We start from the raw sequence: 52415 nt of genomic DNA, 5'->3' as shown, positions 1-52415 counted from the left end.
GGTCGGCATGGGCGCGAATGGGCACCAGCCGGGGGATGGTGCCGTGCAGGGCCGTGCGGCCAAGGGCTACGGCGGCCTGAGGGGCTGCCCCGTTTGGCGCCGCACTCCAGCTCCGGCGTGCAACTCCCATCATTCCGGCTGCCAGAGAAGCCGCAAACAGGTCTCTACGTTTCAAGCTGTATGGTCCTGATGTGTGTTTCATCACGCGCGGTCCTGTCTGTCTGGGCGGCGGAGTAATACATACACGTGTCTATGAGCACGATCGGGGCAAGCAAAAGCCGACAACAAATAAGGGGAAGAGCAGCTCTTCCCCTCAGGTAATACATTGGAGGATCAGGCTTTTAGTTTTTATAGTCTGGCTGCTCCCGGTCGAGTTTGCGGCGCAGGGCTTTCCAGATCATCTGCCCCTGATCGGGGTCTGTTACAAACTGATTTTTTGTACGCAGGAGTTTTTCTTCCGAGGGAACATGTAATGGCACCCCGGTGGCCTGGGCCGCAATCTGGATTTTGCAGGCCTGCTCCATGTAATATATGCGGTAAAAAGCCTGTGCTACGGTGCTGCCAACTGTCAGCAAGCCATGGTTTTGCAAAATAATGGCGTTGTGGTTGCCAAGATCACGCACAAGACGTTCACGTTCACTCAGGTTGTCATCCGCTGCAATCCCTTCATAGGCATGGAAGGCCACAGCACCATAAAATTCGATATTGATCTGGTTCAGGGGGAGAATACCCTTGTCCTGTGCCGCAACCACCATGCCGGGCACAGTGTGGGTGTGGATGACACAGGCGGCATCCGGCCTGTTGGCGTGGATGGCGGAGTGAATAACAAAGCCGGCCGGGTTAATGGCCCAGCTTGTTTCTTGCTGCGGAATACCGTCAGCATCTACAATAACCAGAGAACTTGCCGTGATTTCTTCAAACAGAAGGCCGTAGGGGTTTACCAGATAGCGGTGTCCACCACCGGGTAACCGCAGGGACAGATGGGTGTACACCATATCGGTCATCCCAAAATGGGCAATAAGCCGGTACGCTGCGGCAAGGTCTTCGCGCAGTTCCTGTTCGGTCTGTTGAGTGGTCATGGCTTTATGGTCCTTGGAGATAAAATAACTATTTCAGGCAGAGGTAACGCGCTTAAAATGGCCGAAGGTAGCCGTTTTGCGCGCACCTTGAGGGAGTTTGAGGTCGCCTTTTTCAACCTTGCGCACAAGGTACTGGTACGTTTGCAAGGCTTGTGACCACATATGCTCCCCAATGGTAATGGTCTCGTATGATGCCTCATCACCTTTTGCAAAGGCGGGCAGGGGGCGGATCTGGGTATGGTAATCGCAGGCATAAAAAAGTGGGAAAGAGTAGCGTTCCTCCGCCACCTTGCGGACCCTGTGTGCCGTTGCCACAAATTCCCCTGCGGTCATGACTTCGAGCATATCGCCGATATTCACGACAAAAGCACCGGGGATCGGGGGGGCATCAATCCACTCCCCATGGCCGTTCATCACCTCTAGTCCCGGTTTGTCTGCCAGAAGGATTGTAAAGCACTCGTAATCGGTATGGGCGCCAATTCCGGGTGCATCCTGCACGTCGGCATCATACGGATAGTGAATCATGCGGAGTTTGGAGGGCGGGAAGTTGGCAACAGTATCAAAATACTTTTCGTCCAGCCCCAGAGCCAGTGCAAACCCACGAAAAAGGGTGCGTCCCAGATCGAACACTGCACGGTAATAGGCTTCCGCTTCAGCCCGAAAACCGGGAATATCCGGCCAGTTGTTTGGCCCCAGCAAAGGCGTGCCCGCTTGCACCAGAGGATGATTGGCTGGCACTTCGTAGCCGATATCAAAGGCTTCCTTATGGTCGGGGCGACCGGCGGAATATACTTCTTCCCCTTCAGGGACAAAGCCTTTGTGGGTGGCGGATGTGCCGATGTAATACTCCATTTTCCTGTCAAAAGGCTGGGCAAAAAAACCCCGCGCAGCCTTACGGACACCTTCGATCAGGTCCGCCCCGACCTGATGACCGGAAATATAAAGGAAGCCGACATTGCGTGCAGCCTCTCCCAGTTTTTCAGCAACAGCCTGACGCTGTACAATGTTGTCGCTGTACAGATCACTGATATCAATGACCGGAATGCGGGTGAAGGTGTCAGTGGTTTTGGAAACAGACATCAACCCAGTTCCTTATTTGCTGTCCGTGTTTGACAGCACATGTTGAAAGTGCTCGCGCTCGGTCTGGCCTGTCCAGATATTGAGCGACCATAGGTCGGCTACCGGCATGTTGGTAAATGGCAGGGTGTGCAGGTAACCATCTGGTCCACATTCAGGCGTCATGGTGGTGGTGGTGTATCCACGCGCATGCTGGCTTAACCAGATCTGCTGCCAGATGTTCTGGTGAAAGTGCAGTGCTGGTGCATATTCCGGTGCGCCGGGGTGAGGGGCCTGTGGCCCCTGATCATAACCAACGCGTGCCTGAATATGGTGCACACGCTCCACAAAAGTGGACAGGTCATCCGCCGGGTCATTCAGCAGGCGTTCACAGCAGACAACCCAGTGACTTATGTCGGCTGTAAACAGCACGTCTGGTAGCTGCGCAATAACGTCCAGTGTCACCCATGGTGTTGCCAGAATGCGGGAGCGATGTGTTTCAAAGCAGCAGAGCAGGCCGGCTGAATGGCAGATAGTCTGCGCCTGAGCCATAAACTCAACCTGCTGGCTGGCAGGCCAGCGATCATTTCCGCCAAGAATGGTGACAAACCGGGGCTCCATGAGTAGTGCCCGGTCTATCGCCTCCCGCAGGTCATTCAAGTGGTCCTGCACTGTGGCACTCTGGGCGGGAATAACGCCTCCGCCGGTCATGGCGATGGCGATATAGGGCGCTCCCGCGTCGTGTAAAATGGTGGCGCACGCGCGGGCCTGAGCCGTTGTGGATGGAATACGGGCTTCCAGCCCTTCAAAACCTGCCGCGCGGGCTTCCGCCAGTGGGTAATCCCACCGGCGGTTATCCCCCCATAAAGTCCGGAAAAGTTCAAGCTGCATTTACGCGCTCCTGATACAGGCCAGTCGTTCAGAAGTTGTAGTGCAAGTCACAACCAATCCAGCGGGGTGTCTGGATGTACTGTACGCGGTTGCCATCGTTCCCGGTAAAGGAATAGTTGCTACGGGCATTGTTCTGCAGGTTGTCTACATAAACTGCTGCATTCCACTTGCCGGTTTTGGGGCCGAATTCCATACGCAGGCCAAGGGAGCTGATTTTCCCGTTCTGTGCGTTGGGGTCACCCAGAGCGGCCCACATGTTATCCTTCCATGTAAAGCTGGCCTGCAAAGTGGTGCGGTAACGGCTGATGTCTATGCCGTAACGCGCCACAGCACTCCATGAGAAACGCGGAGAGAACGGGAGAGAAGAGTTCTTGGTAACAAGGGCGTTGCCCCCATCATCAAGCACGGTGCTTTTGGATTGCGCATCCAGATATGCAAAGGAGCCGTGCAGATCAAGATTGGGGATAACATCATGGAACGTGCCGGAAATTTCGCCCCCTCGTGTGCGTGCGCGCGGAATGGTGCCCAAAGTGAGTGAGTTCAGGCTGTTCACCGGGTCAAACACTTCAAAGAACAAAGTCTGCCGGTTATGGTATTCATAATCGAACAAAGAGCCTTCAAGCTGCACTTTATTATGGAGCAGGGAGGATTTAATGCCGATTTCGTAAGCGATCAGGTTTTCCGGTTTAACGTAGTCAAGCGCCTGAGGCAGCAGTACAGGAGCGACAAAGTAAGAACCTGCTTTGTAGCCATTGGAGATTGTACCGTAAGCATAGGTGTTTGGCACAATTTCGTAACGCAGCCCAACGCGCCCGGTAAAGCGATGGTAGCTATGGGTTGTGTTCAGGTAGCTAAGCTGGGAGCTGCTGGCAGACCCAATAGGGTAGCTTCTGGTGCCACCATTAAAGCCTCGCTCATCATAAGACAGACGACCACCGGCAAGGAAGTCGAGCTTTTTGGTAATATTGGTAACTGTATTGATATACAGCCCCGTGGAGACGTTCTGCTGGGAAAAATGATTTGTAAAGTTTGCATGCGGGTCTTTGGTAGCCCCACGATAGCTGGTGTATTCCCCATCAATCTTGTCGTAAGATTCGTAAACCCCTACGGTCAGATGAAAGATTTTTGCCAAGTTCATACGCAGGTGCATGTCATGAGACTGCGCAATGGCCGTGTCATTCCAGCGATAGTCAGCGACCTGCGTATCAACGCCGTCGTAGTTATCCAGATCGTTGCGACGGTAAAAATCGATCCCGGTCGTGGACGAAAAAGTACCAAAGTCAAATGCTTTGGTGTAATTGACGGACACGCCACCACCGTTTTCGTTCCGGTGCGGGGGCGAATTCCCCACGTTAACGGAGTTGGCGCTGGGATGAAGGCCCGCTCCCCCATCGCTGGGCTGTGAAATATCCTGCGGGGAGGTCGAGCGGCCTTTATCGCGTGTGTAGTGGATGTTAAGCAGCACGGAGGATGTATCATCCACCACAAATTTGGTCAGGTTGCGCAGTGCAAGCAGGTCCTGCGAGCCGTAGCGATCTCCGGTACTGATGTCTTTTTGCCAGCCATCGCCTTTGACATAGTTGAAGGCGAAGCGGTTGAAGATTTTATTTGTAATAGGTGTGTTAATGGCAAAGCGGCCATGGTTGGTATTGTAGCTGCTGTAACCCCACTCTGCATAACCCCCAAACTTATCGGAAGGCTTTACGGACTGGATATTGATGCTGCCACCCGTTGTGCTGCGTCCCATATCAAAGCCCTGTGGGCCTTTTTCTGTGGAGACACTCTCAATATCCAGCATTTGCCCGGTGTAGAAAACCGGGAAAGGAGCAAGCAACCCATCCAGATAAATGCCAATCCCCCCCATGTTGGTACCGACATAGTCATCCAGCCCGACGCCGCGGATTGAAAAAATGGGAGCTGAACCGGACACAGCATTGGAAGCGGTTACACCGGGGGTGAAGGAAGCAATATCCTTGGGGCTCTCCAGATGAAGAGCACGCAGTTCCTGCCCGCTGATGACGTTCACTGTGGCAGGCTGGGACAGGTAGCGGTGCGTGTGGGTCTGGCTGACCTCAACTTCTTCGGTGGCACCATTGCGTGGTGCGGTGTTTTTACGTCTGGAAGGGGCGGATGCATGCTTGCCGTTTGCGCTGACGTGGCTTTTTGCAACAGGCTGGCTACTGGCAACAGGTGTTGCAGCGGTTGCCAGTGTTGAGGTCGATGCCAGAAGCAGGCAGGGCAAAGCTGGCAGGCTTACATATCTTGGCACTGAAGCCAGAAGGCGGAAGGACCGACGTAAAAAATATGATTTCATGCCCGTTTTCCTGTTTCATTCCCGTTGGAACCGGCTCCTGGGGCGCAAAGATGACCGGTCTTTTCGTTTTCATTTCATAACGAAATATCCCTTACATTCGTTTGAAAATAATTAAATCATACTTTTGTTGATTGGCATGCGGGGGGCACAGACGTTCAATATCGGAGCATTTGGTTAAGAAAATTCTGGGCCCGGTCAGTTTGGGGGGTGGTGAAAAAAGTTTCAGGGGGGGTAATCTCAACTATTTTCCCCTGATCCATAAAAATAATACGGTCTGCAATACGGCGGCTAAAAGCCATTTCATGCGTTACGCAAACAGTTGTAATGCCCTGTTCTGCCAGTTCATCCATAATACTGACCACGCCAACAATAGCCTCTGGGTCCAGGGCTGCTGTAGGCTCGTCAAACAGCATGACCTGTGGCTGCATGCACAGCGCACGGGCTATGGCCACGCGTTGCTGTTGCCCGCCTGAAAGCTGAATAGGATATTTGTCTGCCTGGTCAGGAATACCCACCTGCTCCAGATAGCGGCGCGCAAGAGCCGTTGCTTCGGCCCGGCTCATATGCTTGACCCGCATGGGGGCAAGAATACAGTTTTCCAGCACACTTAGGTGCGGGAACAGGTTGTAGTTCTGAAAGACCATACCCACCATACAGCGGAGCTGGATAGGGTCGGTTTTCTCATTGATCAACTTGCCATTGATGTTCAACGTGCCAATGTCGTGTGGCTCAATACGGTTGAGGGTCCGGATCAGGGTTGATTTTCCTGACCCGGATGGCCCAAGCACCACAATTTTTTCACCACGACTGACATCAAAATCCACACGGTCGAGAGCGACGAACTCACCAAACAGTTTGCTCATACCCCGCACGGAAATCATGGGGAGGTCTGTTGCTTCATGCTGCATTGGAAACAACCTTTTTACGGTCAGACCAGGCAAAACGGCGTTCCACCCGTTTTTGCAGGAAAAGGAAGAAAAATACCATGACCAGATAATAAACCAGGGCCGCAGCATAATACTCAGTGAATGCAAAAGTGCGTGCAACCTGTATCTGTGTCACAGCCAGAAGTTCCTGGAGCGAGATAACAGACGCAAGGGAGGTAATTTTTAACAGATTGATAAATTCGTTAATGGTGGGGGGGAGAGCAATGCGGAAAGCCTGCGGGAAAATAACACGCCAGTAAATATCGCGCCTGCTCAACCCGAGCGCACTGGCGCCAAGCTCCTGACCTGGGTCCACAGCACTGAGTGCGGCGCGGTTGATTTCTACCTGATAGGCTGATTCATTCACGGACAATGCAAGAATGGTGGCCAAAAACGGCGTAAACCACTGCTCCCGGAAAATGGGGAAAAACTGCGGCACAGCGTTCCATATAAAAAGGAGCTGAAGCAGGGTTGGTGCCGCACGAAAAAGGGAGACATAGCCTTCCAGCGCAATTTTAAGCACAGATTTCTGCGGGCTGTTCAGTACAATGGCAATCGGCACCGAGATGGTGATGGCGATGATATGTGAAATCAGGGCCACGCTCAGTGTGATAAGCGCACCGTGCAGAAAAGCGGTGGAGGTAAGAGCGGAAAAAAAGGCATTCCAGTCAAACATGGAACTGGAAGTAGCGTTTGCCGCGCCATTTTTTGTGGACTGGTCTGTCACGGACCATTTGGAGCGCAGTGCTGGTAGCGTGCCATCCGTTTCCAACGCACTGATCGCGGACTGAAGCTGCGTCTGGTCCGCGGCATTTGGCCGCAGGTAGATGGCAAAATGGTGGTAATCAGGAATATCCGGGGTGATCAGGACATGAAGCTTGTCCCCCAGTTGGCGCATGCGAAAAAAGAGTTCTACGTCCTGACTGACAAAAGCAAACACACGGCCAATCAGGACCTGCTGCACCACCTGTTCTTCAGTCGGGTATTGCTGAATAATCATGGGCGGTTTGCCTGCCGCCACCAGAGTATCGTTAATAAGTCCCAGTCTGGTAATATAGCTGGTGCCGGATTCAACGGCGATACTTTTGCCCGCAAGCTCATCCATGCTGGTCAGGGAGGGGGTACCCTTACGGCCGACAACAACCAGTGCGGTATCCTGATAAGTGACCGCATCAAAGCTTTTTTCCCGCGCGGGTGTGCGGATAATACCACTCATGACCAACCCGCACCGCTGAGCGGAAAGGCTGGGAAACAGGCCGGTAAAGTCCATGGTAATAACGGACAGCCGCGCCCGCCAGCGGTTGGCCAGAGCTTGTGCTACGTCAATATCAAACCCTTCCGGGTGGCTGACATCTTGGCCTTTGACAAAGGTCATCGGGGGGAGTGTTGGGTTTGTACAAATGGTCAGCACGCCATTTTGCACAAACGAGGGAGCTTGTTCGGCCAGAGCCAGTCCGTGCAGCCCAGCAGTTGCTACGAGGATGCCAGCAAGGGCTGCAACAGAACGGAAACACCGCATGAGCGGTGAGAGGGAGAAAGAGCTGATCATCAATAGGAAGCTTCCAGAAGGGAACGGAACGTTTCGACCATCAGGCTGGTTTCGGGCGAGGTGCGTGTCAGTAGGTGACAGCAGGTAATCAGGCGCAGGTTATTGAACGCAATCCGGCGCAGCAGCCCTTGGGCCACAAGGGGCGCTGCAAAAACTTCGGGCAGAAACCCAATGTAACTGCCAGACAGAATAAGCAGCGCGCGGGCGTCCAGTTTGTCGGCTTTGGCGCGGTAGGTAAAATGGTGGCGTATGCTCTCCCACATATCGGATGTCGCGACTTCTCCAACACTCACCATGCTCTGGCTGGCCAGAACGTCCAGAGTGATGTCTTCTTCCGGCACATGGAAGAGGGGATGCCGCGCACCGCAGAAGAGATAGGAGGCTTCGGCCACAAGGGGGCGACAGCCCTGCGGCGCCCGCCCCTGTGCGTAAAGCGCAATACCCGCCGTAGCCTGACCATTCATCACAGCTACCTCCACCTCCTTGGTTGAGGCGGAATGCAGGTGCATGAACACGCCCGGATGGCTTTGCGTAAAGGTGTGAATGGCTTTGACCAACGCCGTTTCACCATGGGTTTGAATATTGTCGGGCACATACAGGGTAAATGTGCCGCTCAGCACGCCACTCGCCTGATTGATCTGCTGGCGGAAGTGTTCAAGATTGATAAAAAGCGAGCGGGTTGCTTCCAGCACCTCCCGCCCTTCATCAGTCAGGGCGAAGCCACTACGTCCGCGCAGGCAGAGCGTCAGGCCAAGGCGGGTTTCCAGTGCCGAGATATCGAGACTGATGGAGGATTTGCTTTTGCCCAGCGTAATTTCCGCAGCACTGAAGCCCCCCTGTTCGGCCACTGTATGAAAGACGCGGAGCAGCCGGAGGTCAATCTCTGAAACATGCCCCTGAAAACCACGTACTCTTTTTCTTGGGCGAGGTGTTTTATGGCTGCTTCCCGTCATGGTCTGAATGCTCCTGCAGAGTGGGGCGTCAAGGAGGGCGGGTTGCCCAACCTCCTGTTTTTACGGGCAAACCGTTATTGTTCTTTTATCAAAATAATTATGGCGTGGAAAATATATGATGTGAAGGGCGAACCGCTCGGCACATATAAACATGGCAGTGCATAAAAGGGGCAGAATGACGGTTTTCTGCGTTATTTTCCCATAATTGCGAAAAAACTAAAGTAAACTCATGTCTGTTCGTATTGGGGCCGTAATAAGCCTCGGATAGCTTGCAGGAGCAACTTAGATACCTTGAGGATTTTCAAGACATGGCAGCGAACAGATGGTTTATTGATAGTGAAACCGGTGTGCTGACAGATGTCCTTCTTTGCCCGCCAGATTATTACGAATGGATACCAAGCAATGACATCGCTATCCAGACAATGGCGCATGGTGGCAGCATAGACAGGACAACCCTGCACAGCCAGTTTGACGAACTGGTATCAACCTTGAAGGGGGCTGATGTTTCCTGCCATTTTCTTACGCCGCACAAGGATATGCCTTATGAGGTTTATACCCGTGACAGCTCACAGACAACGCCTTTTGGCACGGTTGTGACCAGCCTGTCGCGCGCGGAGCGGGTGGGGGAAGAAAAGGAAATCCGCACTTTTTACGCTCCGGATGAAATCTGGCGCACCTGCACCGCAGGGCGTATAGAAGGGGGGGATATTCATATTATCCGCCCCGGCCTGCTGGCTGTTGGGGTGAGCGGGGGACGCACGGATACAAAAGGCGCGGCCGAGTTTATCAGTTGGTTTGAAGAGGCCGGCTGGACCTGCCGGATGATCCATTTTCCTGAGCATTTTTTGCATCTGGATGTTATTTTTTGCATGGTGGCAGAAAATCTGGCCATTGCTGCGGTGGACGTGCTGGATGAGGCTGATCTGGAGTGGTTCCGGGAGCAGGGTATTCGCATTCTGCCCGTAACCTACCGCGAAGCCATGCGTGACATGGGCTGTAACGTGCTGGCGCTGGGGCGGGACCGTGTGGTCAGTCCGCGCCATTCCACACGGATTAACGCGATGCTACGGGCTGAAGGGCTCAATGTGCTTGACCCCGAGCTTAACCAGTTCTCCCGCGGTGGCGGTAGTATTCATTGCATGACCATGCCTCTGCGTCGTCAATCTTTGCAGACTGCGTAAGAGGGAACGTATAAGGAGCAAGGTGGATGCCAGCACGTATTGTTATCAGCGCGGACGGTAGAAAAGCGTTTGAAAGTTGGCGTCTGGCCTTTGCTTCAGTCGCTCCACAGCTCAGTGTATGCTCATGGTATGATCCGGCTTATACCGTCGGGGAGGATGATTATGCACTGGTCTGGAGCCCGCGACCAGACCACATGGAGCGCCTTGCACGCATGAAGGGCATTGTGTGCACGGGGGCTGGCGTGGACCACCTTCTGGCACATGCAGACTTCCCGCGCGCTGTACCGCTGGTACGGATGGGAGGAGAGCAGACAGCCCGCCTTATGGCGGATTATGTGCTGTGGGCGGTCATTAGTCTGTTGCGGGATGCGCGAACATGGGCACTGCAACAACAGCAGGGCCAATGGCGCAACAATGTGTGCAGTCGCACCTCCAATACAACCCGGGTAGGCATTATGGGGCTTGGGCATCTTGGAGCATATGTCGCTCAGGCTCTGGCCCATGTCGGGTTTTGCGTATCCGGCTGGAAAAGAACGCCCGCTGAGCTGGACGGCATAACGGTTTGGAGCGGCGTTGACGCACTGCCTGATTTTTTGGGTGAGTTGGACGTGCTGGTTAATCTGCTGCCAGCAACCCCCGCAACAGACGGGCTGATCAACCATGTTCTGTTCAGCCACCTGCCAAAAGGCGCTGGTTTTGTAAACGTCGGACGTGGACGCCACGTGGTGCAGAATGATCTGCTGAGTGCATTGGATGATGGTACATTATGTGGTGCGGTGCTGGATGTGGTGAGCCCTGAACCTCTGCCAGAAGACAGCGCACTATGGCACCACCCCAGGCTGACCATAACGCCGCATGTAGCCTCTGAAGCATCGCGTGAGGTACAGGCACGCTATGTGGCCGATGTCGTGGCCTGTCTGGTCCGGGGCGAAAAGCCTGCTTTGCTGTGTGATGTAACACGTGGCTACTGAAGATATAACAGTTCGAACAGGGAATGGACAGGATATGAGCCAGTACGCCAACCTGACAGTTAATGGACAGGACCTGTGGCAGGATCTTGTGACAACCGCAGCTTTTGGTGGCACAGAAAAAGGGGGTATCTGCCGCCTTGCCCTGACACATGAAGATCGGCAGGTCCGTGCCTGGTTTGAGCAGACATGCAAGGCATTGGGCTGCACAGTCACTTATGATTCCATGGGTAATCAGTTTGCCCGCCGCGCTGGCACGCGCAATGACCTCCCCCCCATTATGATGGGAAGCCACCTGGACACACAGGTAACTGGTGGCCGTTTTGATGGTATTTTGGGCGTTTTGGGTGGTATTGCTGTTCTTCGGGCGTTGCACGCAGCCGACATAAGCACGGATCATCCGCTTGAAGTCGTAAACTGGACAAACGAGGAAGGTGCTCGGTTTGCTCCACCCATGCTGGCGTCAGGTGTTTTTGGTGGCGCTTTTACGGAAGAGTTCGCCGGTAGCCGGGCCGATACGAACGGCGTAACCTTGCGGCATGAGCTTGAACAAGGTGGTTTTGTCGGTCAGGAGCAATGTGGCCAGCACCCGGCAAGTGCGTATTTTGAACTGCATATTGAGCAAGGCCCAGTGCTGGAAGCCGAAGAACGCACCATAGGCATTGTAACCGGTGTGCAGGGAATGCGCTGGTACGAGGTTATTGTGCGTGGGCGTTCAGCCCATGCGGGTACAACCCCCATGCCCATGCGCAAGGATGCATTGCTGGCTGCGGCCCGTATGATTGAACAGGTGAATGCCGTCGCACTTGCCCATGCGCCGGAAGGACTCAGCACAATTGGCATTATTACGGCCCTTCCAGCCAGTAGTAATGTTGTGCCAAGAGAAGTGCGTTTTACCGTGGACCTACGCAATCCGTCTGAATCGATTTTGCAGGTTATGGAAGAAGATTTTTTACAGCGTATGCAAAACTGTGCTGAAGCCAATGATGTACAGGTAGACATTGTACCAACATGGAATTCTCCCGCCGTACATTTTGATCCAAGATGTATCGATAGTGTTAAAACAAGTGCGGAAGATTTCGGTTATACCATGCGCGAGATTGTCTCTGGCGCCGGACATGACGCCGTGTATGTCTCCCGGGTAGTGCCAACCGCTATGATCTTTGTGCCATGTCTGCATGGCATTAGCCATAATGAGGCAGAAAGTGCGACGCCAGAAGATGTAACAGCAGGTAGCAATGTTCTTTTGCATGCAGTGCTAAAGGCCGATAAAATATTCTAGAACGCCCTTAAGCCAGAAATTACTGGCGTTCTCAGCAATGTTTTTCTAATGCCGAGCAATTGGTAAGCACCCAAAAAGGGGAGAATAGTCTCCCTTTTTGGGTGTGTTTTTTTTATTTAAGTAATGGGCCAATGCTCTCCATGGCTTTGCAGAAAACCTGCACATCATGAGCCGAACCAACAGTAATTCTGGAACATGTCGGCCATATAGCCCAACTGCGCCCAATAATAACATTGTTTTGCGCAAGCTTTGCAACAATTGGCTCTGGTGCCTTACGCCAGTCAGCCATAAGCATGTTGGCATCACTGGGAATGGTATTAACACCATAATGACTTAAACATGCCTGCATCACCTTGCGGTTCTGCTTTGTTTCAAAACGACGTTTTTCAATTTCTGCCCTGTCCTTCAAACTATCGGTGCCGATAGCAACTGCCGGAACGGACAGCATGGTTGTCTGGTAAATGCCATCATAACGCATCATTCTGTCATGCAGATTGGGGTGAGCAATACTGAACCCTAGACGAAGCCCCGCCATGGCAAATAATTTGGAAAATGTGCGCAAAACAATCAGATTGCGGCACGAACCAAGCAGAGAAACCGCAGACGGAGCATTGCTGAAATGTAAATACGCCTCATCCACCACCAGAACGGCATTGGGGGGTATATGGCGCGATAGCCAAGCAATATCTTCAAGCGGAGTAACTGTGCCGGTCGGATTGTTGGGACTACATATGTAATACATTCCCGCATGTGGGTTAGCCTTTAACATAGCCCTTACGTCTGCTTTATAACCATTATCCGGTCGCAACGGAACTTTGGTTAAGGGAATTTTCAGCCATTCCGCAACTCCCCAAACAGTTTCATAAGTGGGGTCGCAGGTCACGAGCCCCTGTGTTGGTGAGCAAAAAGAAATGACTGTTCTGCATAACGGGTCGCTGGAGCCGGGCCAGGGTGTTATCAATTCCGGTGCAATATGGTCATAGGCCGCCGCGGTTTCAACCAAAGTCTGGCGTTCCTGGCCAGTCAGGTAGCGGTTGCCGTTGAGCAATGCTTTTTGCCCTGCAGGCAGAGCGGAAGGGAAGGGACCAGTCCAAAACTCGTTACTGTTGAGTAAAATGGAACCCGGCGGGTAAGTGCCACCAACAGACAGGGTATCGGCCCGGCTTTTGTGCCATGGCAAGCCAGCCATAACGGTGCCGACACCCAGCATAAGAGAAATGCGACCGATCTGCCGACGGGAATAACCACGCTCGGTAAGCTCTTGCTGTGCCTGTGCGGGCAGGGGGGCAACCATGGCATATCTCCTTTTAAACATCGTTGCAGACAGGATGTTGCTATGACCAAGATAGAAGGATCACAAAGGAGGGTGGAATATGTGAAAGAGAAAGTTTACTTTTGTTATAGCATTGCGTGCGATGGATATTTTTGGGGCATATGAAAATATAAATATTCCAATATCGAAAATATTATAAAGAAATTTTTAAAGTGATGACATTTATTGGGGCGGCATAGTGAACAAACGAGGCTTTGGTTTTTGTGCCTTGACTGCGAGAGTGTCGAGTTCTGATAGAAAGCGGGACCGATCAGCTTTTCCAAACCCGCTGCCGCCGGGTGTCATCATGCCAGCAGAACGCAGGTCGGTCATCAGGTTTCGCATGGCCAGCGCCATGCCTATTGTGCTTTCGTCCAGCAACCTTCCTTTTGGTTCCAGAACATACGCTGCTTTTTCAACACAACGGGCCGCCAATGGAATATCTGAGGTAATGACAATGTCTCTTTCCAATGCGTGTTCCGCAATCCAGTCATCGGCAACATCTGGCCCATGTTCTACAACAATACGTTCAACAAGAGGGCTGTCGGGCACGGCAATCATGCGGTTGGAGACGACAAAAACCTTCAGTTTATAGCGTGCTGCAACACGGTATACTTCGTCTTTTACAGGGCAGGCGTCGGAATCGATAAATATACGGATCATATACCCAATCTGCCGCAGGCGCGTTTCTAGCGCAAACACGAAAAGACTTTAACATGGTTGGGAGCAAAGGCTTTTTGCGCTCCATGCCCCATGGGGGCCGCATCACAGCACTTTATGCGTTTGTGATTGTCATGCAGCCTTTCCCTATACCAACGAGGATGCAAAAAATATCGTTATTCATGCAAGCCTGGGGCTTCACGCCCTGTGCGGGCAACGTATTCTGTGTAGCCACCATCGTAGCGCAGGAGCCCTTGTGGAGTGAGTTCTAAAACACGGTTGGACAACGCTGCCAGAAAGTGCCGATCATGCGAGACAAACAGCATTGTGCCATCATAATCGGCTAGAGCCGCTATCAGCATCTCTTTTGTTGCAATGTCCAGATGGTTGGTAGGTTCATCCAGCACCAAAAAATTGGGCGGGTCAAAGAGCATCATCGCCATGACAAGTCGGGCTTTTTCCCCGCCAGACAGGACCCGGCAGCTTTTATCCACATCATCGCCTGAAAAACCAAACCCGCCGGCCAGTGTGCGCAATGCGCCTTGAGCAGCAAGGGGAAAAGTATCGCTCAATGTTTCAAAAACAGTGCGCTCTCCATCCAGCAGGTCCATGGCATGCTGGGCGAAGTACCCCATTTTAACGCTGCCACCCAGTGTTACAGTTCCGGCGTCGGGTTCTGTTGTGCCCGTAACCAGCTTGAGAAGGGTGGATTTGCCAGCCCCGTTCACCCCAAGCACGCAGCAGCGCTCCTGCCGCCGGATAAGCAGATCAAGGCCTTTATAAATAACGCGGCTCCCGTAGCTTTTGTCCACACCACGCAGATTAACCACGGAATCCCCCGACCGTGGTGCCTGCGGGAAGGTAAAGGACAGGGCCTGCCGGCGTTTGGGTGGTTCCACCCGGTCAATTTTATCCAGTTTTTTAACCCGGCTCTGCACTTGTGCAGCATGAGATGCACGCGCCTTGAAGCGTTCAATAAAAGCAACTTCCTTGGCAAGCATAGCCTGCTGCCGGTCAAACTGGGCTTGCTGGTGTTTTTCGTTCAGCGCCCGCTGCTGTTCATAAAACTCATAATCGCCCGAAAAACTGGTGAGGGTTCCGCCATCAATTTCAATCACTTTGTTGATGATACGGTTCATAAAAGCCCGGTCATGGGATGTCATGAGCAAGGCACCATCGTATCCGGCCAAAAACTGTTCAAGCCAAATCAGGCTTTCAAGGTCCAGATGGTTGCTTGGTTCGTCCAGCAGCATGACATCGGGCTTCATGAGCAGGATGCGTGCCAGTGCAACACGCATTTTCCAACCACCGGACAGGCGCCCCACATCCCCGTCCATCATTTCCTGACTAAAGCCCAGCCCGTGCAAAACCTCACGCGCGCGACCATCCAGCGCATAGCCCCCCAGTTCTTCAAAACGGGCCTGAATTTCACCAAACTGTTCCAGTATGGCGTCCAGTTCATCCATACGCTCGGGGTCGGCCATAGCGGCTTCAAGCCTGCTGAGTTCTGCCCCGACTTCCGCTACGGGGCCAGCGCCGTCCATGACTTCGGCCACGGCGCTACGCCCCGTCATTTCTCCCACATCCTGATTGAAAAAACCCACAGTTATGCCGCGGTCAGTCAGAACATGTCCTTCATCTGGTTCTTCCTGCTTTGTAATCAGGCGAAAAAGGGTGGTTTTGCCAGCGCCATTGGGGCCAACCAATCCAATTTTTTCCCCCTTCTGCAAGGCTGCTGATGCCTCGATAAAGATCACGCGGTGACCATTATATTTGCTGATATTATCAAGACGGATCATGGGACCTCGGAAAACGCAGGGAAGGGGATATGGGCGACAGACAGCCTTATCGCCTAACATCGCAGCTTCGTAAACCGCTGGTCGCATGATGGTCTGGGGGACACGTGTCAGCATTGCTGATAACGATGCCGGGCTGGGGAGATATGCCCCATACCCGGCGCCACCGTCTCAAACCCTGCTTTGAGCAGGGATGGGCTTTAAATAATGGAGGGGGTTCAGCCCGCAGTATGGTTGAGTGTGACCGTGGCTTCGCTGGTCAGTACCCGAAAAACAAAGCTCTCCTGCAAATACAGCTCAACAGTCTCGGCTGTATGGCCCAGATAACCGATTGAAAGGTCCTGACCAATATCAAGGGTAAAGTCTCCCCCGCGCATGGAGACGACAAATGCGCCTTCCAGAGCAGGTGCCCAGATAATTTTGCCGTCAATCATGCTCTCAATGTGCTTTTTGACGGGGTAGCCATCATCATCCCCACTGCTGACGGCCAGATGGGCCTGTGCACCCAGCACAACAGAATAAGGACCATTAACACCGGCAAGACGCAGGGTGTTCAGGGCTTCGGCAATGGCATGGGGGTAATCCTTCGCCATGGCCGGGAGTTTGAGATGGGGGTTGGAAGTGCCTTTCCGCATACCGCAGATACCTGCTGCCTCAAAGCCATTGAAAATGGCATGGTCCTCGGCAAAGGCAATTTTCTGGGCGGCGTCTTTGACTGTCTGCCAGTCTGAATCAAGTGCCCCGCGTTCCACCGCATCAATCTCATCACGCGAGAGCGTGAAGGGGACGCGCAGTTCGACCAGAGGCAGCACTTCACGCTGCGTTGCTAACACACCGTTATCCGGCGCATCGATTTTTTTGCCTCGTCCGGTACCAACACCGGCAAATGCCGTGCCCTTGGGTTCAGGGGTATCCACCACGCGACGGCCTGCAAGGTGGCGGCGGATGGTGCGACCTGCCTCTTCCTCAATCTGAGCCCACGCTTCGGCGGAAATGGGAGCGAGATGTTTGTGCAGATTGTTCATATCAGGCGTCCTTCTCTTTTAGTGATCCAATACCAAGGGAACCGTCTTGAGTGTTGCGGGCGGGCCGGGCCTGCTCTCCCGTAAGGGGGGCAGGCTGTGGCGCTACAATGACCATATCCGGTGCTGCGTCCAAAAACTCACTTGTCGGCGTAAAAAAGAGCGTTCCGGTCACTGCGGTGCTGACGTCAAGCAATCTGTCATAATTGCCCGGTGGCTTACCAATAAACATGTTCTGGAGCATCTGCTCCGTGCGGGCAGGGGAGCGGGCATAGCCAATAAAATATGTGCCGAACTCCCCCTTGCCCACGGTTCCAAAAGGCATGTTTTCACGCACGATCTGGAGCTGCTCGCCATTTTCTTCAATATTGGTGAGCACGTTATGGGCGTAGCTGGGTTTTTCTGCTTCTGGCAGTTCTATGTCCGAGACCTTTTTGCGGCCGATAATATGCTCCTGCACCTCTGTTGGAATGGCATCCCATTTTTTAAGGTCATGCAGGTATTTCTGGACGATCACATAACTCCCGCCTGCAAAGGCCGGGTCTTCATCCCCAACGATAGTTGCCTGCGTGGCAACTGCGCCAGAAGGGTTTTCCGTGCCATCGACAAAGCCAAGGAGGTCCCGGGCATCAAAATATTTGAACCCATGTACCTCATCCACCACGCTGGCTACCCCCTCCAGCCGGGCAACAAGCGCTGTTGCAAGCTCAAAGCAAAGGTCCATCTGGGTCGCGCGGATATGGAAAAGCAGATCACCAGCGGTAGATGGCGCATGGTGCACACCCGTAATCTCACGGAAAGGGTGCAACTCCTTGGGGCGCGGTGTGCCGAAAAGCTGGTCCCATGCCTGTGACCCAATGCCTGTGACGCAACTGAGTCGGCCATCTGGAATCCGAAAGCCAATGCCACGGACAAGGGAGGAGATATCCCCCAGCAGGTCCAGAACCTGAGGCGAGGCCGGGGTCTCGGTATTCAGGGTCAGAACAAGGAAAACTGCGGCCTGTGTCAATCTTGGATCAACAAGTTGGGGTGTGGACGACAAACTGAAGCTCCTGACAAAATCACACGTGACAGCAACAGGAACTAACATAGGCTTCTGCTCAAGCATGGCAAGGGCAGGGTGCATGTGGCGCGTGCGTACGTATCATGACCTGCTTGAAGGCTGCGCCCAGCCAAGACTCGTAATGCGGATCATTCTCAAAAAAATTTTCCTGAGTCGGGCTAGGCAAACCTTGAACTTTGGAGGACCGCCCCATGTGCGCACTGCATTTTGGACGTGCGCAGCACTATATATGGTGGTATGAATTTTAAATACACACAAAATGAACGATTTTCAGCGGCGGGCATACGGTATGCGCCAAAGGATGGAGCTAGAGCATGAACGGGCATTTTTCACTCACGGAGCCTCGTGCGACACAAGCCGTCCAGGCCCGTTTTCCGTTTGAAGGGGCCTATGGTGCACAATCAGGCATTGCCCGCCAGCTTGATCCGGGCATGGGGGAGGCAGTGGGGCGGCGCACCGTCTTCCGCCCATCGGACAACGAGGATTTTGGCGCAGTGGCCGACCGGGTTGCCCAAGGCAACACCGGGCTCCTGGCGGGAGTGGATAAGCGGGAGGTTATGCAGCTGCGTAACGCCATAGCCTCGGGAGCGCTGCTGACTTCTGGCCGCCACCTCCAGCATGGAGATTCAGAGCAGTCCACACGGAACATGGAAGTGTTCACCAACTGTGCGACTGCCATCTGCTCCTTTGCCAAGTTCTATTTGCTGCTAAACGGCTCGGGTGTTGGCAGGGCTTATGATGATGAGCTGTGCATTGTGGACTGGGCGCAGGCGCCGGAACTGCATTTTGTGCTGGATATGCAACACCCCGACTATCCACGTGACCGCGCAGCCCTGCTACGTTTTGGGCTGGAAATGCAGATACTACCGTGGGGGACAGTGCCAGATGCGTTCGACGCCGGGATGGAGGCACAGGTCACCCAGTTTCTGGAACAGTCCGTTCAGCCTGTGGTGCCGGACGTACCTAACAGGGTCGTGCATGTTATAGAAGATAGCCGGGAAGGCTGGGCCAAGGCGGTAGAGGTGATGGAAGCCATGGCATTCGCCCAAAATCGGGACTGCCATCTTGTGCTGGACTTTAGCCATATTCGCTGCGCGGGTAGCCCTATTGCTGGCATGCAGGGGCGACCGGCGGCAGGTCCGGTGTCTCTGCTGCGTGGGCTGCTGAATGTTTACCGCAATGTGATTGAGCCTGCACGCAAGAACGGCATGCCCCGTTGGGAGCAGGCACTGCGGGTAGATCACTATTTGTCTGTTGAGGTACAGGTGGGGGGTGCACGCCGTGCGGCGCGTATGGCCACCAAATCCTGGCGTGATGCAGATGTGCTGCATTTTATTCGTGCAAAGGAGGAAGGCGGGTTATGGACCGCCAACCACTCGGTCATGGTCGATCAGGAGTTCTGGGGGTATGTCAACGCCCCCATACCTGCCAACCCCTTGGCTGAGCATGCACGGGCTGTTTTTGCCGAAGCGACCCGCTGCGCCTGGATTAATGGTGAGCCGGGCTTCATTAACGGTGACAGGCTGGAAGACAGCCGTACAGGAAGTGCGCGGGACAAGCCGGTCTATACGGATGGTCGGGATTTTTGTTCCACACGCTACCATGCAACGCAGGCAGCAACCCTGCTTGCAAAGCTGGCGGAGTGTGCTGCACAGGCTCATTTTCCCGTCACCACTAACCCGTGTGGCGAAATTACGTTGCATGTTACGGGTGGGTACTGCGTGATAGGCGACTTTGCTCCCTTGCTGGCCTGCCCAATACCATTAGACGAGGTTACACCGGGGCGCCCTGCACCAGAGCTTGCAGAGCAATGGGATGCCCGTGTCCGGGATGCTGTGCGGTTGGGCGTTCGTTTTTTGCTGCGGGCAAACAGGATGGATGCGTTGTACGGGCAGGAAGTCGCCCGAACAAACCGCATCGGCATTGGCCCGACAGGGTTGCATGAATGGGCTTGGCTACGTTTTGGGCTGGACTTCCACGATATGCTGGATGAGGAGCGTGCAGCACCGTTCTGGCAGGCGGTGCGTGCGCTTTCCGCCATCGCCAAGGCAGAAGCCAATGCCTATGCGCAAGAAACAGGCACGGCCCGACCGGTAACGGTCACCACCGTTAAACCCGCAGGCACAACTTCCAAACTGTTTGGTCTGACAGAGGGTGCACATCTACCCGCCAGACGGCAGTATTTGCGCTGGGTGCAATTTAAAGGCGTCCGGCGCGCAGATGGAGTGTGGGAGCATGGGGCTGACCCGTTGCTCCACACTTATGAAAGCAAGGGATACCCGGTTCGCTCATTGCGCAGTTTTCCCGGTATGAGTGTTGTTGGTTTTCCCACGGTTCCGCTCATCCAGCGCCTTGGTATGGGGGAGCGTGTTCTCACTGCCCCGGAAGCAACCCCGGAAGAACAGTATCGCTGGCTTGGCCTGCTGGAAAAATACTGGATTGGTGCTGAGCAGGGGAATCAGGTTTCCTACACGCTCAAAATTTATACAGATCGGCATGATCTGGAGGGCTTTCGTGCCATGGTGGCGCAAAATCAGCCAAAAATACGGTGCTGTGCCGTGCTGCCAAGCCGTGCAGATTCTGATCTGGGATATGAATACTTACCGGAAGAAGAAGTCTCCCCCGGCAGGTTTGCCGCCATTACTGCCAAAATCAAGGATGACAATGTGCGCGAAGTTGTGGATTGGGCGCATCTGCAATGCGTAAGTGGTGCCTGCCCGTTATAGTGGCAGGCATCAAGCCACAACGCGTATATGCAGAGCGTACCGCTTTGGGGGCAGCATGCTCTGCATACGCAGTGTATCAGGCGGCCATCTGTGCGCGGCGAAAACGGATAATACTGCGTGACAGCTTGCCTGCGGCCCAATTAGGCATTTTGCGCCATGGGGTCACAACATCAGCATATTGGCCATCAACCGTGACTGTTCTGCGCTGTTCCGTGCCAACCCACTCCGGTGCCCACGCGGTCTGTACGGTGGTAATCCACTGATCTCCCTCCACGCGATAACGACCAATATAAGCGACCAGTGTTTTCATTAACTGGGCGCGATCGGTGTCTGTGGTTGCGGCAAGGCGGTTGCTCCCTTCAAGATTGAAAGCCACCCAACCATCGGGGGTAAAAACAACACGGCCACGCGGGGCAGGGCCCATGGCGTTAATAAAATTGCCGCTCTCTTTTTCTTCCACCTGATAGGAGACCAGTTCCCACGTGCCGATAAGGTTCTGTCTCAGAGCGTCTTCCTTTGTGCAGGGCAGCTCATTGTCATTATCCATAATCCGCTGGACGGTCGCTTGCATGGGCATAGTCTCATTCCGTTGCTAGTTCGTATCGTCTGTCGGAGTTTTGACAGATCCGCAAAGGAGGTTTTGCGCTTAATGTTGTTTGTTGAAACAAACATGCCTTCCATTTCACTTCTTCGGTAGTGACAATTAAGGAAAAATAATATTACGCTAGACGCAAAAATAAGCCTGCACCAAACGCTCAGGGAGAGCCGAGCCCATGCCCTATGATGAAACAGGGGATTTACGTTTTTTCATCAGTCTGGTGGACGCCGGTAGTCTTTCAGCCGGTGCGCGCAGTCTGGGTACATCGCCCGCAGCTGCGTCACGCCGTCTTGCCCGGTTGGAAACGCGGTTAGGGAGCACACTGGTCATCCGCAATACGCGGCATTTTGGACTGAGCGAGACAGGCAGACTCTATTACGAGCGCGCTTTGACCATTGTTGCCGATATTGACCAACTGGAGGAGGAGATATCTTCCAGCACCAATGCACCACGTGGCACATTGAGCATTGGTGCACCGGTAGAACTGGGCCGCAGGCAGATTGCCCCTTTTATTGAGGCATTCAGTGCCAGGCACCCCCGCCTGATGATCAATCTGGCTCTTGCGCCTGAAGGCAACTATGATTTTAACGATTATCTGGATGTGGTGCTCAGGCTTGGTCTGCCAGAAACACCGGGGGCTGTTGTAACCCGCCTTGCCTCCACAATGCGTGTCCTGTGTGCCTCTCCGGCTTATATCGCCCGCCGCTCCATGCCGACACATCCACGCGATATTCCAAAACATGATTGTTTGTGCCTGCGGAAAAACAAAACCATGGCGCTACTGAACAAGTGGGTTATTGGGAACGAGACAGAAACCGACGTGGTTATGGTGGAACCGCGCCTGTCCACAACCAATGCCGAAATTATTCATGACTGGGCGCTTTCGGGGCAGGGTATTGCCTACAAACTGCTGTGTGACGTTTATCAGGACCTTGAGGAAGGCAAGCTGGTGCGTATTCTGCCTGATTTGCAGGGCGAAAAAATTGATCTGTACGCCGTTCTACCAACACGGCAGCACACCCGTGCCAGTGTCAAAGCGTTTCTGAGCGATTTGCGCCCCTATATCCGAACAGCAGGTTTTTTGTAAACTCTCTTGCTAAGCAGCTTTGTTTCCCAAAACACGATGCGAAACACGAAAAAGAGTCTCCCGCAACCATCGGTGTACCGGGTCCGTATCGCGTCGGGGATGCCACGCCTGAAACGCATCTATGCTGGGTAGGGGGAGCGGGAACTGAAAAGTGGCCAACCCCAGCGCCTTGACCGATATATGGTCTATAACAATACCGGGTAGTGGCAGAATAAGGTCGGAATCCTTCAGGCTTTCCACCATGCAATGGTAATTGGGAACCACCATGGCTATGCGCCGGGCAAGGCCGTACTGCGCCCGTAGCACCCAGTCAATTGGCCCCTGCGCCCGCCCCCGGCGGGACACGCTGATGTAATCGTAAAGCACCATGCTCTGGGGTGTCACTGGCGTTGCCAGTATGGGGTGGTCCTTACGAACAACGCCCTGCATATGATCCCGAAAAAGGGTTTGCCGCCTGATTTCAGGCTTCATCACATCTGTTGCACCAATATACAGGTCAACACGTCCATGCCTTAGTGGGTCGGAGGCCGGGTCATCCACTTCTGGCGCCCAGATAACCTCACATCGTGGGCATTCTTTTTTAAGGGCCTGTAAAAGCGGCAGAGCAAGAGCTGCCACGACCAGATCATTTGCGCGGATGGTAAAAGTCGGGGCCATGTTGGCCAGATTGGCGAGCGCGCGTGTTTCTATCAGGCTATCAGCGTTACGGACGAGTTCCTGCACGCGGTCAAGAATACCCAAAGCAAAAACGGACGCACTCATCCGCCTGCCTGACTGCACCAGAATAGGGTCGGCAAAAGCCACGCGCAGCTTGGCCAGATGGCGGCTCATGGCTGGTTCACTCACCTTCAGCCGTCTTGCGGCGAGCGAGACACTCTCCTCCTCAATAAGAACCTGAAGGTAGCGCAGCAGATCTAGGTCGTAGCCTCTCATCCTTACAGAAATAGACTTTATCTGGCGCAGGCACCATCGTTTATCATTCCAGAAAGTGGAATCGTTGCTTACGGTTAATGAGGGTTGTCTCTCCATCCCGGATCGTCAACATGCCGGGCATGACAAATGCCGCTCCTGCACTGGCGGCGGGTGGGCCTGTTATTCATGCTTCACCGCCGCTGCCCTCTTATATTCCTCCGTTTGGTCTGCGCACGGTTGTTGGCTGCCTTGGCATGCTTTTGGCCGTGCATGTCGCTGGGTTTAACGAGCACGTAACGGAAATCGGTCTTTCCGACATCCGTGGCGCCATGCACATAGGGCATGATGAAGGCACGTGGGTCATTGCTATTTACGAAGCGTTCAATATTGCTGCCATGGCTTTTACGCCGTGGTTCTACATGACGTTCTCGATCTACCGTTTTTCCATTTTCATGACAGCAGTTCTGGCGCTGCTCTCCATTCCAGCACCCTTTATGCCTGATGTTGTTTCGTTGTGTATCTTACGGGCATTTCAGGGACTTGCCGGAGGGTGCCTGCCGCCGGTGCTCATGACCGTCATGCTCAAATACCTACCTCCACAGATCCGTGTGTTCGGTATTGGTGGTTATGCCATGAGTGCGACCTTTGGCCCCAATCTGGGCCTGCCGCTGGAGGCATTCTGGTTCGAGCATGTGGGCTGGCATTGGCTGTATTGGGAAATCATACCAACCGCGGCCCTTGCAATTGGCATGATGGCCTATGGCCTGCCCCGTGATCCCATGCATTTTGAGCGGTTTGAAAAATTCAACTGGCTGGGCATTCTTGTCGGCCTGCCCGCCATCTGCTCGCTTGTTATTGTGCTGTATCAGGGGGACCGGCTGGACTGGTTCCGGTCATCCATCATTACCAATCTGACGTTCTGGGGCACTGCCGCCTTTATTGTGTTTGTTATTAACGAGGCGTTCCATCCCAGCCCGTATTTTAGAATTCAGTACTGGCGTTCGCGCAACATTCAGGCGGCGCTGCTCTCTCTGGTCGGTATTCTGGCCATCTGCTCCATCATGGGGGAAATCCCAGCGACCTATCTGGAGGCCATACGTGGCTACAGACCTATACAGGCGGCCCCTGTATCGCTCGTCGTTGCCTTGCCGCAACTGCTTATGCTGCCCCTGATCGCGTGGATATGTAACAACCGCAAGGTAGACTGCCGCCTTGTGCTGGCAGGCGGCATGGTATGCCTTGCCGCATCCGCGTGGCTTGGCACATGGCTTACGGTCGACTGGGTCCGCGATAATTTTTACCTGCTTCAGATATTGCAGGTCTTTGGCCAGCCCATGACGGTTATTCCAACCCTCATGCTCGCAACCATGGCCATGGGCCCGGCCGATGGGCCCTTTATTTCTGGCATGGTCAACATGCTCAAGGGGCTGGCCAATGCTGTGGCATTTGCCCTGTTTTCCGCCGCCACCCGCAGGCGGGAGCAATACCACTCCACCATGCTGCTGGACCAGCATGGTACACATCAACTGGCGCTGGAGGGGATGGGCAACCCCATTACACAGCAGCTTGGCGGCACCTCCCCCGATGGTGCGCATGTCGCATGGAACGGGTTGCAGGTTTTTCATACCTTTGTGCATGAGCAATCGCTCGTTCTGGCGCTGACTGACATCTACTACGTGCTGATCTGGGTCTGCCTTGGCTATGCAGCCATGAATCTTGTGCTGCCACACCGTGTGTATCCGCCCCGCGCGCCGTCCCCCAACATTCCTGCCCGTTAACCCGGAACAACAAGACCATGATTTACAAAAAACCGCTGCTTTATGCTGGATGCGCTGCATGTGCGCTTGCCCTTGTCGCATGGGGCGGGGCGCGTCTGGTTAATGGAGATGGTGTTCACCAGTACACCAATGATGCTTATATCACGGCCGATTTTACTACCGTTGCTCCCAAGGTAGCTGGTCGCATAGACCGCGTGAGCGCACAGGATAATGAGCGCGTACATGCAGGTGAGGAACTGGCACATATCGAAGATGATGATTACAGGGCCGCTCTGGACGTTGCCAGAGGCAACATGCTGGCAGCTCAGGGAGATGTCGCCAACCTGAGTGCTGAACTCGCACGCCAGGATGCCCTTATTACGCAAGCCCGTGCGGCGGTAATGGCGGATCAGGCCGAATTGCTGTTCGCACGGCAGAATAGCACCCGTTACCGTAATCTCTCCTCTGGTGGTGCAGGCACCATTGAGCAGAAGCAGTCGTCCGAGGCGCATGAAAAAGAGGCGCAGGCCGCTATTGCCCGCGATCAGGCTGGCGTGGAGGCTGCCATCAGGCAGGTTGCGGTTATTCAGGCCCGGCTGGAGCGGGCGCGTGGAGCCTTGCTGCATGCACAGGGGGACGCCAGACAGGCAGAACTTAACCTTTCCTACTGCTCCATTCCAGCACCAGTAGATGGTGTTGTCGGAGAGCGCGGTGTGCGCGTTGGGGCATATGTTCACCCCGGCACGGGGATTCTGGCCGTCGTGCCCACACAGGCTGCCTACGTGCTGGCCAATTTTCAGGAAACACAACTCACTCATGTGCAGGCGGGCCAGCGTGCGACTGTATGGGTGGATACATTCCCCAACCATCCGCTTGCGGCACATGTGGACTCACTGGCTCCTGCTACAGGTGTCGCTTTTGCGCCCATTCAGCCCGACAACGCCACGGGCAATTTTACCAAAGTGGTGCAGCGTATTCCGGTCAAGCTGGTGTTTGATCCGGGCCAGCCCCTGGCTGGCAGGGTGAGGGTCGGCATGTCCGTGGAAGCAGAACTTGACACAGCCTCCCAACCGGAAGGAGCGCATGCTCATGATGCACGCTATCTCTGGCAGTAATGGAATGAGGCAGTTTTTCCTCGCAGGCCTTGGGTTGTCTGTTCTGGCTGGTTGCACTGTGGGGCCGGACTATCACCCGCCACAGGTCAAGGCTCCCGCGACATGGCGCGCCATTCAGCCGCCCGCCCAAAGCCGTGTTAGTACCGCCTCAACCGATCCTGCATGGTGGACCCTGTTCCATGATCCGCTCCTGACCCATCTGGAGCAGGAGGTTGCAGGGTCTAACCTGGACCTGCAAGCAGCAAGCCTGCGGTTGATGCAAAGCCGGGCTGAGCGACGCATTGCCAGTGCTGCGCAACTTCCACACATGGAGGCCAATGCGTCTTATGCGCGTGAGCGTGCAAGTAGCAACGGCATTCTGGGGCTCATGGGCAATATGGAGCAGGCTGGAGCGGGGCGTATTGCCAGCGGCACTCAGGGGTTCGGCCCGGCCGCACTACCCGGCAGTGTGGGGAACCCCTCCTTCAATCTGCCGCAGTATGGAATGAACGCCTCGTGGGAGGTGGACCTATGGGGCCATGTGCGTCGGCAGGTCGAGGCGGCAACAGCCGCCGTGCGTGCAACGGAAGACATGCAGCGTGACATTCTTGTCTCCCTCATGGCCGAAACGGCGCAGACCTATATAGACCTGCGCGCAACACAGGCGCAGATTGGCATACTGGACCACAACATAGCCATTGCCCGCCACAGTGTGCAGTTGACGGCAATGCGTCTGGAGCAGGGTGCGGCGACCCGTCTAGATGTTGCGGAAGCAACGGGGCAGTTACACCTGTTTGAATCCCGCTCCGCTCCCCTGCATGCACAGGCCACACATTTGCTGAACAGCCTGAGCTTTCTGGTCGCGCGGGCCCCCGGCGCTTTGGACGCGGAGTTGGGGCAACCGCAGGCTCTGCCACCCATACCTGCATTTGTACCTGTGGGCCTGCCATCAGACCTGGCGCAGCGGCGACCTGATATTCGTATGGCTGCAGATAGGCTACATGCCGCCACAGCCAGCATAGGTGTTGCTGTGGCTGACTTTTTCCCGCGTGTTACATTGTCTGGTAGTCTGGATGTACAGGCGCTGCAGTTCAGTGGTCTTGGGTCATGGGCATCCCGCCAGTATGGATTTGGCCCTACGGCAACCTTGCCCATTTTTGAAGGCGGCCGCCTGACAGGGCAGCTTCACCTACGCAAGGCCCAGCAACAGGAGGCATCTGTTCTATTCCAGCGCACGGTGCTCAAAGCCTGGCAGGAAATAGATGATGCAATGGCCGACTTTGCGGCTGCGCAAAATAGGCGAGATGCTCTGGCTCTGGCAGTGCAGGAGAACGAGACAGCTCTCACTGTCGCCAAAGCACAGTATGTGCAAGGCGCATCGGATTTTTTGAATGTGCTGACCGTGCAGAATGCCCTGCTTGCCTCGCAAAGCGCTTTGGTCGAGGCTACGGCCAATGTGGCTGGGTCCATTACGCACCTGTACCGCGCCATTGGTGGGGGGTGGGAAACGCTCTACCCTGAAGCCGAAGGAAAAAAGACGCATGCCTGAGAACACCCACACACTAAAAATCCGGCGGGCGGATAGTCTGGGGCACGCTCATTCGGATACATTGATACTGCGCTGCCATTTTGCCTTTGCAGATTATCAAGCCTCAGAATATGGCCACGAGGGGCGGCTGCGCGCGATCAATCTGGGCTCTCTCCCCCCCAATGGGTCTTATGCGCTGGGACCACAGGCCAATGTGGATATTGTCACATGGCTACAGGCAGGGAGCGTGCAGGTCGAAGCTGAAGGTTTTGCATCCGAGACCATACATGCAGGCGGCCTGCACCTGTTAAGTGCTGGGGCAGGGGTAAACGCTGCAATGTGGCAAGCCGGGCAGAGTGGTGCTTCCTTTATCCAGTTCTGGCTGCTGGCTGATACGGAAGGAGACAGCCCGAAGCAGGAAAGCCGTGAGGAGTTTCCACAATTAGAGGATGGTGGCTTCCGTATTATTGCCTCTGGCTTCCCCGAGGATGACCCTGAGACAATGGAGGTCATAGCAGATGGAGCCCCGGTTGCCTTGAGTGGTCGCAACCGCTTGTTACATGCACAAATTCCCAAAGGGCAGGGAGCGGCCTACCAGACAACGCAGGGGCGGGACCTACATATTCTGGTTGTATCGGGGGAGGTTACACTATCCGGCACGGTTCTGTCGTGCGGCGATGGCGCCATGCTTGAACACACCAGCAGTGTAGTGGTACTGGCCACACAGGCTTCTGTGGTTCTTCTGACAGACATTGCCTCGTAACATCGTGCGATCAGCCCGTGTAGAGCAACGGACTACTCAGCTTCGGTTCGCCTTTATAATCCAGATGCCGCGGCAATGCTCTGGCACTTCCTGAGAGCACGGTTTCTTCCAAATCAAGGTCTTGGGTTAACAGACGCTCGGTTTCGTCACTGACCAGTCCTTCATGCCGCATGCGGGTCAGGGCTTTACGCTCGGTTCGGAGCAGGTGGAGGCGCAGGGCCGCCTCAAACCGCCGTCTGGCCAGAGCCGTCTCTCTATGTGTCATATCATGCGTGCTGGATGTATCCTCATCCTGCCGTTTTTCGTCCTGCGTATCTTCTAGCAACCTGAGCCGGAAGCGATATTCCGCAATCAGGGCCGCAGTCACCTCCGCACGTTGCTGCGCTGCCGTTTCATCCAGTTGTTTTGTCACAAGGGCGGATTGGCGTTCCATTTCAGCAATGGCCTCAAGGGCCAGCAGGCGGCGTACCTCATCTGCTTCCCGGTTAACCGGGTCACCCCCATCATGGCGGAGCGAGCGGCTTAAAGCAGGCAAAAGCACGGCAGCCAGCAAAAGGGAGGTAATAATGACCCCCGCAGCAAATGTAACCAGCAGGTCCCTCATGGGGAATTCCGGCATACCGTCGTGCGCAATGGGGAGGGAGAGAATACCAGCAAGCGTTACGGCGCCCCGCACGCCGCCTATGGTCATGGCGGCTGTCTCCATAAACGGGACCGGGACAGACTTATGGCCACGGGCTTTTGCAATAAGTTCGCGGCCCCCACCAAGAAGAAATATCCATACCAGACGCAGCAGAAGCAACACGCCGGTAAGCAGCACAATAGTACTAACCAAGGACCATGTGCTGTCTCCCGCCTTGTTGGCCATGTAAATTCCCTGCTTGGCAATATCAGGCAGTTGTAAGCCCAGAAGCAGAAAAACCAGACCATTAAAAACAAAAGTAATCATTTCCCACACTGCACTGCCACGCAGGCGTGTAGCGGTTTGTGCTGCACCAAAGACGCGGCTCTGGTTCAGGCTCAACCCGGCACTGACCGCAGCGAGAATGCCCGACAGCTCCATGTGTTCTGCAAGCAGGTAGGCGGCAAACGGTAACAGAGTCATCAGAGTGATCTGTGTTGTCGGCTCATCAAAACCATGGCGGGAGAGAATGCGATTAACAAAATTAAAGCCAAAGGTGAGCACTATGCCCACAACAATGCCCCCCACAGAAACCAGCACAAACCCCAAAGACGCATTGAGAACAGAAAACGTACCAGTTACGGCAGCGGCAACTGCAAACTTAAAACAGACAAGCCCTGATGCATCATTCAGCAAGGCTTCACCGTGCAGGATATGCAAAAAACGTCGAGGGACATTGTCTGCGTCTATCATGCCCCCTACAGCCACCGGGTCGGTGGGGGAGAGAATGGCAGCCAGAGCAAATGCTGCGGCAAGAGGCACAACCGGCAAAAGCCAGTGAATAAAATAACCACCGACGAGCGTACTAAAAATGACCAGCCCCACCGCCAGCAAAAGAATGGGCCAGCGCAACTCCCCAAAATCGCGCAGGGGCATCAGGTAAGCATCTGAAAAAAGGAGCGGTGGAATAAACAGCAGAAGAAAAGTTTCAGGCTCGAATTCTATGTGCAGCCCAAGGAGTGAGGCCACAACCCCGCAGGTAATAAGCAGAAGCGGCAGGGGAACCCGCAGCAACCGTGCCACTGGCCCCGATACGGCAGTAACAAGTAGCAGCAGAAGAACGACTGAAGTTATATGCATTATTTGGCTCGGCCTGCTTGATCTTGTTTTGATTATGATCTTCTTTCCAAAAAATATGTTTGTCCATATAATTCGGCTCATCAAAACCAGTTTTAATGGGACAAGTATCAATTTTTTGTTGGTATTTTATGAACTGAAATAGTTTCAGCCCTGTCAGAAATTTGATTATTTATGTGACAATAGCTGTAAGCCAGAATACTGGTCGATAAAGACAACGGGAACTCATACGCAACACGCTGCGTTCGGCCCTTATCAGTCACAACAGGAAGATGTGCCTGAGTTGGTGTATGGTAGACAGGTGCGCTATGGTTTAGGGTCTTGGACTCATGCGCAATAAGAGCCTGCGGATCCATTTTTCCCATTCTTCCGTAGCGCATGAATGTTTATTTTATAAGGACATGCACAGTGGTTATAGCTCGTACCAAGCGTTTTGTTCTCCTCTCATGCGCAATGGCTCTGCTTCCGTCTCTGGCCCATGCGGCGGACACGGCTTCTGGCGCACTAGTTGGTGCAGATGGCGCGGCCCATGGCACTGTTACGATTACCGAAGCCCCCAAAGGGGTTGTCTTACGCGTGGAGGCAAAAGGGCTGACGCCGGGCTGGCATGGCATGCATTTCCACGAGAAAGCAGCATGTGATGCCCCCAAATTTACAAGTGCAGGGCCTCATGTCCATGCCAGCACACCAGTTGTGCATGGTCTGCTTAATGCAAATGCGAACGATGCAGGCGATTTGACCAATGTGTTCGTCGGGGCAGACGGCACCGCCACGGTCGAACTGTTCTCGCCCCTCGTCTCCCTCAAGGCAGGGAAAGGGAAGCCCGCATTGCTTGATGCAGATGGCTCCTCGCTGGTGATCCATGCCCACCCTGACGATTATCAGAGCCAGCCTATTGGTGGGGCAGGGGACCGGGTAGCCTGCGCGGTCATTAAATAATAACAGCACATACCTGCAAGCCTGAGTTCCAGTGCGTCCGGCCCCCTGATAAGGCTTAGGCCTGGCCCACTGGAACCAAGAAAAATCCACGCTCCCTTCATATATCCGAAGGAAGCCGGTTGTCTCATGTCAGGCTGTGCGGCATGAGAAGGCTTACAAACGCGTATCTTCAGTTTTGCAGGTAGTCATAATGTCAGAATACACTCCTATCGGCCTTGGTCATGAGGCCACAACCACAACGGCATTGACCCACTCGGGCAACTTCCATGTTGACGAAACACTGGGTTACGTTGTGCTGCATTATGCGCTTGCCCCAATGGGGGATCTGCGTGCGCGTATTCTGAACGGTACGTCCGATGACTGCCTGAAATTCTATCGCTCCCGCAACCCTGAGCAAATTCAGGCCGCAGATATCGTTTTTGACGTTGGTGGCATTTATGACCCCACCAAGGGGCGCTATGACCACCATATGAAAAACAAGCCCCTGCGCGAGGATGGCACACCATATAGTGCGGCAGGGCTGCTGTGGAAGGACTATGGCAAGGCCGCTGTGCGCAACCTCGTCAGAACACAGGTTGATGACGCTACGATTGCAGCAATCTGGCAGAGCATTGACAAATCACTGGTCGTGCCAATCGATCAGGACGACAACGGCGTTGCCAAAATGGGCAAGCTGTCTTTGGCCGATATTGTCTCCGCCTGTAGCCCGCCATGGGACACGGCCGAACTCCATGGGCCGGAAGAAGCCAAGCGGCGTGAAACATTGGGGTTTGCCAATGCGGCCACCGCAGTTGCATCCCATCTAGTCAACACCATTGACCGTGTCCGTGCCAGCTTAAAGGCTATGGATCGTGTTCTTTCTGCTTACGCTGCGGCGGAAGATAAGCGCATTCTGCTTATGGACACAGGCATGCCAACCGAAAAAGTTATTTTCGAGCATGACTTGCCTGTCATTTATGTCGTCTCTCCTACGGGGGGCGGGCAATGGAATGTTAAGGCGGTACCACCAGAGCGTGGGGCTTTTGGCCAACGCATTTCCTTGCCAGAAGCATGGGCTGGGCTGGATGGAGCAAATCTGGCCAAAGCGTGCGGTGTCAGCGACGCGGTCTTTGCTCATCCGGCGCGCTTTATTTGCGGCGCAGCAAGCCGGGAAGGCGCTTTGACCATGGCAAAACGTGCGCTGGAAATTGATGCAGCCTTAAAGCAGTAGGCCAGGCTCTTATAAATCTCTCTTGTCTTGGGCGTTAGATGCTGCGGAATGGAGTTCTCTCCCCCCAGCATTTAACGCCTGAGCGGTATCACGCTGACTATGTCCCGTAATCGCTACTATGCTGGGCCTGTTACCGACCATTTTAACGGGTCCCGGTTTTTTAACCCCGGCCAAGCGTCGACCGACCGCTCCTTGCGCGACATATGGCGGTGGAGGCGCTCCTCTCAGCCTGCGCAATGGCCCACGTCGGTTGCTACTCAACCCGTTATGCCGGAAAAAAACGTAGCTGGCCTGAGTATAACCATGGTTGGCCATGCAACAGTGCTCATTCAACTCGCCGGGGTGAATATTCTTACCGACCCCGTCTGGTCAGAGCGGGCCAGTCCCGTGGCATGGGCCGGACCAAAGCGGGTTACGGCTCCGGGCGTGGCTTTTGAGAATCTTCCTCCTATTGATGTGGTTCTTATCAGTCACAATCACTATGATCACCTTGACCAAGCCACACTCCAGCGTCTCCATGCGATCCATGATCCGCTCATGATTGTGCCGTTAGGGAATGATCGTATTATCAGGCGCTTTCTGCCTGACGCACGGATCATGGCAGGGGACTGGCACGACCAGATAGCGCTCAATGCGACATTCAACGTCACGTTGACACCGGCATATCATTGGTCTGCTAGGGGTGTTTTTGACAGGCGCATGGCGCTGTGGTCAGGGTTTTGGTTGGATACACCCGAACACAAACTCTGGTTTGCGGGAGATACAGCCTACGGAGATGGGGCGATCTTCCACAATCTCCATGCCCGATATGGCGCGCCCGACGTTGCCCTGATTCCCATAGGTGCCTACGAACCACGCTGGTTTATGTCCGGGCAGCACGTTAATCCACATGAAGCCGTGCGGATATATAAGGACATTCACGCAACACAAGCGCTGGGCATTCATTGGGGTACATTTCAACTGACAGATGAGGCCATTCAGGCCCCCAAAGACGCCCTTGTAGCTGCGCTCATGGCAGAAAAATGCGGTTTGGATCAGTTTCGGGCGGCTGAGCCCGGAGGTGTTTATCCATTTGCATGACAGGGGATACCGGAGCATAAATAAATAACAACAATTATAGTGGTATAAAAAAACAACGATTTCTAAAATTATATAATTGACTATCGTGGAAATATGGTGGATACAAAACCACGCGTTAACAGCGTGGCCCACAAGGAGCGTAACAAGATGACAAACCCGTTTGGTCGAATGTGTCGGCTTTGCCGATGTAGTGATGTTGAAAATACCAGCACCTGACCAGTGGGTTTAATAACCTTCTGGGTCAGATATTACCCGGAAGGATTAAAAAGATGTTTGAATCGCGTATTATTGAAATCAACGGCACATTTGTTGGTGCCATTATTCTTGAAGAAGACCGCCGGACCCGTCGTTTTTATGCAGCACATGAAAGCGTTCAAAGTCTGCATAACAAGCGCTACCCCAGTGGGCAGGACCTGCGGACTTCCGTTATCCGTAAATTCAAAACGACTTTTGAGCAATATAACCAGAACATAGCTTGAGTGGGTGGCGCGTTCTACACGTTGTGATCTGTAGAACGCCTGCGGTGCACACTTTGTTTTCCCATAACCATTTCATGTGCTTTTTAGGTAAAGCTGGGTAATGATGCGTCTTTCATGTTGTGAATGATACGATTCCAAAACAAGAAATTCTGTTTTGTTGAATTGAAATATGTCCAAGTAAAAATGTTTAAGTTTTGGGGGAACTTATGGCTGTGTCTGTTCGGGCGAGCATTCTGTTAACAACAACGGTTTCTAGCCTTTTTTTGCCTTCCGTCACTATGGCTGCATCATCAGATGCTGAAAATGCAGCCCTGAGGCGGGAAATTGCTGCAATGCATCGTGAGATGATGGGGGAAATCCATCGTCTGCAAGCACGTGTCGACAAATATGAGCATGCATCTGCACCGCAAAACCACAGGCTTGCCCGTAAACCACACACCCTCATAGCTGGCAATGAAGATGATGCTCAGCCGCGGTTCAGGGAAGACCCGGTGGTGCCTGTAAACAATGGGCCGCGTAGCCCTAATGAAAGCAGGATTGCTTTGCCGGAAAGCCCGGTCCAGTCATGGGGGGCATTTAAAGCCGCTTCTGCCAAGGATGAGAGTGTGGATGTGGGGGGAATCAAGATCGGCTTCCCCAAAGGCCGCCCGACGATTGCGTCTGATGATAAAGCCTATGCTTTTTCCATTGGCCTTCTGGCGCAGGAAGATTTTGGCGGCTTTATGGGCGTAGGTCAGCGCGGGCATGAATCTGCTGGGAATTTTAACAAATTCACAGAAAATGCCCGCCGGCTTCGCCTGTATCTATCCTGGCGTTATAAAGACTGGGTTGTTAACGTAACCCCCGATTTTGGTGCCAATAATAGTGATGGTAATGTAAGCCTGTTTGAGGCGAACCTGAATTACACGGGGCTGCATAACACAACCCTGACAGTCGGGTATTTTCAACCACGTATGGAAGAAGACAGCGCAGAGCGTTCTGGGGCATTTGAGTTTCTGGAACGCCCGACCATTGTTGATCTGGTGCGTAACATTGCCGGTGGCGTTGGCCGGTTTAGTGTTGGCGGCGAACATTACGAAAAACGCTGGCTGGTTGCGGGATATTTCACCGGACAGAAGTATGGTGACCGCACGAACACAACCACGATCACAGACAGCCAGACAGGTGGTGTATTCCGCGCCACAGGTCGGCCTTATGTCTCTAAAAACATTGATGTGCATGTTGGTGTGGGCGCAACAGCAGCCTTTAAGGTCAACCAGACTGGCAGTGGCAGAAACTATACAGCACTTAAAGATAACCCCGAGGTGCCGCTGGGTGAAACCCAGTTGCTGACCTCTGGTGCATTAACCAATATTTCCCAAGTCTGGGCGGCGGGGCCACAGTTTGGCTTCCGGTATAAAAAATTCCTGCTCAAAGGCGAATATTATCACATTGGTGTGCAGCATGATAACGTCGCAGGGAATGCAACCCTACCATCCCTCAATTTCGATGGCTGGTACGTTGCTGCCAACTATACACTACTCGGCCACGGGCGCGGATATAATGAAAAAATTGGTGCCTTTACGACCCCCGGCGTTGAATATGACTTTGACCCGGCAAAGGGACACTGGGGGGCTTTGGAAATCAGTGGGCGTTGGAGCGTAACTGACCTGCGCACATCTGGTACTACAATCAACAGCGCAGGAACCCTTGTGGCTGCTGATGGCAAAACAGGTGGAAATAAACAGACTGTCTGGCAAGGTGGGCTGAACTGGTACCCCAATCAGCATATCAAGATCATGCTTGATTACACGCATTTCAGTGTTTCAAGTGCAGCAGGTGTGAGCACGGACTTGCTGGGACGGAGTGGCAATGCGGTTGTCGGTCGTGTGCAGGCCGCTTTCTAATCTGATGCTATTATTAAGGAACAGACTTATGAAACAGAACAGCTTTTCTCAGATCCGCCGCGCCGTTCTTAAAACAACGGCTGTTTTGGGTGTTTCCCTTCTTGTCGGGCTTCAGGCTTCGGCCAGTTACGCGGAATCCTATCATCTTTTGAATGTCTCCTACGACCCGACGCGTGAGCTGTATGCTGATGTCAACAAGGCATTTGGCGCTCAGTGGCACAAGGAACACCCTGCGGATACCGTGAGCGTCAAGTCAGCACATGGCGGCTCTGGCGCGCAGGCTCGCTCCGTGCTTGAAGGCGCCCCGGCAGATGTTGTAACGCTTGGGCTGGCCTATGACATTGATCTACTTGCCCAGCATGGCCTGATCGCAGCCGACTGGCAGAGCCGGCTGCCCCACAATGCAACGCCATACACCAGCACCATTGTGTTTTTGGTCCGCAAAGGCAATCCCAAGAACATTCATGACTGGCCCGATCTGATCCGTGATGGTGTGCAGGTCATTACACCCAACCCCAAAACCTCTGGCGGAGCGCGCTGGAACTATCTGGCGGCCTGGGGTTGGGCGCTGCATCAGAAAGATGGTACGCCAGAAACGGCTAAAGCGTACCTCAAAAACCTGTTCAAGCACGTGCCCGTGCTGGATACGGGAGCCCGAGGTGCAACCAACAGCTTTGTTCAGCGCAATCTGGGGGACGTTCTGCTGGCATGGGAGGACGAAGCCCTGCTTGCTGCGCGGGATATCGGCCCGGACAAGTTTGAAATTGTTGTTCCCTCCCAGACCATTCTGGCAGAGCCTCCGGCTTCTATTGTGGATAAAAACGTCAAAGCTCATGGTACGGAAGAGGTGGCCAAAGCATATCTGGATTTTCTGTTCACTCCAGAAGGTCAGAGAATTGGTGTAAAGCATTACTTCCGGCCAGTTGACCCTGCCATTTTGGAAGAAAGCAAAGCCTTGTTCCCCAAAGTGGATACATTTGATGTTAAAAGCCTTGGTGGGTGGACCAAGTTGCAAAAAGAGCATTTTTCGGACGGTGGGGTTTTTGACAGCCTCTACAAGTAAAACAGGCTTATGCGCCGCACCTTTGGGTGCGGCGCTTTTTTCTTATACCTACTCAGAATCAAGCACTGTAAAAACAAACGATGTTGGTGTGCCTATGGGCACAAAATGCCAGGTAAATTCTAGCAATCCTGTGTCTGGGTTGACGTGAAAAGACGTAATACAATCACTGCGCTGGTTGGCCACAAATACGAACTGACCAGATGGGTCAAAGCTTAACGCACGCCCGTAATCCGCATGTGCCCAGACCTCATCAAACAAGGTGATGGACCCATCTTCATGCACCTTAAAGCAGGCAATGGCATTACCCAGCCTGTTGGTTACATATAAAAATTTTCCGTTTGGATGAAGAATGATTTCAGCCGCCAGTGTGCTGCCGCGGAACTGGGCCGTTACGGTTGATGCTGTCTGTTTAACCTGCATTGCCCCTGTCTGTGTGTCATAATCTGCCACGACAACGCGGGAGTCCTGCTCACCCAGAATGTAAATTACTTTGCCATCATGGCTGAAACAGAAATGGCGGGGGGCGGAGCCGGGCTCCATGGCCAACCATGGTTTTTCTGCCGGTTTTAAGGTGCCGCTCTGCATATCAAACGACCACACATAAACCCTGTCCAGCCCAGCATCACAGGCTAGGACAAATTTTCCGCCAACATCTGTCTGAATCATATGGACATGAGAGGCCGAATGATCGCTCACCGCATAATTGCCGGGAGGATTATCTGCTGCCCGCTCAGGCATTTTAGGCCCGGTATTATGCACAAGATCCGTCAGCAGGCCCAGACTGCCATCTGGTTGGATACGCATGACAGCGGCGCTGCCGCCAGTGTAATTGGCAATAAACAAATATCGTCCGGATGGATGGACACTCAAATGAGCCGGGTCCGCTCCACCACTACTCATGACATTCAGTTTAGTTAGAACACCTGTATGGCGATCAACCCTGAAGGCTGTAACGGAGCCCGTATGGCCGCCTTCAAAATCACTCATTTCGTTTACGGTGTACAAGGTGTTCTGGTCAGGTGATAAAGCCAGAAAAGACGGGTTGTCTGCGGGCGTTACGTGGCCCAACTGCGTTAGAATGCCATTTTGTGCATTCATTTCAAACAGCGTAATACCTGTGGCATTACTTTCAGCAGGACCGGAACGTGTATAGCCGCCAACATAGCATAAAATACGCGGCCCCGATTTTTTTGCAGCCTTATCCGGGTTGGCCCGAGGTAAAGCCGCTTTGGGAATGGGCGCAGGCGGTGGGGCGCTGTCGGCCAGCACTTTGTCAAAGGAAGACGACAGACCAATACCCACAAGCGAAAAGCCAAAAATACGGCGGCTGATCATATTCTGTTTGTGCTTCATGGGACTTATATTAAAAGGTCATGCGCAATTTTCCAATATTTATTGGAGTTGGGCCCACATGCAGCATGACCTTTTAGGCAGCGTAGTGTTATTTTTGCATTTTATTGTTGTGCCACTTTTTTAAGGCATCCAGTGTTTCCGCCACATGCTGCTCCGGATTATTGCTGGTGAAGCTCAACAAAATAGTGCCATCGGGTGCAATAACATATGATGTGCGTTGTGAAAGCAAAGTCTGATGCTCGGTGTTGACCGAGTGATACAGCACAGCAGTCAGAGCCCCAGGGTCAGCCAGCACAGCAAAACGGTCCCGACATTCAACTTTAGAAAACTCTGCGACCCTGTCGGTGTTGCCAGCCGTTATGCCTACCAGCGTGGCCCCCTGAGCTTTGAACTGATCGGCAGCCGCAGCAAAGTCATGGGCCTCCTGCGTGCAGCCTGCGGTGAAGGCCGCTGGAAAAAAATAAAGAACGACTGGCCCTTTGGTAAGGGCAGCCCTAAGGGAAAACGTTATGTTTTTCCCCGCCAATGCGCCTTCGAGTGTAAAATTTGGTGCTTTTGCACCCTCAGCCAAAGCCGCATGGGCCGGCCGGTTCAGGGATGGCAGGCTGATTATGCAAAAACTGGCGGCCAAAACAGGTATGAAAACTTTTGGAGAAAAGAGTTTTCCAATCATGATATCTGCGCTCCGCCCATGCATTCCAAATGGCAGTTCTCAGCCTGCCTTCATTTAATTCTGCTCCTGATCTGCTATGATCGCTGCAGCAGCATCGGGACAAACAGGTGCTGGCCAGAATGTTGCCGCTATGGCGTTTTGTAAATGGCTGATCTGGTTCTGTATCCAGTTCATATAATCATGCAGGCCACGGATAATAATTTCTTCTGCTGTCTGGTCCTGTAGGCTTGCACGAAGTTCTGCCACACATTCCCGCAGCGGGGAGCATATTTTGCGCAGGTTATCATGGGCTGCCAGCAGGGTCAGTGTCTCATCTATCTGCCGCAGATTTGTACTGAGTGAGCGCGGGAAGCCATCATTTTTAAGCAGAAAACCAACAATATTGGCTGGTGTCAGTGTTACAGGGCGCAAGCGCCGGAAGGCATGATACGCAGCGGCCGAACGCAGGACAGATGTCCATTGCGTCAGATCAATATCCGATCCCGGCGCTTCGGAGCGGGGCAGGAGCATATGATAGCGAATATCAATCAGCCGTGTAATCTGGTCGCTCCGTTCCAATGCCTTGCCCAGCCGGTAGAACAGCCACGCCTGATCGCGGTAGAGTGTGCCCTCGGCAATACCAAAGTGAGTCTGACAATCCTGCCGGACCCGTGTGCACAACTCTGCAAGGTTATGCTCTGCCATGTCCCCATTTCTGAGATTAAGCAGATTGCGTGAAAAAACATTAAGCTGCGTCCATAACTCAATGGACACAAGGGGGCGTACGGCCCGTGCGTTTTCACGCACTGCCTGGGCGAGCGACACCAGAGAGGACGGATTGCGGCTTTCGGTTACGTAAAACGGCACAATTTCAGCAGGCTGCGCAGTGGTATGAAGATGCTCAAACAGGCTCTCGTCCGAGTTGATGGCCAGAATGGAATCCCAAGCTGTCTGTCCCTCAGCATTTCGGACAAATGTTTCCGTAACTTCCAGCAGCCGGGCCAGATTCTCCATGCGCTCCATATAGCGCGCCAGCCACATCATACATTCCGCATAACGGGACAGGAGGGGAGTGGGGGAAACAATTATCATGATGCCATGACCCATGTATCTTTGGAGCCGCCACCTTGGGACGAGTTGACCACCAGCGAACCTTTGCGCAATGCAACGCGGGACAGACCACCGGGCAGAACCCATACGGACCGACCGGTTACAGCAAACGGTCTAAGGTCCACATGCCGCGCTTCCACGGAAGTGCCGCACAGTGTTGGCGTTACAGACAGGCCAATTGTAGGCTGGCTGATGTAGTTGGCGGGATTATCCCGCAGTTTTCTGGCAAAATCATCCAGTTCGGCCCGAGTAGCCTGCGGGCCTATAAGCAACCCATATCCGCCTGATTCTCCTACGGGTTTAACAACCAGTTTATCAAGGTTTTCCAGAGTATAGGCCAGCCCTTCCGGCTCTGCGCATATATGGGTTTCCACGCTGTCCAGTATCGGGTCTTCATTCAGGTAGTAACGGATAATACGGGGCATATAGGCATAAACGGCCTTGTCATCCGCAACGCCTGTACCCAGTGCATTGGCCAACGTAACATTGCCTCGGCGGTAGGCCTCCACAAGTCCGGGCACACCAAGCAGGCTATCCGCATTGAATGCAAGGGGGTCCAGAAATTCATCATTCAGGCGTCGGTAAATGGAATGAACCGGCTTTGGCCCCATAACCGTGCGCATGAACACTTTATGCTCATGCACAAACAGGTCTTTGCCTTCCACCAGAGGAACACCCATCTCCCGCGATAGAAAAACATGTTCAAAATAGGCAGAATTGTAAATTCCGGGAGAAAGCAGAACAACCTGTGGGTCATCCACCCCCGTGGGTGCAACCTCGCACAGGGCATTGTGCAGCCGTGGTCCGTATTCCTCAACGGATCGGATGGGCAGCCCGGATGCCAGATCAGGCATAAGCCTGAGCATCATGTGCCTGTTTTCTATAACGTAGGATACGCCAGAGGGGGTACGGGCATTGTCCTCCAGCACCAGAAAGCGGCCTTGCTGGTCACGAATAAGGTCAGTACCGTTAATATGAACATACACACCGCCGGGTACATCCAGTCCGACCATAGCCTGACAGTAATTGGCATTTTGCAGCACCAAGTCAGCAGGAACTATGCCATCATTTAAGATATGCCGCTCATGGTAAATATCATGCAAAAAAAGATTGATGGCCTGAATACGTTGTTGCACACCGCGCTCGATATGTTGCCACTCATCCGCCGTAATAATACGGGGAATGGCGTCAAACGGCAGAATACGGTCAATGGCTTCGCGGTCAGTATAAACAGTAAAGGTAATGCCCATTCTATAAAGCTGCGCTTCAGCAGATGCGGTACGGTTCTGAAGTTCCTGTATTTGTAGTGATGAAAGCCGTTTTTTTATGCAGTCAATAATAGGGGGCGCGGGCACTTTACGGTTCATGAGTTCGCAAAAAAAATCGGGCGTCCTGTAGTCGTCCAGCAATCCATGCGTTGGGGGAGGGGCTAGGTGTAAAGCATTCGTCATAAAGGCCTCCCATCTGGCGTGGTGGACTGAAGTCGGGGACAGGTTCCATGCGCCAAAACGTTTCGATTATGCATTAACGGAGCAGGATTTAGAGCGTTTGCCAAGCACAAAATACGTGCTCACATTTTGTTTGAACAAACCTGCATGGGTCCCTTGCACGCGGCACAGAGAGTGCTATGATTTTGCGTTAAATTATTGTTCTGATGCCATAACAGATATGAGCCTTACAGTGGGTTGGGTCACAAAAAGGGCAGGACCGTATTTCTGATGAGTTCACACGTCACGCTTTTGCATCGGACCCGCTACCGCTATGACCGCCCCGTAAGCATGGGACCACAAACCATCCGCCTGCGCCCCATGCAAACCAGCCGTACGCCTATTGAATCTTACGGACTACATATCAGCCCCGAAGGAAGCCACCTCCGCTGGGAACGTGACTCCTGCGGGAACGATGTAGCCTGTGTCGGTTTTTCCAATCGTTTAACGCATTTTGATATCGAAGTTTCTCTTGTCGCGGATATGACGGTCTATGACCCGTTACTTCAGACCGGCTCAGCCGATACATGTGAGAACACACCATTGGCTCAGTATCTGAGCCAGCCGGATTGTACGCCTGAAGTTATGGATTTTCTGGCCAAGTATCCCAAATGCACAGGAGGAGATGCGCTGGAGGATATGATGGTTCTGAACAGGGCCATTGCCAGCCGGGTTGCGTATCAGCGGCGTTTGGAACCGGGTATTTGGTCACCGGAGCAAACATTGCGCAACGGTTCAGGCTCCTGTCGGGACAGCGCATGGCTCTTTGTTAATATGGCGCGATGCAGGGGGTATGCCGCCAGATTTGTATCTGGTTATCTCATTCAAAGTGCCCCAACGTCCGAAGGGGCGGAAGTTCTAACGGGAGACTTGCATGCTTGGACCCAGATTTTCATACCCGAGCGGGGCTGGGTGGGGTTTGACACCACATCAGGATTACTGGCGTGTGAAGGGCATATTCCGTTAGCAGTTGCAGTTATGCCAGAAAACGCAGCCCCTGTGTCTGGTCTACTAGACTGCTGCGAGGCAACATTTGATGTATCCATGCAGGTTGAACGCCTGTTTACATAAGACCCGTAAGCACTGTTGAACAGACAAGGAGAGGGCGGAATGAAGCGCTTTACCTGCCAGTCTTGCGGACAGTTACTTTTTTTTGAAAACACCCGTTGTGACCAATGTAACTCCCCACTGGGTTACATGCCCGAAGCGGCAAACCTTGCAGCACTCGTGCCAGTAGGGCAGGGAGTATGGCGCGCGGTTGGGTGCAATAACAGCACAGAAGACCACGTGTTTTGTGCCAACCATGCCTATGACGTGTGTAACTGGATGAGCCCCAGCGCGCAGGATACAGGGGCGTTCTGTTTTGCTTGCCAGTTCAATAGGGTCATACCCAACCTGAACATACCGGGGAACATGGAACGCTGGCGCAAACTGGAGAATGCCAAACACCGTCTTTTTTATACCATTCTACGCCTGAAGCTGCCTGTTAAAACCCGCCAGCAGGACCCGCAGGAGGGGCTTGTCTTCGATTTTCTGGATGATTCAGCCGATGGCGACCCACCGATCATGACAGGGCATAGCCATGGCGTGATTACCATAGCAGCCAAAGAGGCGGATGACGCGTACCGAGAACGCATGCGCGTGAAAATGGGCGAGTACTACCGCACTCTCCTGGGGCACTTCCGGCACGAAATCGGGCATTATTACTGGAACATGCTCATCCGTGACGGCGGCCGTCTGGAGCAGTGCCGCGCAGTATTTGGTGATGAACGTCTGGATTATCAGGCCGCTTTACAGAACCATTATGCACGCCTGCCGCCAGATAACTGGCGCGAAAATTATGTCAGCCTGTATGCTATGTCCCACCCATGGGAGGATTTTGCAGAAACCTGGGCGCATTATTTTCATATCGTCTCCACATTCGAAACAGCCCTGTCCTACGATATGACCATTGGTGCTCCCCCCAATGCTCAGGCCATTCCCACATCTGGGCATGATCCGTACCTGCACATGCCGTTTGATGAGATCATCCGGGCGTGGCTTCCCTTGACCTATGCCGTCAATAGTCTCAACCGCTCCATGGGGCTGGCCGACTTTTATCCTTTTGTCCTGACCGCAGGTGTGCGTGCAAAGCTCCGCTTTGTTCATGACGTTGTGCGGGAGGTACAGCAGTCGGGGGGATAGTCTGGCCGCCTTAGTGGAGCTGGATTTGAGAGTAGAGGATTTCATCATTCAAGGTGACGACAATGTTTTTTGCCCGGCGGGAGAACATGACAACACGTTGCGTCTGGGTCAGGGGCACAAAAGGGGCCTGCTGCATGATGTGCCGGTCAACATCTGCCCAAACGTGATTGCTCGCAGATCTGTCCGTCAGCGCCAGTGTAGCGGCCTTGTGCATCAACTGGTCAATCTGCGGGTCACAGAACCCCGAATAATTGGGGGAATTGTCAGAATTGGGATGAAATGTCTCGCACGAGAACAGGGTTTGCAGGAAGCTGGAGGCTGATGGGTAATCTGCGTTCCATCCGGCAAGGGCGATCTGATAATGGTTCCGGGTATTCTGGATGTAAGTAAATGCTATGGCCGGACTAATGCTGCGCACTGTTGCCTTAAATCCAAGTGTTTCCAGAGTATAGCGTATGTCTTCCGCAGTGGCACTTCCGTGCTGCTCAGATGGTACAATAATGGTGACTTTTTGCCCCGCCATTCCACTCTCCCTGACCAGGCGTCGGGCGACTTCCATGTCAGGCTTGACCCATTTTTCCGCCGGGTGTGTAGGCGATGCCCCCAGAGTATAAAAGCAGAACGGCTGATACTCGGGCATACCGCTGGGTAAAATTTGGCACAGGGGGGAGGCAACAGCGGGGCCTCCACGATAAATAATCATGGCATGCCGGTTTACCGCATAGTTCAGTGCCTGACGTACTTTAAGGGACGTAAAGGGAGGCTCATGCACGTTTAACATGGCAAAGTACGACAGAAGCGGCGTGAATATCCGCACCTGTCCCGCATAGCGCCCCCCGACCTCCCCCAGACGGTCCAGAGGAATATTGTCATACATCCAGTCGGCCTGCCCATTTTCCACAGCGGTTACGGCTGATTCGGCATCCATACCAAACAGAATACGCACTTCGTCAGAATACGCGGCAGGCTGCGCATCATGCGACCATTCATGAAAAAACGGGTTCCGCTCCAGACGTAACACTGTTGTCGGGTCATATTCCGCAATACGATACGGACCAGTTCCAGCTATGGGCGTATTGCCCATATCGGTCGCGGGTGTGTCTGCTGGTAAAATGGCTGCGTGCATCCATGCCAACCGGTCCAGAAACTCGGGGTCGGGAGTGCTGAGGTGGAATGTAATCTGCCGTGTCTGCGCGTTGGTTTCCACCCCACCAGCGAGTGTGCAGGCTGCGGGTTTTTCCAGACAGGCCTGTGCACCAATAATGGCCCCGTAATATGGCCCCGCTGTTGGACTGCCAACCTTGAACAAACGCCGGAAAGACGCTGCCACATCCTCAACCGTTACAGGCTTGCCATTGGAGAAAAACAAACCGTCGCGCAGGGTCAGCCGGTAAGTGCGCCCACCGTCCTCTGGCACGGGAACGGCCTCGGCCAGATTGGCAATAACAGGATGCGCAGTTGCACCAGCAAATTTTGGGTATGCCAGCAGGGTATCATACACTGGCGTCTCAATCATTTTAGTCAGAGCAGTGTAGGATATCTGGGGGTCAAGTGTGCCTGAATCGCTTTGAGCCAGAATACGCAGCGTACCGCCTGTGTGCCCATCTGCTGGAGTGCCCCCGGCCTGTGCTGTGGTCGCAAGAGGCAGCATAAAGCTTAGTGTCGCAAAACAGGACAGAATAAATGGCAACCGATGGATCATGTCCGCAGTATGCCGCGCTTTCTCTCCACGTTCAAAGTGGAAATATTCCTTCGCCTGAGACGGCGGTTTTTCATTACGTGCATGGTGGGTGATGATACCAGCGGGAAAAGCAAAGACAGATCATAAAACGGTCACACCCGGACTGTGCTCTTTACGTATAGGGTTGGTGGCACAGCAAGAGGAGGCGGATATGTCTGTTCATCAGGTAGTATCAACTGCACAGGCGCAAACCCCTGACCGGTCGCGTGAGACTATTCGGGAACGGTGGCGCATGACATTGCTGAGTGCGCGGGAGCGCGACGAATGCGCAGAGAATGCCATGCTGGTAGCCTGCGCAAAAAAGGTCGCTTTTGTGCGGCAGAAGCCACGCATGCTCCGGAGCAATGCGGGGTGTGAATAAGCGGTTAGGTCATTCACACCCGCTATAATCCTGCATTTAAAACGCGCTTTTAAAAAAACATGGAGCATAATGCGCTTGAGTGCTTGCGTTTACCCGGCCAAAGTCATAAGAGGAAGCGCCAAAGGTCGGGTGACCTGAGGCAATGCTTTGCTACTGGGTTAACCCGCCACGTTGTAATTCAGCAAGGGTGCCCGCTGCATGACTTCCTCTCCCTACAGCCGTGTTACTGAAGCGCTGGCGTTTGACGATGTTCTGGTCGTCCCGGCCGCTTCCGATGTCGTGCCAGGCCAAACGATGGTGCGTACACACCTCACGCGCTCCATTGAGCTTAACATCCCCCTGATTTCCTCCGCTATGGACACGGTTACTGAAGAACGCATGGCTATTGCCATGGCGCAGCAGGGCGGCCTTGGCGTTATTCACAAAAATCTCAACCCCGAGGAACAGGCCGAGCACGTACGCCGGGTCAAGCGGTTTGAGTCAGGCATGGTGGTCAACCCCGTTACCGTCGGGCCGGACCAGACGCTGGCTGAAGTGCGTGAGATCATGCACCGTCACGGCATCAGTGGTCTGCCAGTTGTCCAGCCCGGCACCCAGAAGCTGGTCGGCATCCTGACCAACCGCGATGCCCGCTTTGCCGTGGACCCCACGCAACGTGTTTCTGAGCTTATGACCAAGGACCGTCTGGTCACGGTTAAAAACGGCGTTGATCCGGATACGGCACGCCAGCTGCTGCACAAACATCGCATTGAAAAACTGCTGGTTGTGGACGATGCAGACCGCTGCGTTGGTATTATTACCGTAAAAGATATGGACAAGGCAGTTGCCCACCCTCTGGCCATCAAGGACAGCATGGGCCGCCTGCGCTGCGCTGCCGCAACCGGCGTGGGGGATGATGGGTTCAACCGCGCCAAACTGCTCATTGACGCTGGGGTAGACGTGCTGGTGGTGGATACCGCACATGGTCATTCTGCTGGCGTGCTGGCGGCTGTAGAACGGCTGAAGGCGCTGGATGAGGATATTCAGGTCATTGCCGGTAACGTTGCAACGCCAGAAGCCGCACGCGCCCTTGTATCCGCCGGGGCTGATTGCATTAAAATCGGCATTGGTCCGGGGTCCATCTGCACCACGCGTATTGTTGCCGGTGTTGGCGTTCCGCAGTTTTCTGCCATTTTGGAAACATCTCTGGCCTGTAAAGAGATGGACGTGCCCTGCATTGCAGATGGTGGCATCCGCACTTCGGGGGATATTGTCAAGGCCATTGGGGCCGGGGCAGACGTGGTGATGATCGGCTCCTTGCTGGCTGGCACGGAAGAAGCACCGGGCGAAGTGTTCCTGTATCAGGGGCGCTCCTACAAGTCCTACCGGGGAATGGGTAGCCTTGGCGCCATGGCGCGCGGCTCGGCTGACCGTTACTTCCAGCAGGAGGTCAAGGATACCCTCAAGCTCGTGCCCGAAGGGATTGAAGGGCGCGTGCCATACAAGGGCGGTATGGCCGCTGTGATTCATCAGCTTGTTGGTGGGTTAAAAGCCGGTATGGGCTATACCGGCTCGCGTGAGATCAGTGATCTTCAGGTGCGTGCAAAGTTCCGCCGCATTACCGGCGCGGGCCTGCGTGAAAGCCATGTGCATGACGTCTCCATCACGCGTGAAGCTCCCAATTACCGTCAGGACTGATCAGCCTTTATGACACCTACTGCCAGACTTGCCGCCAGCATTGACCTGCTGGTGGCTATGGAGGCGGCACCACGCAAACCTGCGGATGCCGTTGCCAACAGCTTTTTCAGGGAAAGACGCTACATTGGCGGCGGCGACCGGCGTGCCATTTCCGGCCTTGTGTGGGACATCATGCGCAACTGGCGCAGGCTAGGGTGGTGGCTGGAGCAGAATGGAAGTGCCGCCAGCCCCCGCATGCTTGCCGGTGCCCAGTTGGTATTTGACCGCACCCCCATGGAAAAACTGGTCTCCATCTATGGTGGGGGCCGTTTTGCCGCTGGTGCGCTCAGTGACGCCGAACGGGGTGTGCTGGAAGCACTGGTCGGCAAAAACCTTGCCTGTGATGACATGCCACGCGCAGTGCGGCTGGAAGTGCCGGACTGGCTCCTCCCACGGCTGGAAGAAACATTCGGCGATAACCTTGAAGCCGAAATACAGGCCATGGCGGACCCTGCATCGCTGGACCTGCGGATCAACATGCTTCGCACCACCCGTTCTGAGGCCATGCACGCCCTGGCGCGTGAGGGACTGCATGCGGAAGAGACAAAGCTCTCCCCCTGGGGCCTCAGGCTTGAAGGGCGTCAGCCCGTAACGGCCAGCAAACCTTTTCGGGATGGGCTGGTTGAAATTCAGGATGAAGGCAGCCAGCTCGTCGCGGCTATGGCGGGGGTCGATCCCAGTATGCGCGTGCTGGATTACTGTGCTGGCGCCGGGGGCAAAACACTTGCCTTGGCCATGATGATGGAAAATAAGGGCCATATTGTTGCCTGCGATGTTTCTGTCGTGCGGCTCGAAGGGGCAGTTAAAAGGCTGCGCAGGGCCGGTGTGCACAATGTGGAACGCCACCTGCTGACCGAAGGTGATAAATGGGCCAAACGGCGCGCGGCTTCCTTTGACCGTGTGCTGGTGGATGCACCATGCAGCGGTACTGGCACGTGGCGCCGTAACCCGGATGCGCGTTTTCGTACCACACAGGTCGATCTGGAGGAGTTGCTGGTCAAGCAGGCAGCCATCATGGACCGTGCCGCCAATCTGGTTAAGCCGGGTGGGCGCATGATCTATGCAACCTGCTCTCTGCTCCGGGCTGAAAATGCAGGGCAGGTGGAGCAGTTCCTGACCCGCCACCCCGACTTTTCTCTTGTGCCATCCGGGTCGGCATCATTGCCCGACAGCCTGCGTGAAAAATCCATGATCAGCCTGACACCAGCACGGGATGAAACTGATGGTTTTTTTGCCGCTGTTCTGGAACGCAACCTGCCGTCAAGCTGATCATTTTCCGTAAAGAACGCGTTTTTCAGGTTCCCATGCGGTCTATCCTCATGGTTTGATGTATAACTGCCATGCCTTTATGCTTTGCGCACAAAAGAACATGGATCACATCTGACCACGAGATAGACCCGCATGACCGATAGTGTAATTCTCTTCGTCTTCTTTGTGCTGGGTGGCAGTATGCTCGCACAATGGACGGCATGGCGCTTTCGGTTGCCCGCGATTGTTCTGCTCTTTTCGCTGGGTCTGCTCTATGGGCCAGTGTTGCAGATTATGCACCCGTCAGAAATGATCGGTTCGGCTTTTCATCCTCTCGTCTCCCTTGCCGTAGCCCTTATTGTCTTTGAAGGGGGGTTGGCGCTTGATTTCCGCCAACTCAAAGAGGCGGGGGAAGGGGTCCTGCGTCTGACGCTGGTTGCTCTTCCCATCAACTTTCTCCTCGGGGGGCTGGCGGCCCATTATATTGGCGGTATGGGCTGGGGGCCTGCTTTCCTGTTCGGCTCGATCGTTGTTGTCACTGGCCCAACAGTGGTGCTTCCACTTTTACGGCATGCCAAGCTCAAACCCCGCATCGCCGCTTTTTTGCGCTGGGAAGCCATTTTAAACGACCCGGTTGGTGCCATTCTCGCCACTTTGGTGCTTGAGGTTCTGCTGATGCACCCCGGCGAAGGATCGGGTACGTTTTTTACCGCGATCATTCCCCACATGCTGGTAAGCGCCATTCTGATGATTGGCCTTGGCGTAGGAACCGCGTGGTGTGTCCGCTGGGTATGTGTACGTGATCTTCTGCCCGAAATCATGAAGATGCCGCTCTTTATTACGCTTGCTCTCATGCTGTATGTGGTGGGCACACTGAGCATGGACGGCGCCGGGCTGATTGCATCTACCGTATTTGGCATGGGGCTGGCCAACCTGCGTATTCCCGGCATGGGTGAACTCCAGCGCATGAAAGAAGCGCTGGTTGTGCTGATTGTTTCTGTTCTGTTTGTGCTTTTGGCAGCAGACCTGCAACGCCATGAGCTCGCCAGCATTTCGTGGTCAATTGGCGGGCTTACTCTGGCGGTTCTGTTTCTGGTCCGTCCTTTGGGCATAGGCTTGGCCACCATGGGGTCCAGCCTGAGCTGGGGGGAGCGGTTCTTTGTTGGCTGGATTGCTCCACGCGGCATTGTCGCTGCCGCCGTTGCTGGCATTGCTGGCGTAAGGCTGGAAGACGCAGGCTACCCGGGTGCTGGTCTGGTCATGCCCGCAGTTTTTGCCGTGATTGCCTCAACCATGATTCTTCATGGTTTTTCCCTTATCCCACTGGGCCGTAAGCTGCATTTAACTCTCTCCAACCAGCCTGCACTGGCTATTGTCGGAGCCAATGAGTGGTCCACCCAACTGGCACAGGTCGTGCATACTGTGGGTGCCCCCGTGCTGTTGGTAGACAGTTCCGCCAAAGACCTGAAAAATGCACAAACTGCCGGAGTACCCGTTTTGTGCGCAGAGGTTCTGTCCGAAGAAGGGGCTGAAAGTCTGGAGGAACGACCGGCCGATTATCTGATCGCCGCAACGCCTGACGCCATTTATAATGGGCTGGTCTGCGCGCATCTGGCCCCTCATTTCGGGCATCAGCGTGTTTATCAGGTTAGTCCCGGCATTGCGCGGCTGGATCAGTACCGAGGACTCAGCCGCGATGCCCGAGGGAAGGTGCTTGGGCAGCCCGGGTGGAATTTTACCCTGCTGGAAACACTCATCAAACAGGGCTGGCGCTTTGTTGCCAAGGACGTTACCGAAGAAAACAAGGAACGTCTGCTCATGGAAAACAGTGATTTCCTGATTTTTCTGGTTATCCAGAAAGGTGCTGCCATTACCGTAGTCTCCTTGGAAGATGACGCAGCACCTCCCTTCTGGCCCGGTCTGGTCGCTATTGGTCTCATGCCTCCGCCCGCAACCGGGCAGACAGCCTAAGCCGGAGCATCTGCTGTGGCATGAATGGTTATGGTAGTGGCGCCAGATGCCAGAACCGCCAACAGGTCGTGTTCGCTCAGGGCTACACATCCTTCTGTAGGCGTCCGGTCGGGGCGCTGTAGGTGCATGAAAATAGCAGAGCCTTTGCCCGGCACTGCGGGTGAATCGTTATAACCAATGACAACTATAATATTGTAAACGGCGTCCTCTCTCCACAGCATCTCGTGCCGGGCAGGGTGGGGGAGTGCCAGAAAATGATTATAGAGTTCGGAGCCGGGGTCATCACACCATCCATCCTGTGGCGATATGGGAGCGACCGGCAAAGAGGTCATCGGGAGCGCAACCCGATCTGCACGATAATACACTTTTCTGAGAGTGAAATGGCCAACCGGCGTGCACATGTCGCCTTCGCGCTTGCGGTGGGTCACACCATTTTTGCCAATGACGGCGGGCATTATTGTTTGCCCGCAATGCAGTTTTGCATCGCTGTGGCTGTCAGACGTAGGCCACACGTGTATTATCATTTAACAATCCTGCCTCTGTTCATGGCCTGCCATGCGGCTCACGTATCATGTCGGTTCTTACGTTGCGTGATGTTTCGTGGCACGGTAGCAAAAGAATAGGTCAGGCAGCCACATACTTATACGGCTGACACAAGGAGATGGAACCACATGACGGGTGCACGCCCCATTTTGGTTGTTGACGACGATCAGGTCATCCGCAGCGCTTTGACGGAACAATTGCAGGTGGATGGCGAGTTTCTGGTTCTGGAAGCCGCAACTCTTGCCGAAGCACGCGAAAAAATGAAGGGCCCAGATGCCCGGTGTGATGCCATCTTGCTTGATGTCTCATTACCGGACGGTGATGGCCGGGATTTTTGCGTTGAATTGCGCAAGGAAGGCCTGCGTATGCCGGTCATCATGCTGACCGGCTCGGATGATGAAGCCGACATTGTACGCGGGCTGGATGCAGGCGCGAACGACTATGTCGCAAAGCCGTTCCGTATTGCCGAACTTCTGGCACGGTTACGTGCACAGTTGCGCCTGTTTGAAAACAGCGAGGACGCGGTTTTTTCAATCGGGCCATATACCTTCCGCCCCTCTGCCAAGCTGTTGCTTGAACCCGTTAAAAACCGCCGTATTCGGCTGACGGAAAAAGAAACAGCCATTCTGAAGTTTCTGTACCGTGCGGGAACACGCCCCGTGCCACGGCAGGTTCTGCTGAATGAGGTCTGGGGTTACAATGCGGCAGTAACAACCCATACGCTGGAAACGCATATTTACCGCCTGCGGCAGAAAATCGAGCCCGATCCGGCCCATGCATCTTTGCTGGTAACCGAAGGTGGCGGCTACCGGCTTAACCCCGAAGTACTGGCCTAAAAACACCCCGCATTGGCCTGACCGGCATGCTGCATGGCAGTGGCGTGTCTGGCCAATGCGGGCAAAGCCTGAGCTCACTCCGGCAATGAAGTCTTATCTACAAAATATCTGATTTTTTTTGATTTTAATGGTGGTTTGCCTCTTGCCAAACCATCCAAGTTAGATGTATCAAGCCATCACAAACCGGGTGCGTAGCTCAGCGGTAGAGCATCGCCTTCACACGGCGGGGGTCACAGGTTCAATCCCTGTCGCACCCACCACGGTTTGCCCTAGTTTTCTG

The 52415-nt window shown here is 54.0% G+C and carries 43 protein-coding genes and 1 tRNA gene; 23 read left to right on the top strand and 21 right to left on the bottom strand.

Annotation, left to right across the window (positions count from 1 at the left end; genetic code table 11):
* Positions 1-341 precede the first annotated feature (341 nt).
* The 7 genes from HK26_RS08200 to HK26_RS08170 all read right to left on the bottom strand — a co-directional run bounded on the left by HK26_RS08200 (position 342) and on the right by HK26_RS08170 (position 8768).
* A complete protein-coding gene (locus tag HK26_RS08200) occupies positions 342-1079 on the bottom strand; it encodes a class II aldolase/adducin family protein (RefSeq protein WP_086639332.1) in 738 nt (245 codons plus the stop codon).
* A 33-nt stretch (positions 1080-1112) separates the two neighbouring features.
* Positions 1113-2159, bottom strand: coding sequence for an isopenicillin N synthase family dioxygenase (locus HK26_RS08195; protein ID WP_086639331.1), 1047 nt, complete (start codon positions 2157-2159; stop codon positions 1113-1115).
* A 12-nt stretch (positions 2160-2171) separates the two neighbouring features.
* Positions 2172-3026 carry a sugar phosphate isomerase/epimerase family protein gene (locus HK26_RS08190; RefSeq protein ID WP_086639330.1) on the bottom strand — a complete coding sequence of 285 codons (855 nt, stop codon included), beginning with the start codon at positions 3024-3026 and terminating at the stop codon, positions 2172-2174.
* Between the two features lie 28 nt (positions 3027-3054).
* Entirely contained in the window at positions 3055-5340 is a 2286-nt protein-coding gene (locus HK26_RS08185) for a TonB-dependent receptor (protein WP_086639329.1), read from the bottom strand.
* Positions 5341-5495: 155 nt separating this feature from the next.
* Positions 5496-6248 carry an amino acid ABC transporter ATP-binding protein gene (locus HK26_RS08180; RefSeq protein ID WP_307772208.1) on the bottom strand — a complete coding sequence of 251 codons (753 nt, stop codon included), beginning with the start codon at positions 6246-6248 and terminating at the stop codon, positions 5496-5498.
* Positions 6238-7815: an ABC transporter substrate-binding protein/permease gene (locus HK26_RS08175; protein WP_086639328.1), complete on the bottom strand. Its 1578-nt coding sequence runs from the start codon at positions 7813-7815 to the stop codon at positions 6238-6240. Before HK26_RS08175 ends, HK26_RS08180 begins: the two co-directional genes overlap by 11 nt.
* Positions 7815-8768, bottom strand: a complete 954-nt coding sequence (locus HK26_RS08170) for a LysR family transcriptional regulator (RefSeq protein WP_086639327.1) — start codon at positions 8766-8768, stop codon at positions 7815-7817. Before HK26_RS08170 ends, HK26_RS08175 begins: the two co-directional genes overlap by 1 nt.
* Before the next feature lie 308 nt (positions 8769-9076).
* On the opposite strand from HK26_RS08170, the gene HK26_RS08160 reads away from it, so the two are divergent.
* The 3 genes from HK26_RS08160 to HK26_RS08150 are packed head-to-tail and all read left to right on the top strand — an operon-like array spanning position 9077 to position 12199.
* Positions 9077-9949, top strand: coding sequence for a dimethylarginine dimethylaminohydrolase family protein (locus HK26_RS08160; RefSeq protein WP_086639325.1), 873 nt, complete (start codon positions 9077-9079; stop codon positions 9947-9949).
* Positions 9950-9975: 26 nt separating this feature from the next.
* On the top strand, positions 9976-10920 hold the full coding sequence (locus HK26_RS08155; protein ID WP_086639324.1) for a 2-hydroxyacid dehydrogenase: 945 nt from the start codon (positions 9976-9978) through the stop codon (positions 10918-10920).
* A gap of 34 nt (positions 10921-10954) precedes the next feature.
* Positions 10955-12199 carry a M20 family metallo-hydrolase gene (locus HK26_RS08150; protein ID WP_086639323.1) on the top strand — a complete coding sequence of 415 codons (1245 nt, stop codon included), beginning with the start codon at positions 10955-10957 and terminating at the stop codon, positions 12197-12199.
* A gap of 112 nt (positions 12200-12311) precedes the next feature.
* On the opposite strand, the gene HK26_RS08145 is transcribed toward HK26_RS08150, so the two are convergent.
* The 5 genes from HK26_RS08145 to HK26_RS08125 all read right to left on the bottom strand — a co-directional run bounded on the left by HK26_RS08145 (position 12312) and on the right by HK26_RS08125 (position 18031).
* Positions 12312-13493 (bottom strand): aminotransferase class I/II-fold pyridoxal phosphate-dependent enzyme, encoded by a 1182-nt coding sequence (locus HK26_RS08145; RefSeq protein ID WP_086639322.1) that lies wholly within the window; start codon positions 13491-13493, stop codon positions 12312-12314.
* A 201-nt stretch (positions 13494-13694) separates the two neighbouring features.
* Complete coding sequence (locus HK26_RS08140) at positions 13695-14174, bottom strand: YaiI/YqxD family protein (protein ID WP_086639338.1); 480 nt, start codon at positions 14172-14174, stop codon at positions 13695-13697.
* Positions 14175-14347: 173 nt separating this feature from the next.
* Positions 14348-15970 (bottom strand): ABC-F family ATP-binding cassette domain-containing protein, encoded by a 1623-nt coding sequence (locus tag HK26_RS08135; protein ID WP_086639321.1) that lies wholly within the window; start codon positions 15968-15970, stop codon positions 14348-14350.
* Positions 15971-16185: 215 nt separating this feature from the next.
* Positions 16186-16992: a family 1 encapsulin nanocompartment shell protein gene (locus tag HK26_RS08130; protein ID WP_086639320.1), complete on the bottom strand. Its 807-nt coding sequence runs from the start codon at positions 16990-16992 to the stop codon at positions 16186-16188.
* Position 16993: 1 nt separating this feature from the next.
* Positions 16994-18031, bottom strand: coding sequence for a Dyp-type peroxidase (locus HK26_RS08125; protein ID WP_257640923.1), 1038 nt, complete (start codon positions 18029-18031; stop codon positions 16994-16996).
* A gap of 335 nt (positions 18032-18366) precedes the next feature.
* On the opposite strand from HK26_RS08125, the gene HK26_RS08120 reads away from it, so the two are divergent.
* Positions 18367-20778, top strand: coding sequence for a recombinase (locus HK26_RS08120; protein WP_086639319.1), 2412 nt, complete (start codon positions 18367-18369; stop codon positions 20776-20778).
* A 76-nt stretch (positions 20779-20854) separates the two neighbouring features.
* On the opposite strand, the gene HK26_RS08115 is transcribed toward HK26_RS08120, so the two are convergent.
* The gene (locus HK26_RS08115) at positions 20855-21349 is read right to left on the bottom strand and encodes a lipocalin-like domain-containing protein (protein WP_257640922.1); all 495 of its coding nucleotides are present in this window, start codon (positions 21347-21349) and stop codon (positions 20855-20857) included.
* A 202-nt stretch (positions 21350-21551) separates the two neighbouring features.
* Between HK26_RS08115 and HK26_RS08110 the strand changes: the two genes are divergently transcribed.
* Entirely contained in the window at positions 21552-22463 is a 912-nt protein-coding gene (locus HK26_RS08110; protein ID WP_086639317.1) for a LysR family transcriptional regulator, read from the top strand.
* 9 nt (positions 22464-22472) lie between these two features.
* Here HK26_RS08110 and HK26_RS08105 read toward each other — a convergent pair whose 3' ends face one another.
* A complete protein-coding gene (locus HK26_RS08105) occupies positions 22473-23396 on the bottom strand; it encodes a LysR family transcriptional regulator (RefSeq protein ID WP_086639316.1) in 924 nt (307 codons plus the stop codon).
* Positions 23397-23515: 119 nt separating this feature from the next.
* Between HK26_RS08105 and HK26_RS08100 the strand changes: the two genes are divergently transcribed.
* The 4 genes from HK26_RS08100 to HK26_RS08085 are packed head-to-tail and all read left to right on the top strand — an operon-like array spanning position 23516 to position 28517.
* Complete coding sequence (locus HK26_RS08100; protein ID WP_086639336.1) at positions 23516-25153, top strand: MFS transporter; 1638 nt, start codon at positions 23516-23518, stop codon at positions 25151-25153.
* A 17-nt stretch (positions 25154-25170) separates the two neighbouring features.
* The gene (locus HK26_RS08095) at positions 25171-26247 is read left to right on the top strand and encodes an HlyD family secretion protein (protein WP_086639315.1); all 1077 of its coding nucleotides are present in this window, start codon (positions 25171-25173) and stop codon (positions 26245-26247) included.
* A 4-nt stretch (positions 26248-26251) separates the two neighbouring features.
* Positions 26252-27775, top strand: a complete 1524-nt coding sequence (locus tag HK26_RS08090; protein ID WP_086639314.1) for an efflux transporter outer membrane subunit — start codon at positions 26252-26254, stop codon at positions 27773-27775.
* Entirely contained in the window at positions 27768-28517 is a 750-nt protein-coding gene (locus HK26_RS08085; RefSeq protein WP_086639313.1) for a pirin family protein, read from the top strand. Before HK26_RS08090 ends, HK26_RS08085 begins: the two co-directional genes overlap by 8 nt.
* A gap of 10 nt (positions 28518-28527) precedes the next feature.
* On the opposite strand, the gene HK26_RS08080 is transcribed toward HK26_RS08085, so the two are convergent.
* Positions 28528-30279, bottom strand: a complete 1752-nt coding sequence (locus HK26_RS08080) for a Na+/H+ antiporter (protein ID WP_180539442.1) — start codon at positions 30277-30279, stop codon at positions 28528-28530.
* Between the two features lie 411 nt (positions 30280-30690).
* On the opposite strand from HK26_RS08080, the gene sodC reads away from it, so the two are divergent.
* The 6 genes from sodC to HK26_RS08050 all read left to right on the top strand — a co-directional run bounded on the left by sodC (position 30691) and on the right by HK26_RS08050 (position 36933).
* Positions 30691-31215 (top strand): superoxide dismutase[Cu-Zn], encoded by a 525-nt coding sequence (gene sodC, locus HK26_RS08075; RefSeq protein ID WP_408736080.1) that lies wholly within the window; start codon positions 30691-30693, stop codon positions 31213-31215.
* Positions 31216-31405: 190 nt separating this feature from the next.
* Positions 31406-32425, top strand: coding sequence for an MYG1 family protein (locus HK26_RS08070; protein WP_086639310.1), 1020 nt, complete (start codon positions 31406-31408; stop codon positions 32423-32425).
* 99 nt (positions 32426-32524) lie between these two features.
* The gene (locus HK26_RS08065; RefSeq protein WP_086639309.1) at positions 32525-33505 is read left to right on the top strand and encodes an MBL fold metallo-hydrolase; all 981 of its coding nucleotides are present in this window, start codon (positions 32525-32527) and stop codon (positions 33503-33505) included.
* A gap of 269 nt (positions 33506-33774) precedes the next feature.
* Entirely contained in the window at positions 33775-33984 is a 210-nt protein-coding gene (locus HK26_RS08060) for a hypothetical protein (protein WP_086639308.1), read from the top strand.
* A 206-nt stretch (positions 33985-34190) separates the two neighbouring features.
* Positions 34191-35870 carry an OprO/OprP family phosphate-selective porin gene (locus HK26_RS08055; protein ID WP_086639307.1) on the top strand — a complete coding sequence of 560 codons (1680 nt, stop codon included), beginning with the start codon at positions 34191-34193 and terminating at the stop codon, positions 35868-35870.
* Positions 35871-35898: 28 nt separating this feature from the next.
* Positions 35899-36933 (top strand): sulfate ABC transporter substrate-binding protein, encoded by a 1035-nt coding sequence (locus tag HK26_RS08050; protein WP_086639306.1) that lies wholly within the window; start codon positions 35899-35901, stop codon positions 36931-36933.
* Between the two features lie 48 nt (positions 36934-36981).
* On the opposite strand, the gene HK26_RS08045 is transcribed toward HK26_RS08050, so the two are convergent.
* The 4 genes from HK26_RS08045 to HK26_RS08030 form a co-directional block, all read right to left on the bottom strand.
* On the bottom strand, positions 36982-38268 hold the full coding sequence (locus HK26_RS08045; protein ID WP_086639335.1) for a lactonase family protein: 1287 nt from the start codon (positions 38266-38268) through the stop codon (positions 36982-36984).
* Positions 38269-38374: 106 nt separating this feature from the next.
* Entirely contained in the window at positions 38375-38959 is a 585-nt protein-coding gene (locus tag HK26_RS08040) for a peroxiredoxin (protein ID WP_086639334.1), read from the bottom strand.
* 54 nt (positions 38960-39013) lie between these two features.
* Positions 39014-40045 (bottom strand): alpha-E domain-containing protein, encoded by a 1032-nt coding sequence (locus tag HK26_RS08035; protein WP_086639305.1) that lies wholly within the window; start codon positions 40043-40045, stop codon positions 39014-39016.
* The gene (locus tag HK26_RS08030; RefSeq protein ID WP_086639304.1) at positions 40027-41499 is read right to left on the bottom strand and encodes a circularly permuted type 2 ATP-grasp protein; all 1473 of its coding nucleotides are present in this window, start codon (positions 41497-41499) and stop codon (positions 40027-40029) included. Before HK26_RS08030 ends, HK26_RS08035 begins: the two co-directional genes overlap by 19 nt.
* A gap of 267 nt (positions 41500-41766) precedes the next feature.
* On the opposite strand from HK26_RS08030, the gene HK26_RS08025 reads away from it, so the two are divergent.
* Together HK26_RS08025 and HK26_RS08020 are read left to right on the top strand one after the other, a co-directional pair.
* Entirely contained in the window at positions 41767-42606 is an 840-nt protein-coding gene (locus HK26_RS08025) for a transglutaminase family protein (RefSeq protein WP_086639303.1), read from the top strand.
* A gap of 39 nt (positions 42607-42645) precedes the next feature.
* Positions 42646-43719, top strand: coding sequence for a zinc-binding metallopeptidase family protein (locus tag HK26_RS08020; protein WP_086639302.1), 1074 nt, complete (start codon positions 42646-42648; stop codon positions 43717-43719).
* 10 nt (positions 43720-43729) lie between these two features.
* On the opposite strand, the gene HK26_RS08015 is transcribed toward HK26_RS08020, so the two are convergent.
* The gene (locus HK26_RS08015; RefSeq protein ID WP_257640921.1) at positions 43730-45421 is read right to left on the bottom strand and encodes an ABC transporter substrate-binding protein; all 1692 of its coding nucleotides are present in this window, start codon (positions 45419-45421) and stop codon (positions 43730-43732) included.
* Positions 45422-45611: 190 nt separating this feature from the next.
* Here HK26_RS08015 and HK26_RS13230 point away from each other — a divergent pair, with 190 nt between their 5' ends.
* From HK26_RS13230 to HK26_RS08000, 4 genes are all read left to right on the top strand, one after another.
* Positions 45612-45821 carry a hypothetical protein gene (locus HK26_RS13230; RefSeq protein WP_143296318.1) on the top strand — a complete coding sequence of 70 codons (210 nt, stop codon included), beginning with the start codon at positions 45612-45614 and terminating at the stop codon, positions 45819-45821.
* Positions 45822-46019: 198 nt separating this feature from the next.
* Complete coding sequence (gene guaB / locus HK26_RS08010) at positions 46020-47498, top strand: IMP dehydrogenase (RefSeq protein ID WP_086639301.1); 1479 nt, start codon at positions 46020-46022, stop codon at positions 47496-47498.
* Between the two features lie 9 nt (positions 47499-47507).
* Complete coding sequence (locus HK26_RS08005; protein ID WP_086639300.1) at positions 47508-48806, top strand: RsmB/NOP family class I SAM-dependent RNA methyltransferase; 1299 nt, start codon at positions 47508-47510, stop codon at positions 48804-48806.
* Positions 48807-48938: 132 nt separating this feature from the next.
* A complete protein-coding gene (locus tag HK26_RS08000; RefSeq protein ID WP_086639299.1) occupies positions 48939-50756 on the top strand; it encodes a cation:proton antiporter in 1818 nt (605 codons plus the stop codon).
* On the opposite strand, the gene HK26_RS07995 is transcribed toward HK26_RS08000, so the two are convergent.
* Positions 50753-51280 (bottom strand): L,D-transpeptidase family protein, encoded by a 528-nt coding sequence (locus tag HK26_RS07995; RefSeq protein ID WP_086639298.1) that lies wholly within the window; start codon positions 51278-51280, stop codon positions 50753-50755. The two genes, HK26_RS08000 and HK26_RS07995, sit on opposite strands and share 4 nt — an antisense overlap.
* A gap of 147 nt (positions 51281-51427) precedes the next feature.
* Between HK26_RS07995 and HK26_RS07990 the strand changes: the two genes are divergently transcribed.
* Together HK26_RS07990 and HK26_RS07985 are read left to right on the top strand one after the other, a co-directional pair.
* The gene (locus tag HK26_RS07990) at positions 51428-52135 is read left to right on the top strand and encodes a response regulator transcription factor (RefSeq protein ID WP_025825992.1); all 708 of its coding nucleotides are present in this window, start codon (positions 51428-51430) and stop codon (positions 52133-52135) included.
* A gap of 185 nt (positions 52136-52320) precedes the next feature.
* Positions 52321-52395, top strand: a tRNA-Val gene (locus HK26_RS07985).
* Positions 52396-52415: the final 20 nt, after the last annotated feature.

The sequence above is a fragment of the Acetobacter okinawensis genome (assembly GCF_002153655.1).
GTDB lineage: Bacteria > Pseudomonadota > Alphaproteobacteria > Acetobacterales > Acetobacteraceae > Acetobacter > Acetobacter okinawensis_A.
The sequence above is the reverse complement of the archived record's forward strand: the minus strand, read 5'-3'. Positions and strand labels throughout refer to the sequence as shown.

Bases quoted from the DNA above. Each gene is read 5' to 3' on its own strand.
- HK26_RS08020 (WP_086639302.1), top strand. From the start codon at position 42,646: ATGAAGCGCTTTACCTGCCAGTCTTGCGGACAGTTACTTTTTTTTGAA.
- HK26_RS08100 (WP_086639336.1), top strand. From the start codon at position 23,516: ATGACAAATGCCGCTCCTGCACTGGCGGCGGGTGGGCCTGTTATTCAT.
- HK26_RS08030 (WP_086639304.1), bottom strand. From the start codon at position 41,499: ATGACGAATGCTTTACACCTAGCCCCTCCCCCAACGCATGGATTGCTG.
- HK26_RS08105 (WP_086639316.1), bottom strand. From the start codon at position 23,396: ATGAGAGGCTACGACCTAGATCTGCTGCGCTACCTTCAGGTTCTTATT.
- HK26_RS07990 (WP_025825992.1), top strand. From the start codon at position 51,428: ATGACGGGTGCACGCCCCATTTTGGTTGTTGACGACGATCAGGTCATC.
- HK26_RS08160 (WP_086639325.1), top strand. From the start codon at position 9,077: ATGGCAGCGAACAGATGGTTTATTGATAGTGAAACCGGTGTGCTGACA.
- HK26_RS08040 (WP_086639334.1), bottom strand. From the start codon at position 38,959: ATGATTGGAAAACTCTTTTCTCCAAAAGTTTTCATACCTGTTTTGGCC.
- HK26_RS08130 (WP_086639320.1), bottom strand. From the start codon at position 16,992: ATGAACAATCTGCACAAACATCTCGCTCCCATTTCCGCCGAAGCGTGG.
- HK26_RS08060 (WP_086639308.1), top strand. From the start codon at position 33,775: ATGTTTGAATCGCGTATTATTGAAATCAACGGCACATTTGTTGGTGCC.
- HK26_RS08085 (WP_086639313.1), top strand. From the start codon at position 27,768: ATGCCTGAGAACACCCACACACTAAAAATCCGGCGGGCGGATAGTCTG.
- HK26_RS08195 (WP_086639331.1), bottom strand. From the start codon at position 2,159: ATGTCTGTTTCCAAAACCACTGACACCTTCACCCGCATTCCGGTCATT.
- HK26_RS08175 (WP_086639328.1), bottom strand. From the start codon at position 7,815: ATGATCAGCTCTTTCTCCCTCTCACCGCTCATGCGGTGTTTCCGTTCT.
- HK26_RS08065 (WP_086639309.1), top strand. From the start codon at position 32,525: ATGTCCCGTAATCGCTACTATGCTGGGCCTGTTACCGACCATTTTAAC.
- HK26_RS08180 (WP_307772208.1), bottom strand. From the start codon at position 6,248: ATGCAGCATGAAGCAACAGACCTCCCCATGATTTCCGTGCGGGGTATG.
- HK26_RS08005 (WP_086639300.1), top strand. From the start codon at position 47,508: ATGACACCTACTGCCAGACTTGCCGCCAGCATTGACCTGCTGGTGGCT.
- HK26_RS13230 (WP_143296318.1), top strand. From the start codon at position 45,612: ATGTCTGTTCATCAGGTAGTATCAACTGCACAGGCGCAAACCCCTGAC.
- HK26_RS08170 (WP_086639327.1), bottom strand. From the start codon at position 8,768: ATGACGGGAAGCAGCCATAAAACACCTCGCCCAAGAAAAAGAGTACGT.
- HK26_RS08115 (WP_257640922.1), bottom strand. From the start codon at position 21,349: ATGCAAGCGACCGTCCAGCGGATTATGGATAATGACAATGAGCTGCCC.
- HK26_RS08155 (WP_086639324.1), top strand. From the start codon at position 9,976: ATGCCAGCACGTATTGTTATCAGCGCGGACGGTAGAAAAGCGTTTGAA.
- HK26_RS08050 (WP_086639306.1), top strand. From the start codon at position 35,899: ATGAAACAGAACAGCTTTTCTCAGATCCGCCGCGCCGTTCTTAAAACA.
- HK26_RS08110 (WP_086639317.1), top strand. From the start codon at position 21,552: ATGCCCTATGATGAAACAGGGGATTTACGTTTTTTCATCAGTCTGGTG.
- HK26_RS08135 (WP_086639321.1), bottom strand. From the start codon at position 15,970: ATGATCCGTCTTGATAATATCAGCAAATATAATGGTCACCGCGTGATC.
- HK26_RS08090 (WP_086639314.1), top strand. From the start codon at position 26,252: ATGAGGCAGTTTTTCCTCGCAGGCCTTGGGTTGTCTGTTCTGGCTGGT.
- guaB (WP_086639301.1), top strand. From the start codon at position 46,020: ATGACTTCCTCTCCCTACAGCCGTGTTACTGAAGCGCTGGCGTTTGAC.
- HK26_RS08095 (WP_086639315.1), top strand. From the start codon at position 25,171: ATGATTTACAAAAAACCGCTGCTTTATGCTGGATGCGCTGCATGTGCG.
- HK26_RS08015 (WP_257640921.1), bottom strand. From the start codon at position 45,421: ATGATCCATCGGTTGCCATTTATTCTGTCCTGTTTTGCGACACTAAGC.
- HK26_RS08150 (WP_086639323.1), top strand. From the start codon at position 10,955: ATGAGCCAGTACGCCAACCTGACAGTTAATGGACAGGACCTGTGGCAG.
- HK26_RS08145 (WP_086639322.1), bottom strand. From the start codon at position 13,493: ATGGTTGCCCCCCTGCCCGCACAGGCACAGCAAGAGCTTACCGAGCGT.
- HK26_RS08035 (WP_086639305.1), bottom strand. From the start codon at position 40,045: ATGGGTCATGGCATCATGATAATTGTTTCCCCCACTCCCCTCCTGTCC.
- HK26_RS08120 (WP_086639319.1), top strand. From the start codon at position 18,367: ATGAACGGGCATTTTTCACTCACGGAGCCTCGTGCGACACAAGCCGTC.
- HK26_RS08045 (WP_086639335.1), bottom strand. From the start codon at position 38,268: ATGATCAGCCGCCGTATTTTTGGCTTTTCGCTTGTGGGTATTGGTCTG.
- HK26_RS08140 (WP_086639338.1), bottom strand. From the start codon at position 14,174: ATGATCCGTATATTTATCGATTCCGACGCCTGCCCTGTAAAAGACGAA.
- HK26_RS07995 (WP_086639298.1), bottom strand. From the start codon at position 51,280: ATGATAATACACGTGTGGCCTACGTCTGACAGCCACAGCGATGCAAAA.
- HK26_RS08190 (WP_086639330.1), bottom strand. From the start codon at position 3,026: ATGCAGCTTGAACTTTTCCGGACTTTATGGGGGGATAACCGCCGGTGG.
- HK26_RS08080 (WP_180539442.1), bottom strand. From the start codon at position 30,279: ATGCATATAACTTCAGTCGTTCTTCTGCTGCTACTTGTTACTGCCGTA.
- HK26_RS08070 (WP_086639310.1), top strand. From the start codon at position 31,406: ATGTCAGAATACACTCCTATCGGCCTTGGTCATGAGGCCACAACCACA.
- HK26_RS08055 (WP_086639307.1), top strand. From the start codon at position 34,191: ATGGCTGTGTCTGTTCGGGCGAGCATTCTGTTAACAACAACGGTTTCT.
- HK26_RS08000 (WP_086639299.1), top strand. From the start codon at position 48,939: ATGACCGATAGTGTAATTCTCTTCGTCTTCTTTGTGCTGGGTGGCAGT.
- HK26_RS08025 (WP_086639303.1), top strand. From the start codon at position 41,767: ATGAGTTCACACGTCACGCTTTTGCATCGGACCCGCTACCGCTATGAC.
- HK26_RS08200 (WP_086639332.1), bottom strand. From the start codon at position 1,079: ATGACCACTCAACAGACCGAACAGGAACTGCGCGAAGACCTTGCCGCA.
- HK26_RS08185 (WP_086639329.1), bottom strand. From the start codon at position 5,340: ATGAAATCATATTTTTTACGTCGGTCCTTCCGCCTTCTGGCTTCAGTG.